Origin of the sequence: Herminiimonas glaciei (assembly GCF_042664955.1) — a bacterium.
GTDB classification, from domain to species: domain Bacteria; phylum Pseudomonadota; class Gammaproteobacteria; order Burkholderiales; family Burkholderiaceae_D; genus Oxalicibacterium; species Oxalicibacterium glaciei.
In genome coordinates, this window is the sequence record NZ_JBHTBU010000001.1 from 1,348,898 (window position 1) to 1,406,568 (window position 57,671).

50 protein-coding genes and 3 tRNA genes (1 of these 53 cut by a window edge) are annotated in these 57,671 nt (G+C 54.5%); 22 read left to right on the forward strand and 31 right to left on the reverse strand.

Annotated features, from left to right (window positions below; genetic code table 11):
* Nucleotides 1-451, forward strand: partial view of a M15 family metallopeptidase gene (locus tag ACFQPC_RS05930; RefSeq protein WP_382270782.1) — the 3' portion only. Its footprint begins 107 nt before the window's first position; the window shows 451 of its 558 coding nt (coding positions 108-558); its start codon lies beyond the left edge, outside the window; it ends in the stop codon at nt 449-451.
* Nucleotides 452-463: 12 nt separating this feature from the next.
* Here ACFQPC_RS05930 and ACFQPC_RS05935 read toward each other — a convergent pair whose 3' ends face one another.
* The gene (locus ACFQPC_RS05935) at nt 464-1,345 is read right to left on the reverse strand and encodes a LysR substrate-binding domain-containing protein (RefSeq protein ID WP_382270784.1); all 882 of its coding nucleotides are present in this window, start codon (nt 1,343-1,345) and stop codon (nt 464-466) included.
* Nucleotides 1,346-1,454: 109 nt separating this feature from the next.
* Here ACFQPC_RS05935 and ACFQPC_RS05940 point away from each other — a divergent pair, with 109 nt between their 5' ends.
* Complete coding sequence (locus tag ACFQPC_RS05940; protein WP_382270785.1) at nt 1,455-2,354, forward strand: NAD-dependent epimerase/dehydratase family protein; 900 nt, start codon at nt 1,455-1,457, stop codon at nt 2,352-2,354.
* 10 nt (nt 2,355-2,364) lie between these two features.
* Here the strand turns inward: ACFQPC_RS05940 and ACFQPC_RS05945 are convergent, their stop codons facing one another.
* On the reverse strand, nt 2,365-3,264 hold the full coding sequence (locus ACFQPC_RS05945; RefSeq protein WP_382271874.1) for a LysR family transcriptional regulator: 900 nt from the start codon (nt 3,262-3,264) through the stop codon (nt 2,365-2,367).
* A 130-nt stretch (nt 3,265-3,394) separates the two neighbouring features.
* Between ACFQPC_RS05945 and ACFQPC_RS05950 the strand changes: the two genes are divergently transcribed.
* From ACFQPC_RS05950 to ACFQPC_RS05970, 5 genes are all read left to right on the forward strand, one after another.
* The gene (locus tag ACFQPC_RS05950) at nt 3,395-4,399 is read left to right on the forward strand and encodes a zinc-binding alcohol dehydrogenase family protein (RefSeq protein WP_382270787.1); all 1,005 of its coding nucleotides are present in this window, start codon (nt 3,395-3,397) and stop codon (nt 4,397-4,399) included.
* 539 nt (nt 4,400-4,938) lie between these two features.
* Nucleotides 4,939-5,565: a hypothetical protein gene (locus ACFQPC_RS05955; protein WP_382270789.1), complete on the forward strand. Its 627-nt coding sequence runs from the start codon at nt 4,939-4,941 to the stop codon at nt 5,563-5,565.
* Nucleotides 5,566-5,659: 94 nt separating this feature from the next.
* On the forward strand, nt 5,660-6,391 hold the full coding sequence (locus tag ACFQPC_RS05960) for a histidine kinase (protein ID WP_382270791.1): 732 nt from the start codon (nt 5,660-5,662) through the stop codon (nt 6,389-6,391).
* Between the two features lie 70 nt (nt 6,392-6,461).
* Nucleotides 6,462-6,719: a transposase gene (locus ACFQPC_RS05965; RefSeq protein ID WP_382270792.1), complete on the forward strand. Its 258-nt coding sequence runs from the start codon at nt 6,462-6,464 to the stop codon at nt 6,717-6,719.
* Nucleotides 6,720-6,930: 211 nt separating this feature from the next.
* On the forward strand, nt 6,931-8,043 hold the full coding sequence (locus ACFQPC_RS05970; protein WP_382270794.1) for a GlxA family transcriptional regulator: 1,113 nt from the start codon (nt 6,931-6,933) through the stop codon (nt 8,041-8,043).
* A gap of 33 nt (nt 8,044-8,076) precedes the next feature.
* Here ACFQPC_RS05970 and ACFQPC_RS05975 read toward each other — a convergent pair whose 3' ends face one another.
* The 5 genes from ACFQPC_RS05975 to ACFQPC_RS05995 form a co-directional block, all read right to left on the reverse strand.
* Nucleotides 8,077-8,772, reverse strand: a complete 696-nt coding sequence (locus ACFQPC_RS05975) for a DUF4197 domain-containing protein (RefSeq protein WP_382270795.1) — start codon at nt 8,770-8,772, stop codon at nt 8,077-8,079.
* Between the two features lie 295 nt (nt 8,773-9,067).
* Nucleotides 9,068-10,513, reverse strand: coding sequence for an efflux transporter outer membrane subunit (locus ACFQPC_RS05980; protein WP_382271875.1), 1,446 nt, complete (start codon nt 10,511-10,513; stop codon nt 9,068-9,070).
* Between the two features lie 2 nt (nt 10,514-10,515).
* Nucleotides 10,516-13,734, reverse strand: coding sequence for an efflux RND transporter permease subunit (locus ACFQPC_RS05985; protein WP_382270797.1), 3,219 nt, complete (start codon nt 13,732-13,734; stop codon nt 10,516-10,518).
* A 55-nt stretch (nt 13,735-13,789) separates the two neighbouring features.
* Nucleotides 13,790-15,016, reverse strand: coding sequence for an efflux RND transporter periplasmic adaptor subunit (locus ACFQPC_RS05990; protein ID WP_382270798.1), 1,227 nt, complete (start codon nt 15,014-15,016; stop codon nt 13,790-13,792).
* Between the two features lie 195 nt (nt 15,017-15,211).
* A complete protein-coding gene (locus ACFQPC_RS05995) occupies nt 15,212-15,385 on the reverse strand; it encodes a hypothetical protein (protein ID WP_382270800.1) in 174 nt (57 codons plus the stop codon).
* Nucleotides 15,386-15,587: 202 nt separating this feature from the next.
* Here ACFQPC_RS05995 and ACFQPC_RS06000 point away from each other — a divergent pair, with 202 nt between their 5' ends.
* Nucleotides 15,588-16,220, forward strand: a complete 633-nt coding sequence (locus ACFQPC_RS06000) for a TetR/AcrR family transcriptional regulator (RefSeq protein ID WP_382270802.1) — start codon at nt 15,588-15,590, stop codon at nt 16,218-16,220.
* A gap of 71 nt (nt 16,221-16,291) precedes the next feature.
* Here ACFQPC_RS06000 and ACFQPC_RS06005 read toward each other — a convergent pair whose 3' ends face one another.
* Both ACFQPC_RS06005 and ACFQPC_RS06010 read right to left on the reverse strand, forming a co-directional pair.
* Nucleotides 16,292-16,897 carry a DUF924 family protein gene (locus ACFQPC_RS06005; protein WP_382270803.1) on the reverse strand — a complete coding sequence of 202 codons (606 nt, stop codon included), beginning with the start codon at nt 16,895-16,897 and terminating at the stop codon, nt 16,292-16,294.
* A 65-nt stretch (nt 16,898-16,962) separates the two neighbouring features.
* Nucleotides 16,963-17,151: a YjfB family protein gene (locus ACFQPC_RS06010; protein ID WP_382270805.1), complete on the reverse strand. Its 189-nt coding sequence runs from the start codon at nt 17,149-17,151 to the stop codon at nt 16,963-16,965.
* A gap of 177 nt (nt 17,152-17,328) precedes the next feature.
* Here ACFQPC_RS06010 and ACFQPC_RS06015 point away from each other — a divergent pair, with 177 nt between their 5' ends.
* Both ACFQPC_RS06015 and cls read left to right on the forward strand, forming a co-directional pair.
* Nucleotides 17,329-18,921 (forward strand): methyl-accepting chemotaxis protein, encoded by a 1,593-nt coding sequence (locus tag ACFQPC_RS06015; protein ID WP_382270807.1) that lies wholly within the window; start codon nt 17,329-17,331, stop codon nt 18,919-18,921.
* Nucleotides 18,922-19,188: 267 nt separating this feature from the next.
* Nucleotides 19,189-20,586 (forward strand): cardiolipin synthase, encoded by a 1,398-nt coding sequence (cls, locus tag ACFQPC_RS06020; protein WP_382270809.1) that lies wholly within the window; start codon nt 19,189-19,191, stop codon nt 20,584-20,586.
* A gap of 22 nt (nt 20,587-20,608) precedes the next feature.
* On the opposite strand, the gene ACFQPC_RS06025 is transcribed toward cls, so the two are convergent.
* Nucleotides 20,609-21,409, reverse strand: a complete 801-nt coding sequence (locus ACFQPC_RS06025) for a helix-turn-helix transcriptional regulator (RefSeq protein ID WP_382270811.1) — start codon at nt 21,407-21,409, stop codon at nt 20,609-20,611.
* 90 nt (nt 21,410-21,499) lie between these two features.
* Between ACFQPC_RS06025 and ACFQPC_RS06030 the strand changes: the two genes are divergently transcribed.
* On the forward strand, nt 21,500-23,056 hold the full coding sequence (locus ACFQPC_RS06030; protein ID WP_382270812.1) for an MFS transporter: 1,557 nt from the start codon (nt 21,500-21,502) through the stop codon (nt 23,054-23,056).
* Nucleotides 23,057-23,124: 68 nt separating this feature from the next.
* On the opposite strand, the gene ACFQPC_RS06035 is transcribed toward ACFQPC_RS06030, so the two are convergent.
* A complete protein-coding gene (locus ACFQPC_RS06035; RefSeq protein ID WP_012079412.1) occupies nt 23,125-23,475 on the reverse strand; it encodes a winged helix-turn-helix transcriptional regulator in 351 nt (116 codons plus the stop codon).
* Between the two features lie 96 nt (nt 23,476-23,571).
* Between ACFQPC_RS06035 and ACFQPC_RS06040 the strand changes: the two genes are divergently transcribed.
* Nucleotides 23,572-24,135 carry an NAD(P)H-dependent oxidoreductase gene (locus ACFQPC_RS06040; RefSeq protein WP_382270814.1) on the forward strand — a complete coding sequence of 188 codons (564 nt, stop codon included), beginning with the start codon at nt 23,572-23,574 and terminating at the stop codon, nt 24,133-24,135.
* Nucleotides 24,136-24,157: 22 nt separating this feature from the next.
* Here the strand turns inward: ACFQPC_RS06040 and ACFQPC_RS06045 are convergent, their stop codons facing one another.
* From ACFQPC_RS06045 to ACFQPC_RS06075, 7 genes are all read right to left on the reverse strand, one after another.
* Nucleotides 24,158-24,565, reverse strand: a complete 408-nt coding sequence (locus tag ACFQPC_RS06045) for a glyoxalase superfamily protein (RefSeq protein ID WP_382271876.1) — start codon at nt 24,563-24,565, stop codon at nt 24,158-24,160.
* 78 nt (nt 24,566-24,643) lie between these two features.
* Nucleotides 24,644-26,821 carry a catalase/peroxidase HPI gene (gene katG / locus ACFQPC_RS06050; RefSeq protein ID WP_382270816.1) on the reverse strand — a complete coding sequence of 726 codons (2,178 nt, stop codon included), beginning with the start codon at nt 26,819-26,821 and terminating at the stop codon, nt 24,644-24,646.
* A 358-nt stretch (nt 26,822-27,179) separates the two neighbouring features.
* A complete protein-coding gene (locus tag ACFQPC_RS06055) occupies nt 27,180-27,875 on the reverse strand; it encodes an ABC transporter ATP-binding protein (RefSeq protein ID WP_382270818.1) in 696 nt (231 codons plus the stop codon).
* On the reverse strand, nt 27,872-28,627 hold the full coding sequence (locus ACFQPC_RS06060; RefSeq protein WP_382270820.1) for an ABC transporter ATP-binding protein: 756 nt from the start codon (nt 28,625-28,627) through the stop codon (nt 27,872-27,874). The genes ACFQPC_RS06055 and ACFQPC_RS06060 overlap by 4 nt, the downstream gene beginning before the upstream one ends.
* Entirely contained in the window at nt 28,624-29,898 is a 1,275-nt protein-coding gene (locus ACFQPC_RS06065; protein ID WP_382270821.1) for a branched-chain amino acid ABC transporter permease, read from the reverse strand. The genes ACFQPC_RS06060 and ACFQPC_RS06065 overlap by 4 nt, the downstream gene beginning before the upstream one ends.
* Nucleotides 29,895-30,842, reverse strand: coding sequence for a branched-chain amino acid ABC transporter permease (locus ACFQPC_RS06070; protein ID WP_382270823.1), 948 nt, complete (start codon nt 30,840-30,842; stop codon nt 29,895-29,897). Before ACFQPC_RS06070 ends, ACFQPC_RS06065 begins: the two co-directional genes overlap by 4 nt.
* A 101-nt stretch (nt 30,843-30,943) precedes the next feature.
* Complete coding sequence (locus ACFQPC_RS06075; protein WP_382270825.1) at nt 30,944-32,182, reverse strand: branched-chain amino acid ABC transporter substrate-binding protein; 1,239 nt, start codon at nt 32,180-32,182, stop codon at nt 30,944-30,946.
* Between the two features lie 248 nt (nt 32,183-32,430).
* Between ACFQPC_RS06075 and ACFQPC_RS06080 the strand changes: the two genes are divergently transcribed.
* The 5 genes from ACFQPC_RS06080 to ACFQPC_RS06100 are packed head-to-tail and all read left to right on the forward strand — an operon-like array spanning nt 32,431 to nt 36,077.
* Nucleotides 32,431-33,936, forward strand: coding sequence for a protein adenylyltransferase SelO (locus tag ACFQPC_RS06080; RefSeq protein ID WP_382270826.1), 1,506 nt, complete (start codon nt 32,431-32,433; stop codon nt 33,934-33,936).
* Nucleotides 33,933-34,340 (forward strand): peptide-methionine (R)-S-oxide reductase MsrB, encoded by a 408-nt coding sequence (msrB, locus tag ACFQPC_RS06085; RefSeq protein WP_012079402.1) that lies wholly within the window; start codon nt 33,933-33,935, stop codon nt 34,338-34,340. Before ACFQPC_RS06080 ends, msrB begins: the two co-directional genes overlap by 4 nt.
* A gap of 10 nt (nt 34,341-34,350) precedes the next feature.
* Entirely contained in the window at nt 34,351-34,971 is a 621-nt protein-coding gene (locus ACFQPC_RS06090; RefSeq protein ID WP_012079401.1) for a septation protein A, read from the forward strand.
* Entirely contained in the window at nt 34,968-35,237 is a 270-nt protein-coding gene (locus tag ACFQPC_RS06095; RefSeq protein WP_012079400.1) for a BolA family protein, read from the forward strand. The genes ACFQPC_RS06090 and ACFQPC_RS06095 overlap by 4 nt, the downstream gene beginning before the upstream one ends.
* A gap of 60 nt (nt 35,238-35,297) precedes the next feature.
* On the forward strand, nt 35,298-36,077 hold the full coding sequence (locus ACFQPC_RS06100; protein ID WP_382270828.1) for a peptidylprolyl isomerase: 780 nt from the start codon (nt 35,298-35,300) through the stop codon (nt 36,075-36,077).
* A gap of 447 nt (nt 36,078-36,524) precedes the next feature.
* Here ACFQPC_RS06100 and purL read toward each other — a convergent pair whose 3' ends face one another.
* From purL to ACFQPC_RS06115, 3 genes are all read right to left on the reverse strand, one after another.
* Nucleotides 36,525-40,529, reverse strand: a complete 4,005-nt coding sequence (gene purL / locus ACFQPC_RS06105; protein ID WP_382270829.1) for a phosphoribosylformylglycinamidine synthase — start codon at nt 40,527-40,529, stop codon at nt 36,525-36,527.
* Nucleotides 40,530-40,729: 200 nt separating this feature from the next.
* Nucleotides 40,730-41,143 carry a DoxX family protein gene (locus ACFQPC_RS06110; protein ID WP_382270831.1) on the reverse strand — a complete coding sequence of 138 codons (414 nt, stop codon included), beginning with the start codon at nt 41,141-41,143 and terminating at the stop codon, nt 40,730-40,732.
* 134 nt (nt 41,144-41,277) lie between these two features.
* Nucleotides 41,278-42,396 (reverse strand): AI-2E family transporter, encoded by a 1,119-nt coding sequence (locus ACFQPC_RS06115; RefSeq protein ID WP_382270833.1) that lies wholly within the window; start codon nt 42,394-42,396, stop codon nt 41,278-41,280.
* A gap of 333 nt (nt 42,397-42,729) precedes the next feature.
* On the opposite strand from ACFQPC_RS06115, the gene ACFQPC_RS06120 reads away from it, so the two are divergent.
* From ACFQPC_RS06120 to ACFQPC_RS06130, 3 genes are all read left to right on the forward strand, one after another.
* On the forward strand, nt 42,730-42,879 hold the full coding sequence (locus ACFQPC_RS06120; protein WP_382270834.1) for a lmo0937 family membrane protein: 150 nt from the start codon (nt 42,730-42,732) through the stop codon (nt 42,877-42,879).
* Between the two features lie 288 nt (nt 42,880-43,167).
* The gene (locus tag ACFQPC_RS06125; RefSeq protein WP_382270836.1) at nt 43,168-44,412 is read left to right on the forward strand and encodes a D-amino acid dehydrogenase; all 1,245 of its coding nucleotides are present in this window, start codon (nt 43,168-43,170) and stop codon (nt 44,410-44,412) included.
* Between the two features lie 76 nt (nt 44,413-44,488).
* On the forward strand, nt 44,489-46,003 hold the full coding sequence (locus tag ACFQPC_RS06130) for an NAD(P)H-hydrate dehydratase (protein ID WP_382270838.1): 1,515 nt from the start codon (nt 44,489-44,491) through the stop codon (nt 46,001-46,003).
* Here the strand turns inward: ACFQPC_RS06130 and ACFQPC_RS06135 are convergent.
* Nucleotides 45,994-46,683, reverse strand: coding sequence for an ABC transporter ATP-binding protein (locus ACFQPC_RS06135; protein WP_382270839.1), 690 nt, complete (start codon nt 46,681-46,683; stop codon nt 45,994-45,996). The two genes, ACFQPC_RS06130 and ACFQPC_RS06135, sit on opposite strands and share 10 nt — an antisense overlap.
* Before the next feature lie 88 nt (nt 46,684-46,771).
* Between ACFQPC_RS06135 and ACFQPC_RS06140 the strand changes: the two genes are divergently transcribed.
* Both ACFQPC_RS06140 and mnmH read left to right on the forward strand, forming a co-directional pair.
* The gene (locus tag ACFQPC_RS06140) at nt 46,772-47,341 is read left to right on the forward strand and encodes an arylesterase (RefSeq protein WP_382270840.1); all 570 of its coding nucleotides are present in this window, start codon (nt 46,772-46,774) and stop codon (nt 47,339-47,341) included.
* A 3-nt stretch (nt 47,342-47,344) separates the two neighbouring features.
* Nucleotides 47,345-48,433 (forward strand): tRNA 2-selenouridine(34) synthase MnmH, encoded by a 1,089-nt coding sequence (gene mnmH, locus ACFQPC_RS06145; protein ID WP_382270842.1) that lies wholly within the window; start codon nt 47,345-47,347, stop codon nt 48,431-48,433.
* A gap of 50 nt (nt 48,434-48,483) precedes the next feature.
* Here mnmH and ACFQPC_RS06150 read toward each other — a convergent pair whose 3' ends face one another.
* The 9 genes from ACFQPC_RS06150 to ACFQPC_RS06190 form a co-directional block, all read right to left on the reverse strand.
* Complete coding sequence (locus tag ACFQPC_RS06150; RefSeq protein ID WP_382270843.1) at nt 48,484-50,400, reverse strand: SurA N-terminal domain-containing protein; 1,917 nt, start codon at nt 50,398-50,400, stop codon at nt 48,484-48,486.
* An 81-nt stretch (nt 50,401-50,481) separates the two neighbouring features.
* Nucleotides 50,482-50,558: transfer RNA gene (locus ACFQPC_RS06155), tRNA-Asp, on the reverse strand.
* Between the two features lie 36 nt (nt 50,559-50,594).
* A tRNA-Val gene (locus ACFQPC_RS06160) sits at nt 50,595-50,670 on the reverse strand.
* An 85-nt stretch (nt 50,671-50,755) separates the two neighbouring features.
* Complete coding sequence (locus ACFQPC_RS06165; RefSeq protein ID WP_012079389.1) at nt 50,756-51,028, reverse strand: HU family DNA-binding protein; 273 nt, start codon at nt 51,026-51,028, stop codon at nt 50,756-50,758.
* Between the two features lie 271 nt (nt 51,029-51,299).
* The gene (lon, locus tag ACFQPC_RS06170) at nt 51,300-53,714 is read right to left on the reverse strand and encodes an endopeptidase La (RefSeq protein ID WP_382270844.1); all 2,415 of its coding nucleotides are present in this window, start codon (nt 53,712-53,714) and stop codon (nt 51,300-51,302) included.
* A 262-nt stretch (nt 53,715-53,976) separates the two neighbouring features.
* Nucleotides 53,977-55,245 carry an ATP-dependent Clp protease ATP-binding subunit ClpX gene (clpX, locus tag ACFQPC_RS06175; protein WP_012079387.1) on the reverse strand — a complete coding sequence of 423 codons (1,269 nt, stop codon included), beginning with the start codon at nt 55,243-55,245 and terminating at the stop codon, nt 53,977-53,979.
* A gap of 158 nt (nt 55,246-55,403) precedes the next feature.
* The gene (gene clpP / locus ACFQPC_RS06180; RefSeq protein ID WP_012079386.1) at nt 55,404-56,036 is read right to left on the reverse strand and encodes an ATP-dependent Clp endopeptidase proteolytic subunit ClpP; all 633 of its coding nucleotides are present in this window, start codon (nt 56,034-56,036) and stop codon (nt 55,404-55,406) included.
* A gap of 30 nt (nt 56,037-56,066) precedes the next feature.
* Nucleotides 56,067-57,416, reverse strand: a complete 1,350-nt coding sequence (tig, locus tag ACFQPC_RS06185) for a trigger factor (RefSeq protein WP_382270847.1) — start codon at nt 57,414-57,416, stop codon at nt 56,067-56,069.
* 29 nt (nt 57,417-57,445) lie between these two features.
* A tRNA-Leu gene (locus ACFQPC_RS06190) sits at nt 57,446-57,532 on the reverse strand.
* Between the last annotated feature and the right edge of the window lie 139 nt (nt 57,533-57,671).

Genomic DNA, 57,671 nt, shown 5'->3' on the forward strand with positions numbered 1-57,671 from the left:
CGCCGAAGCGCAAGAACTGACGGTTGCCGAAACAGATGCGCAAGGTCGTGAATATCAAATGACGCCCGCTACCGCAAAGGCCTGGCATGCAATGAAGGCAGCCGCCGCCAGCGACGGTGTGGTGCTGGAAGTGGTATCCGCATTCCGCTCGATAGAGAGGCAGATAGAAATCATCCAGTACAAACTGGACCGCTATATGGCGATGGAAAAGATCCTGACCCTGAGCGCACCGCCCGGCTATAGCGAACATCACACCGGACGGGCGATTGATATCAATACACCGGGTTGCATGGCAACCGAAGAAGAATTTCAGGACACGGAAGCCTTCCGCTGGCTAAGCGTGCATGCCGGCCGCTTCGGCTTTACCTTGTCCTATCCACGCGATAACACCCTGGGTTTCATCTACGAACCCTGGCACTGGTGCTTCCAGCCGGATCGCGATCAGGCTTAGGGCAAGCAGCCATCACATCTTCTTTTGTAAAAACTCCAGGAAGCAACTGATACGCCGCGACAATTGCGTATTGCGGTAATACACCGCATGTATCGGTCGCTGGTAACCGGTGTAATACTTCGCCAGGATAGGCACCAGCGTGCCCGCCGCTATATCTTTCTTGGTCATGAATTCCGACAGGCAGGCGATGCCTTGCCCGGCCAGCGCCAGTGCACGCAGGGTTTCACCGCTCGACGCATAGATCGCCGGCGTGGTCGCCAGCCATTCGCCACCGTCAAGACGCAGCGGCCAGCTATTGCCGTTTTCATATTGCAGGAAGCCCAGGGTCTGGTGTTGTGCCAGATCCGCCGGTTTCTTCGGTGTACCGTGCCGTTGCAGGTAATCCGGACTGGCCAGGATCGCCATCGCACCGGACCGCAAGGGACGCGCATGCAAGGTGGAATCCGTTAATTCGCCGACGCGTATCGCGATATCGGTCCTGTGTTCGAGCAAATCGGCAATCTGGTCATTGCTGGTCAACTCCAGTGTGATATCCGGATACAGTTCGCGGAATTCCGCCACATGCGGCACGATCACATGCAGGATGAATGGCGATGCCGCATCGATGCGCAGGCGTCCGCTCGGACGTTGCCGCCGGACCCGGATCGATTCCTCTGCCTCATCCAGCGCCGCCAGGATGGCACGGGCCTGGTTCAGCAAGAGCCGCCCTTCATCGGTCAGTTCCATGCGCCGTGTCGTACGCGTCAGCAACGTCGTCGCCAGTTTTTCTTCGAGGCGCGCCAGCGCACGACTGACCGCCGAGGTGGTGAGCCCCAGGTGCTGTGCGGCGGCACCCAAAGTGCCACTATCGATGACAGCGACAAAGGTCTTCAAATCGTCCGAATTGATATCCATTATTGATCCAAACGCAAATATTATTTGATAGTACCGCTATTTCTCTCAACAATAAATAAGCGCATAGTAGCTCCGTCAGCATCAAATCCGCTCAACAAAGGACAAGAACATGAAAGTATTTATTACAGGCGCAGCAGGTTATATCGGTGGTTCGGTCGCAGCACGCCTGCTGCAGGAAGGCTATACCGTACGCGGTTTGGTGCGCACCCCGGAACAAGCCGACAAGGTAAAGCAGCTGGGTATAGAGCCGGTGATCGGCACCCTCGATGATGCAGCCATCCTGGCTCGTGAAGCACAACAGGCGGATGCCGTTATCAATGCCGCCAGTTCCGACCACCGTGCCTCGGTGGAAGCGATGCTGGATGCACTGGCCGGCTCCGGCAAAGCCTTCATCCACACCAGCGGTTCCAGCGTAGTCGGCGACGATGCGCGTGGTGTATGGAAATCAGACAAGGTCTACGCCGAAGATACCCCGGTCGCCGTGGTACCTGAAAAAGCCGCCCGTGCTTCGCTCGACCAGTTGATACGCGATGCCGCCAAACGCGACGTCCGTTCGGTCATCCTGTGCAATACCATGATTTACGGCACCGGCCTCGGTGCCAGCGCTAACAGTGTGCAAATTCCACCACTGGTCGCACAGGCGCAAAAAAGCGGCATCGCCCGTTACGTCGGCAAAGGTGTCAACGTCTGGTCGAACGTACATATCAAGGATGTGGTTGAACTGTACCTGCTCGCCCTGAAAAATGCGCCGGCCGGTTCTTTCTACTTTGTCGAAAATGGTGAAGCATCGTATGCAGATATCGTCAGCGCGATTGCCAAACGCCTGAAGCTGGGTGAACCACAATCATGGCCGGTCGAAGAAGCGATCAAGGAATGGGGCTTCGGTCATGCGGTGTATTCCTTCGGTTCGAATAGCCGTGTCACGGCAGCACTGGCACGCAAGGAACTGGGCTGGAAGCCAACGCATACATCCGTCTTGGCCTGGATCACGAACGACATGAAAATCTGAGTCCAACTACTCAATCTTTCAATTGCTCCAGGCGTTGACGCAGGAAGTCACGCAAGCTGACCACGGCAGGCGATAGCATCAAACGATGCGCGCACACCAGGTTCAGCGGCGCAAGCTCTCCCTGATAATTGGGCAAGGCCGCCAGCAAGCGGCCTTTTTTCAAATCATGGCTGACATCCAGCCGCGATTTATATGCAAGCCCGTTCCCCGCCAGCGCCCAGCGCCGTACCAGGTCGCCATCGTCGCTGATACGATCGCCATCGACCGCCACGGTTTCAATCTTCTTGTTGCGCCAGAAATCCCAGCGCTCATGTATTGCATCACCCAGCACAAAGCGCAGGCAGTTATGTGATTGCAGGTCGGCCAGTTTCTTTGGTGCCGGATGACGCTTGAAGTATGCCGGCGACGCACATAGCACGCGGCGATTGTCTGCCGCCAGTGACAAGGCCACCATGCCGGAATCTTCAGGTTCGCCATAGCGTATAGCCACATCTATCGTCTGGCGGTACAAATCGGCGAGGCGATCACTGATACGTATGCGCAAGCGTAGCGCCGGATATTGCGCCTGGAACTCATCCAGCCAGGGCAACATGACATTGCGTCCGAGATCGGATGGAATCGATAAGCTCAAATCGCCACCTATCGTTTGCGCATCCCGCGCCACGCTGGCAGCACCTTCATCCACAGCCAGCAGCACTGCGCGTGCATGCACCAGGTAGCGTTCGCCATCCGCGGTCAGCCGCAGGCTGCGCGTGGAACGTACGAACAGGCGCGCGCCCAGTGCCGCTTCCAGTCGCTTCAAGGCGGCACTGGCGGCAGCAGGAGCGATATCCAGTTCGCGTGCAGCGGCGGACAAGCCGCCACAGTCGGCTGCACGCACGAACAACATCAAATCTTCAATACGCGGTATTTTCATTTTATTTTTGAAAGTGATATTTAATTCAACGTATTTTCAATAAAGAGAATATAGCGGAAACTAGGCCCATCGTTCTTGCCATTTACAAATTTGCACACCGTGTATCTCACAAAGGAAGTTCAAGATGAAAGCCATCGCTTACAAGCAAGCATTACCTATCAGCGACGCACAAGCCTTGCTCGACGTCACCCTGCCCGATCCGATCGCCAAAGGCCATGACCTGCTGGTCGAAGTCAAAGCCATTTCAGTCAACCCGGTTGACGTCAAGGTACGCAGCAGCGCCAATCCAGCGGATGGCGAATACAAAGTCATCGGTTGGGATGCCGCCGGTATCGTGCAGGCGGTCGGTGATGCGGTGACCCTGTTCAAACCAGGTGACCGCGTGTTCTATGCCGGTTCAATTGCCCGCCCTGGTACCAATAGCGAATTGCACCTGGTAGATGAATTCATTACCGGACACATGCCGGCGTCACTCGATTTTGCGCAAGCCGCGGCCCTGCCCCTGACGGCGATCACGGCCTGGGAATTGTTGTTTGAACGCCTTGAAGTCGGGCCTGACAGCAAGGAAGCGATACTCATCATCGGTGCCGCTGGCGGTGTCGGTTCCATACTGGTACAACTGGCGCGTCAGCTGACAGGCCTGACCGTGATTGCGACGGCATCGCGTCCGCAAACACAGCAATGGGTACGCGAACTCGGCGCACATCATGTGATCGATCATACAAAACCCTTGAGCCAGGAATTGAAAAAAATCGGCATAGACAATGTTAAATACGTCGCCAGCCTGAACCAGACCGACCAGCACTTTGGCGAAATTGTTGAAGCCCTCGCGCCACAGGGAAAGCTGGCGCTGATTGATGATCCGGCCGCACTCGACATCCGCTTGCTCAAGCGGAAAAGCATTTCCCTGCACTGGGAATTCATGTTCACGCGCGCACTGTTCGGCACTCCGGACATGCACAAGCAACATGAGCTGCTGAATGAAGTGGCACGCCTGATCGACGCGGGAATTATCAAAACCACTGTCGCAGAACATTTCGGCACGATCAATTCCGCCAATTTGCGCCGCGCGCATGCATTGCTCGAGAGCAATTCATCGAAAGGAAAAATCGTACTCGAGGGATTTTGAAATTAGTTGTTGCGACGCCTGCCAACGATTTTTAGTTAGCAAGCGTCGACGTATAAAGAACGATCTGTATTGTGCCGTTTTATCTTGCAGTCAAAACGACAAGCATCCGTTTTTAACGGATGCTTTTTTTTGCGCAATTCATCAAATAAGTTCGCAAAAAAAATGAAGTGTAATCATCCGTAAACTTTATTTAAATTTCTTCATTTCCCCTATGAAGATTTATTTTTATCAGCGTATTTTTTCATTTCATATGGCAGTCCATACACATGAAAAATACAGACTGATACATCACGAAAACCTGTCCGCCATCTGCCAAAACCCGCCACGCCACGCTGTCTGAAGTAGCCAAGGTTTTGTCGTAAAGAAAAAGATTCCACGACCTAATATCAAGCCAATCCAAACGAAACCAGTCTGCGGCTGGCGCGAGTGGATTGATCCGAAGACAGGTGTTAACACAAAACTTTTTCGTCTGCCCTCCGGTGACTTTGAACGGGACATCAAGGTAAACAACACTCTATCCACACTCAGGAGAATCAAAAATGAAACAGCACATCATTGCAGTCGCTATCACTTCACTGTTCGCCGTATCAGCATATGCAGGCGGTGGCTACGGTGGTCCTGGCGGCGGTCACTCACCTATGCCAGCAGCAAGCGGTAATGTATCTGCCGCTTCAATCGGTGGCGCAGGTGGTGCCGGTGGCGGAGCAATCTCGGGCAACGCAAGCGGCGGCTCAACCACAGGCGGCAACGCAAGCGGTGGCAATGCCACTCAACTCAACTTCGGCGGCACAGCAAATACAGGTGGCAACCTGACAGCTACCGGGGGTGTTAAATCCAGCGGGGGTGACACCAACGCAACCACCACCAGTGCAGCTGCAGTCGGTGCTGCCAGCGCACCCAGCGGTCATTCAGGTCACCATGGCAGCCAAAGCGGCGGCGGCACTGCCAAGGCAGGCGACACAACAGCAACGCAGAAATTTAATGGCAATTCTCTCGCTGTTGGCGGACAAACCAATTCTTCCACCGGCAACGCCGCTTCCGGCAGCGGAAACGGCAACTACGGCGGCAACGGCAAATCGGTCACCATAGGCGGCGACACGAAGAGCGGAGCAGCATTCGGCGGCAACGGTGGCAATGGCGGCAATTCTTCCGCCAGCGCTCACTAAGCCAGGAGAGGATCGGCTATTCATACAGTAGCCGAACAGGAAGAGAGACCACTCTCTTCCTGTTAACAGAATTCATCAGAGTGATGGAGCAGCCATGAAAAGCAATCTTCTTATAGGCGTGCTGGTAGCCTCGATGTTTGCCTTGCCAGCTTGGGCAGGAGGTGTGCATGGACATGGGTCAGGCTCCGGATCTGGCTCGCCCGTACTGCCCACGAACAGTTCATCCTCATCAGCGACCGGTGGTGCCGGTGGTGCCGGCGGTGCGGCAACCGGTGGTAGTGCTACCGGCGGTGCAGCAACTGGTGGTGCGTCCAACGTCTCGGTCTCGGTCGGTACCGGTAGCGGCTCGGCATCACCTGGCGTAGCAGCACTCGGCGCAGTCGGCGCCCCTGGCAGCAGTGCATATAACACCCAGGCCACGGTGCAATATGGCGGCGACTACACCGTCAAGAACGTACCTACTTCGGCACCACCCGCACTGACTACAACCTTGTCCGACACTTGTATGGGATCGGTATCGCTGGGTGTGTCGGCAGTTGGTTTCGGTGTCACAGGCGGCATGACCATGGTGGATGAAGCGTGCGTACGTCGACTCGACTCCAGGGAGTTCCGCGCGATGGGAATGAACGACGTGGCACTCGCCTTGTTATGCCAGAGCGATGCCAATCGCAAGGCGATTGAAGCAACCGGACGCACCTGCCCGAGTGTGCCGAAGCAAGCCGCTGCGGGAGAAGTTCAAACCTATTCAGTCAGCGCACAGAATTCGTCCGAACAATATACCGACCCGGTGGTACGCAAACGCATGGGACTTGAACCGCTGCCATGAGGACTTGCATGAAATTGAAATTGCCTCAGTGAAATCTTGCATGTGACCAACAGAAAGCAAAGGCCCTGCGATGAAGCGAACGATAACAAGCGAACAGATCGCAGCAGCCCTGAAGCAGGAAGAATTGGGCATCCCATTGGAAGATGTATTGCGTCAAGCCGGTGTATCAGAGCAGACGTTTCTTGATTGGAAGAAACGTTATAGCGCCCTTCCCGGCTTTCCGCGCGACTTGCAATGCCTGCATGAAGAGAACAGCAAGCTCAAACAAATCGTCGCAGAACTTGCTCTGGAGAATGCCCGCTTAAAAGATCTGTTAGACGATAAGTAAAGTTCTCAAATCGTAATGTGCGACGCAGCAAATATAGATGCATATCAGTTTAATTAAGCCTATATTGTAGAGAAGAATTAATCAGTAACGACAAGAAATAAATTCCAGCTCTTCAAACTTCTCTAAGGTTTTCTACAGGCAATATTTTTTCTGATATTGAATGCGCCCAAGCAATAAGAACAGTAGCTTGATCGGAGATATCATGGAGCAAATGTCATTCAAATTACCGGCTCTCGCCGACTGTGCGAGAACCATCAAACACATAGGCATCATCGTTTTTGAAGGCGTCATACTCGCCGACGTGATTGGCGCCGCTGATGTGTTTGGAGTAGGCGACAAATTAATTTCCTCTGTCTTTGCCGGACAAGCCGGTTATGCAATTTCCCTGCTTTCATTAAACGGTGGCGTCATACGCTCTTCCACGTGCGTGCAAATCATGACGCTGCCACTGCCGCCACACGATAATCACAGTTTCGACACCATACTGATCGCCAGCGGCACCGGCAATTTCGACGCCTATCGCGACCCCGGCCTGATCGGCTGGCTGCAAGGCATACGCGGTTCGGTGCGGCGTATCGGTGGTGTATGTACCGGTGTCTTTGTCATGGCTTCTGCCGGCTTGCTGGATCATCGCCGCGCGACGACACACTGGGCATTGCAAGACAAATTGATACGCGAGTTCCCGCATATCCAGCTGGAGCGCGATGCCAACACTACCGAAGACGATGGCATCTATACTGCGAGCGATGTCGGCATGGCGACGGACCTGGCACTCACGTTTGTAGAAAATGATTTGGGCAGCAGTGTCGCCAAGCGCGTGGCCGACAGCCTGCAGGTGTGCCATCATCGCCGTGAACAGGCGACTGCACGTCCGGCCCGGGTCACCGAGCCCGTCAAGTGCACCAAGATTCAACAGGCATCGCGCTGGTTCGTGCAACATATGGCAGAACCTATCAGCATCATCGATGCCGCCAATTTTGTTTCAATGAGTGAGCGTAATTTCCAGCGTCAATTCAAACGGGAAACCGGTTGGACGCCACATGAATTCCTGCTGCACCTGCGCCTGGATGCGGTGCGCCACCAACTGAGCGAAACTGATTTACCGGTCGACAAGATTGCCCGTCGTTGTGGTTTTTTAAATGGCGAACATGTGTCGAAATTATTCCGTAAACACCTGTTGATTTCACCTTGCGAATACAGGCGTAACGAACGCGCTGCACAAAGTTCGATGGGCGCCCCCAGCCCTGATCCCATTAACATGAGCCCGCCAATCCTCGTCTTTGACGCTATCTCAAAGAAGACGCTGGCCGATGGTCTCTTGTGAGACATCGGCCACTTTCAAAATACAGCGACGGGCTTACTTCAGCGCACCAAAGACTTTGCCGAGGATAGCACTGCCGGCACCGACCGGATCCTGGCGTATCGCTTTCTCTTCTTCACCGATCATGGTGTACAAGCCATCCAGCGCGCGCTTGGTTACGTAACCTTCAACCGTGGTTTCATCTTTCGAGACCAGGCCGCTCGAACCTACTTTTCCCATGATCGCGTTGTACTGCGGTGCCAAACCATTTTTATCGGTAATATTTTTCACTACCGGCAGGAATTGCGCACCCAATGGCGTCGCGGTTTTTTGCCGGAAGAAATCGGTCACCGAGGTATCGCCGCCGGTCAGGATATTCTTCGCATCTGTCACCGACATCGATTTCACCGCATCCAGCAATAAAGGTTTGGCCAGTGCCACTGCCGATTCCGCCGCATGATTCATTGATACCTGTAATTCTTCAACCTTCTTGCCCTGCCCTGTCATCTTCAGGATGGGCATCGCTTTTTCCACTACGCTGGGCAAACCGATTTTTACTTTTTCATTATTCAGGAAGCCATTTTCCACACCCAGTTTGGACACCGCGACTGTCGCCCCCTTTTCCAATGCCGCTTTCACCCCGCTGGTCGCGTCCTTGTTGCTGATGTCCGCCAGCGACACGGCAAAGGCCGCGGAAACGACCAGGCTTAATGAAACTGCGAGCGTCGTTTTGGAAAAATGATGGTTGAGCATGGTGTCTCCTCAAGAGTAACGATGAATGGGATGATGCGATGGGTATCTGGATGATAGCGGCTTCATATTATCGCAACACGCATTGTTGCGGCAGCACTTTGCGGCAAACAATTGCAAGCGGGCGAAACAGGAACTCTTTACCAAGAGCCACCCGATCACATAAACATGGGAGGAGGAATTGCCGGCAGGAAAACCGACTGGAGGAAGCGCTGTGAAGCTGTTTACATATGATGACAAGATACAGCAGCACACCGGCCGGAAACATGACTCCCGACCGGTGTGAGGCAAACTCAGCTTATGGCTGGGCCGCCAGTGCCAGACCTTCTTTCGCTACCGGTGCTTCCCAGCCGCCGCCCAGGGCGCGGATCAGGCCCACCGATGCCACCGCACGCTGGCCGGTGCTGCGTATCTTCGAGCGTTGCGACGACAGGCTGGAGCGCTGTGCATCGATCACTTCGAAGTAGCTGGCCGAACCATAGCGATAACGCGAGTCGGCAAGGCGCGATGCCAATTGTGCCGAATTGACCGCCTGGTCTTCAAACTGCAATTGACGATCCAGCGTGCGCAAGGCGCTCAGATTGTCTTCCACATCCTGGAAACCGACCAGCACCTGTTGCCGATAATTGGCCACCAACGCTTCGTAATTGGCATCCGCCCGCGCTAGGTTGGAGCGGTTACGACCGCCGTCAAACAAAGGCATGCTCAAGATGGTGCCAACCACGGGTCCCAGCATCCAGCTGCGGCTCGACCATTTGAACAAGTCGCGCAATTCATTCGACTCGTAACCGGCCGATCCGGTCAATAGCAGTTTCGGGAAGAAGGCCGCCTTGGCCGCACCGATACGTGCGCTGGATGCCGCCAGTTGGCGCTGTGCCTGCGCAATGTCAGGACGACGTTCGAGCAAATCGGATGGCAGGCCGGACGGCACGGTCACCACCTCGGCCGCCAGTGGCGCAACCGGCAGGCTGAATTCCGCCGGCGCTTTGCCGAGCAGGATGGCGAGTGCATGGTCGCGTTGTGCACGTTGCCGTTTCACGCCTTCCAGTTCGGCACTGGTGGTGGCCCATTCCGTTTTTGCCTGTGCCACGTCCAGCTCACTGGTATCACCGGCATCGAAGCGGCGTTGTGTCAGGTCCAGTGCTTCCTGCCGTAAAGCGACCGTCTTTTGCAATACGTCGACTTCGGAATCCAGCGAACGGATAGTGAAGTATTGCTGCGCAACGTCTGATTGCAAGGCGAGTAACACGGAGCGATATGCCGCTTCCTGCCCTTCTGCATCCAGCCTGGCGGCACGACTGGCATCAGACAAGCGACCGAACAAATCGACTTCATACGCAAAACTCAAAGGTGCACGATACTGCGTGCTCGCACCTTGCGCATTACCGGTACGGGTCGGACCGACTCCGGCGTCGACCTGCACGCCGCGATCAGCATCTACTACACCTGCGATGGCGCGTGCATCTTTCACACGTGCCAGCGCAATCGCCAGGTTCAGGTTGGAGTTGCCAGCTTCCACGATCAGATTACTCAGTTGCTCGTCGCCGAATACCTTCCACCATGCGCCTCTATCCTTGTTGTCGGCCGGCGCTGCCAGCTTCCATGCACCATCCAGCGTGCTTGCCTGCTCACGATAAGCATTCGGCAAGTCCAGCTTCAGTTCTTCCGGCGGCCGCGCCGTCGAGCAACCGGCCAGCACCAGTGCTGCGACCATGGTACTCAGGGTTAAATTAAATTTCTTCATCATCACACCTCGTAATTGTGCGGAGTATCCGCTGCAGCAGCAGGATGTGGATGCGCGACGTAGGCCTCGCTTTCCACTTCCTTCTTGCGCGTAAATTTCTTTTCCAGCGTGCGCAACAGCACATAGAAGATAGGCGTCAGGAACAGGCCGAATGCCGTCACACCTATCATCCCGGAGAACACTGCCACACCCATGGCATGACGCATCTCTGCACCGGCACCGGTCGACAGGATCAGCGGCACCACACCGGCGATAAACGCAATCGATGTCATCAGGATAGGACGCAGACGCAAGCGGGCTGCCTCAATCGCTGCTTCATAGATGCCACGGCCCTGATGCTCAAGTTCACGGGCGAATTCCACGATCAGGATCGCATTCTTACAGGCCAGCCCCACCAGCACGATCAGGCTGATCTGCGTGAAGATGTTGTTGTCGCCGCCTGTCAACCAGACCCCGAAGATGGCAGACAGCAAGCCCATCGGCACGATCAGCAAGACTGCGAGCGGCAAGGTCAGGCTTTCATATTGCGCAGCCAGCACGAAGAACACCAACAACATCGCCAGTGGCAGGATCACGAACAGCGTATCGCCGGCAATCTTGTCCTGATAAGTGATCTCGGTCCATTCATAGCTGATGCCACGTGGCAGCGTTTCTGCCAGCAGGCGCTCTACTACCGCCTGCGCCTGGCCGGTACTGTAACCAGGAGCCGGGCCACCGTTGACGTCAGCTGCCGGGAAACCGTTGTAGCGGATGAATTGATCAGGGCCGTAGCTCTGCGTCATTTTCAGGACCGACGACAGCGGGACCATTTCGCCATTCTTGTTACGCGCTTTCAACAAACCGATATCTTCGGCATGGGCACGGAACGGTGCGTCCGCCTGCACCCTGACCTGGAAGGTACGACCGAATTTATTGAAGTCGTTGACATACAGCGAGCCCAGGTAGATCTGCAAGGCATCGAATACCGACGGTACCGACAAGCCGAGTTGCTGCGCCCGGGTACGGTCCAGGTCCGCATACAGTTGCGGTACATTGATCTGGTAGCTGGAGAACATGCCGGCCAGTTCAGGTGCCTGATAGGCTTTCGCGAGGAAAGCTTTCAATGCATCGTTCAAGGCTTCCTTACCCAGCGCACCCCTATCCTGGATCTGCAGCTTGAAGCCGCCGATGGTACCCAGGCCCTGCACCGGTGGTGGCGGGAACATCGCAATGTAGGCACCCTTGATGCCGGACATTTGCTGGTTCAGCTTTTGTGCAATCGCCGGACCGCTCAAGTCTTTGCTGCGACGCTCTTCGAATGGCTTGAGCGTGACAAACACGATGCCTGAACTCGGGCTGTTGACGAAGCCGTTGATCGACAGGCCAGGGAATGCCACCGCCGATTCAACACCCGGTGTCTTCATGCTGATCTCGGACATTTGACGAATCACTTCTTCGGTACGATCCAGCGAAGCTGCATCCGGCAATTGTGCAAAACCAACCAGATACTGTTTGTCCTGGCCCGGAATGAAGCCGGCCGGTACGTGATGGAACAGGAACATGGTCGCGCCTATCAGTACTGCGTACACCGCCAGTGCAGCTGATTTCCGTTTCAGGATACCGGTCACTCCGCCACCGTATTTTTCCGAACTGCGGTGGAATACTTTATTGAAGCGTACGAAGAACCAGCCAAACAGGCGGTCGATCAGCAACTGGAACTTATCCTTAGGTGCACCGTGGCTCTTGAGCAGCATGGCAGCCAGCGCCGGCGACAAAGTCAGCGAGTTGAACGCCGAGATCACGGTCGAAATTGCAATCGTCAACGCAAACTGTTTGAAGAACTGACCGGTCAGGCCGCTGACGAAAGCCAGTGGCACGAACACTGCCGACAACGTCAGCGCAATCGCCACGATCGGACCCGATACTTCACGCATCGCCTTATACGTCGCTTCGCGCGCCGTCAGGCCATCTTCGATATTGCGCTCGACGTTTTCCACCACCACGATCGCATCATCGACCACGATACCAATCGCCAGCACCAGCCCGAACAGGCTGAGCGCATTAATGGAAAAGCCGAGGCCCATCATTACCGCAAAAGTACCGATGACCGATACCGGCACCGCCAGCAGCGGAATGATGGAAGCGCGCCAGGTTTGCAGGAAGATGATCACGACGATCACCACCAGCAGGATGGCTTCCAGCAAGGTATGCACTACCGCTTCTATCGAGGCACGGACGAACTGGGTCGGATCGTAGACGATGCTGTAATCGACGCCTTCCGGCATATCCTTTTTCAGCTCGATCATGGTCTTGCGCACACTATTTGAAATATCGAGTGCGTTTGAGCCAGGCGACTGGAAAATAGGAATGGCGACAGCGGACTTATTATTCAACAATGAACGCAACGCATATTCGCTGGCACCAAGTTCGACCCGCGCAACATCACGCAAACGCGTTACCACGCCATCCGGCGAAGTACGGATTACGATATCGCGGAATTCATCTTCGGTCGTCAGGCGACCTTGTGCATTCACCGAGATTTGATAATCGACGCCAGGCACCGATGGCGATGCGCCGATCACACCGGCTGCCACGTTGACGTTTTGCTGGCGGATCGCATCAACCACATCATTGGCCGACAAGCCGCGCTCTGCCACTTTGCGCGGATCAAGCCAGACGCGCATCGAGTAATCGCCGGAACCGAACAATTGCACGGCACCGATACCCTGCAGGCGAGCCAGGCGATCTTTCACGTTCAACACTGCGTAGTTGCGCAGGTAAGCCATGTCGTATCGGTCATTAGGCGATACCAGATGGACCACCATCGTCAAATCAGGCGAGCTCTTGGTGGTGGTCACACCGAGTCGTTGCACCACATCCGGCAAACGCGGCAACGCCTGGTTCACACGGTTTTGCACCAGTTGCTGCGCCTGGTCCGGCGACACACCCAGTTTGAAAGTAACGGTCAGGGTCATCAGGCCGTCGGAAGTTGCCTGCGACTGCATGTACAACATGCCTTCGACACCGTTGATCTGTTCTTCAATCGGGGTGGAAACGGTTTCCGCGATGGTTTGCGGATTGGCACCAGGGAAGTTGGCTTTGACCACGACTGATGGCGGCACGACTTCAGGATATTCGGAAATCGGCAGGTTCAGCATCGAGATCAAACCACCGATCAGGATGATGGCCGATAAAACGCCGGCAAAGATGGGGCGATCGATAAAAAATCGAGAGATATTCATTTCAGTTTTTCTTCTTAAATGTGGGGAGCGGAGTCAGCTACTGTCGGGTTCCGATTTAGTTGACTGCGCTGGAAGCCGCCTGCCCTGCCGGCTTCACTGTATTTGCACTGGCGACACGCGCATCCATCTTCACGACTTCCGGTGTGACGGTGTCATTCGGGCGTATGCGTTGCAAGCCGTTGACGACGATGCGTTCATCTTTTTGCAAACCGCTACGCACGATGCGCAAACCGTCGACGATAGGACCCAGGCTGACCGGACGATAAGTCACCTTGTTATCGGCACTGACCACCATCACGTATTTCTTGTCCTGATCGGTACCGACTGCCTTGTCATCGATGAGCAAGGCGTTCTTTGCGTTTGCATCGCCGGTGCGTACACGTGCATACATGCCCGGTGTCAGCGTACCGTCTTCGTTATTGAATACGGCACGTACACGTATCGTGCCGGAGCCGGTATCAAGACGGTTATCGAAAGACTTCACATTACCGTTGCGCGGATAACCTTCTTCACTGGTCAGGCCGATGGAGACTGGAATCTTGCTCACGCCACTGTTACCAACCGTACCGTTGCCGGCGTAGCGGATATAAGTAGGTTCATCGATTTCAAAATTGACATAGACCGGCGATACCGACACGACGGTGGTCAGCGTCGGTGCAGTCGGACCGGTTGCAACCAGGTTGCCGACGGTAATTTCCGCACGCGAGACACGACCGGAAACCGGTGCGGTGATTTCGGTGTATTGCAGGTTCAGGCGTGCGGTCAGGACCGCAGCGTCGGTCGCTTTCAGGTTTGCATCGGCTTCCTGCATCGCGTTTTCGCGGGTATCGAGTTCACGTTGTGCGACTGCACGTTCTTCCAGCAAACGCTTGGTACGTTCCAGTTCGGTTTTGGCCAATGCCAGGCGTGCCTGCGCTCCTGCACGTGCCGCTTCGGCGCGTGCCAGTTCCGCTTTGTATGGGCGCGGATCTATCGTAAACAGCAAAGCGCCTTTCTTGACCAACTGGCCATCCTGGAAATGCACTGCATCGATAGTGCCGGAAACGCGTGGGCGGATTTCGACCCGTTCGACGGCTTCCACCCGCCCGGAGAAATCATCCCATTCAGTAACCGAACGTTCCAATACGCTGGCAACCGTGACGCTGACTGCCGCCGGTGCCGCCGCCGGCGTTTTTTCCGCACGACCTGTCAGTGATATTGTTGTCGCGCCGACAATCAGCAAAACGCCGACCGCTATGGCGATGGCGCTACGGGAAAAACGTGGTGTAGTCGATGTTTTCATTTTCATTCCCTGAAAAGTAATCTGTGAAAAATTGGTAATTAATTAGCAATGGCTAGCAACTAAAGAAATTCGGTATCGTGGAAGATCAGTTGAAAGATCGACATCGCATCGCGTTTTTCCCTGCCGCGGAACGCAAAAATGCCACCCGCCGACGCGAATCGGCGTTTGGTGGCATCATGTCGGGTTTGCGCATGCTTACTGCCCGGCTTTGCCGAAGTTGCCCAGCGACACGTTGGCGCCGACCAGTACTGCACCGCCGGTCAAGGCACCGTCATAGACGATTTCCTGCAATGCCTCGTTATGCATCGCGGCAGACAGCGCGAGCGTACTGGCAGCAACAACAGTTATTTGGTAGAGACGGTTTTTCATTTGGTACACTCGCTGTAACTGAATAAATAAAGTATTGATAGATAGAAACTAAAAGAACGATCCTTGACTGCCGAAAGGCCTAAAAAAATATTTCAATTTCATGACACTTTCATATTTCATAGTGATCGCTATGAAAGTATGATGTGAACTGTATATTGCTTGTTTAAACCTGTCAAGGGGTTTACTATCGATCGCTATGGAAATGGAAAATAAATCCGAAAAGTGTGACAAACCACGCAAAAAAGGTGGCCGTCCCCTCTCTTTTGACCGGGAAGCTGCATTGGAGCGTGCGATGTTGGTGTTTTGGCGCTACGGCTACGAAGCCGCTTCGCTGAGTGAGTTGACCTCCGCCATGGGCATCACACCGCCCAGCCTGTACGCCGCTTTCGGCGACAAGGAACAATTATTTCTGGAAGCCGTTGAGCGCTACTCCACCAAGAGTTGCGACGCCCTCCAATGCCTGTTTGACGAAGCGCCGACGGCACGTGATGCGATCGAGCGTTTATTGCAGAGCAGCGCAGTGGACAACACCTGCCCCAGCCATCCGCCAGGTTGCCTGGTGGTCACCGCGACCACCAATTGCTCGGCTTCGGCCGAACATGTGCAAACCGCGATGACCGAACGCCGCGACAATGTCGAGACCATGATCAAGACGCGGATAGAACAAGGTGTGAATGAAGGGGAATTGCCGGCGGGTACTGATCCCGGCACATTGGCCAGCTTTTATGCGACAGTGATCCAGGGCATGTCGACCCAGGCACGCGATACCGGTGATCGTGACAAGCTGCTTGCGATTGCGGCAGCTGCTATGCGCGCCTGGCCGGTCAGCAAATAGCAAGGCACAGTAATACCGTCAGGTGAAACAGCGGACGTTCTGCCCGCTGTCATCCATTCAATTGAAGACCATCAGAAAGAAGAACCTGCCGTTTGCAAAAACGCCAGTTCCTCTGCCGTAGAATCGCGTCCGAAAATCGCATTCCGGTGCGGGAAGCGCCCGAAGCGCGCAACGATATCGCGGTGCCGGATCGCGAATTGCACAAAACCGCTAAAGGTTTGTTTGTGCGCAGCCGGCACATCCTGCAGCAACTGTTCAAACAAGGCGACCGAGCGATGCTGGTGCTCGAGCACTTCGGAATGTTCCAGCGGAAGATAAAGGAAGACCCGTTCTATCGGGCGTAAATGACGTTCGAAGCCATGATCCAGCGCAATCAGGCTCCATTGCAAAGCCAGCGCATCAAACGCAAACGAAGTCGGCAAGCCGCGATACATATTGCGCGGGAACTGATCCGTCAGCAGGATCAGGGCCAGCAAGTCGCGCGGTTGCTCGGCCCATTCATCCAATTCACCATTAGCGGCAGCCAGGGTACTGTTTTTAAAACGACTGCTGATCGCCTGATCCACCGCGTCGTCTTTGGACCACCACAGCTTGTTTTGCTGTTCAGCAGTTTTCGTATCGTCCTGTTCGCTGCCGAACCAGAACTGCAATACCGCATCCGCCGTTGCCTTCGTCATGCCATCTCCCGAAAAGTCCGTTGCGGCTATGGTCGCATAGCTTGCGGCAATCGGGAAGTCGGCAATCAGGCTTTGGTATTGATGTTTTGTCCTACATTCGCAGGCAGGCTGACTTTAGGCACGGCATCAAGCAAAGACAGTGCCGTCGTACTTTGGATATCCATCGCCTTCTTGAACACCGTCAGCGACACTTCATTGCTGGTGCGCTGTGCCGCCAGGTTACTGGCCAGGTTGGCAATATTGCTTACGTCCATACATACCTCGAATCTATGCACCGGAAATGGCGCTTCTACCTCGTTATCGGCGGCGATTCGCAATTCTTTATGCATGATCCGTTTTTTTAGTTGCGATGCATCAAAAAGCGCTTGAGTTTGCATAGGCCTCGCCGTTAAAGGCTTACGGCGTCCTGCCGGGTTTAAGAGGTAGTCAAAATGCGCATACAAAATGTCAAGATTTCCAGCCGCCTGATTCTGCTCAGCACATTTTTAATTTTAGGCTCGGTCGCCCTGGGTTTGACAGGATGGAGCACCATCAAGCAATCCAATGCGCTCATGATGTTAACGCTTGAGCAAGCATCCAATGTGGAACGCACGGTAGACACGGCGCGCAAGGCACAAGTCGATTTCAAAATCCAGATCCAGGAATGGAAAAATATCCTGCTGCGCGGTCACGATAGCGCAGACTTCGCCAAGTACAAGGCTGCCTTCATCAAGCAAGGCAAGGAAACCAATGATGGCTTGAATGAACTGCATGCGATCTTCAGCAAACTGCAACTGGCCACCCCGTTATTGAATGAGGCGCAGGCATCGCTGCTGCAACTGGAGAAAAATTATCTGGCGGCCCTCGGACAAAACAATCACATCGCAAGCGGCGGCGCAGCAGAGATCGATGCCATGGTCAAAGGCATGGACCGCGAACCTACACAAAAAATCGATCAGATCGTCAGCTATGTCAGCGAGCAATCGGCGCAGATCCGTGAACACAATCGTGTGGCCGCGCAAGCGCAAAATGAGCTGGCCACCAAAACCATCCTTTTGGCCCTGACCATACTCACCATCGTCGGTACCGGCCTCACCTACTGGATCATCACCAGCGTAACGCGACCATTAAGCAATGCCATCGACATCGCCCGCACGGTGGCGTCGGGTGACCTCACTGCCAAGATCGATGTCAACTCCAAAGATGAAACCGGCCAGTTGCTGCATGCATTGAAGGACATGAATGAAAACCTGATGCGCATCGTGACCAAGGTCCGGCACGGCACGGATGCGATCGCGACCGGCTCGAATCAGATTGCCGCCGGCAACCTGGATCTGTCCTCGCGTACCGAAGAACAGGCCAGTGCCCTCGAAGAAACCGCATCATCGATGGAAGAAATCACGTCCACCGTCAAGCAAAATGCCGACAACGCCAGGCAAGCCAATCAACTGGCCGCCAGCGCGTCGGACATCGCCGTCAAAGGCGGCGCCGTCGTATCGCAGGTGGTGGTCACGATGGAATCCATCAATGAATCCTCCAAGCGGATAGTCGACATCATCAGCGTGATTGACGGCATTGCTTTCCAGACTAATATCCTGGCCCTGAACGCGGCGGTTGAAGCGGCGCGCGCCGGTGAGCAAGGTCGTGGTTTTGCGGTCGTTGCAGCAGAGGTACGCAACCTGGCACAACGCTCGGCATCAGCCGCCAAGGAAATCAAGGCATTGATAGGTGATTCGACCGCCCGCGTTGATACCGGCGGGAAACTGGTGGCAGAAGCCGGTACCACTATGGGTGAGATAGTTGACAGTGTGAAACGGGTGACCGACATCATGGCGGAAATTACCGCCGCCAGCCAGGAGCAAAGTGCCGGCATCGAACAAGTCAACCAGGCGATAGGCCAGATGGACGAAGTCACACAGCAAAACGCCGCACTGGTCGAGCAAGCTGCCGCTGCCGCCGCATCCCTGCAAAACCAGGCGGAACAATTGGCACTCACCGTACGCAGCTTCAAACTGGATGAACACAGCGCACCGCTACCCGCCTGATATTTCATCTGTTAACAGTAATCGCTGCGACAGGCTACCGCGCACCTGATGAAAATCATGGTGCGCCGTTTTGCGTCAGGAATCCGACGGCCTGCGATAACATTTAACCGTTTTGTAATGTGCTTTGTAAAATTTTCATGGTGCTGCTTGATGTAATGAAATAAAACTCTGCGCATCTACAAATTAGTGGCAAGATTGGGGTCGGTTCTGATTAAAAAAGCGCCCTATCGATTGCCTGCACATAGCCAACGGAATATCCGACAAAAAATGCTTCGTAACCTTCTAGTACGCACTCCATTTTTTACTCGCATTGGCCTCCTGCTCATCAGCCTTTCCCTCTCCGCATGCGCGTCGCTGCCGGACGTTCAATACTTAAAGACTTCGCTGCAACCGCAAGAGTCGGCGACGATACAAACCGCGCAAGGCGGCACGCTCTCCAAGGAAAAAACCGAATCTCTTCTGGCACGACGCCTGCGCAGCGACAATGTCGCCTTGCCTGAATTGGCGGCCCTCGAAGAAGCCGCAACCGGCAGTCCGCTGATCGCAGGCAACAAACTGACCTTATTGAATGATGGCCCAGATACCCTGCGTGCAATGGTCGCCGCAATCCGTACCGCCAAGGATCATGTCAACCTCGAAACTTACATCTTCAATGAAGATGCCATCGGCACGGAATTTGCCGAGTTGCTGATGCAAAAACAGCGTGACGGTGTGCAGGTCAATATTATTTATGACAGCATAGGCTCGCTCAGTACGCCACCGGAGTTTTTCCAGAAGTTGCGCGACAGTGGTATCAACCTGCTTGAATACAGCCCGGTCAATCCTTTCAAGCGCGCCCTGTCGACCCGCCTGAATAATCGCGACCATCGCAAGATACTGGTGGTCGATGGCCGCATCGCATTCACCGGCGGCATTAATATCAGCAGCGACTATTCATCGAAATCGCTATTCCGTTCGAATAAAAAGAAAGACGATGATCTCGGATGGCGCGACACCCATATCCAGGTCGAAGGTCCTGCGGTCGCGTCCTTCCAATGGCTCTTCATGCAAACCTGGGTCAGCCAGAAAACCGACAACCTGGCAACGCGCAATTACTTTCCGCCGCTCACCCGCATGGGCGACAAGGTGGTGCGCGTCATCGGCAGCGAGCCGGGTGGCAATTACGAGATGTACAAGGCTTATGTGCTGGCGATGCAGGAAGCCAAGGTTTCCATCCACGTTACCAATGCCTACTTCGTACCCGATGTGCAACTGGTGCAGGCATTGACTGATGCCGCCAAGCGTGGCGTCGATGTGAAGATGGTATTTCCCGGCATGTCCGATGTCGGCCTCGTCATGTCTGCCGGTCGTTCTTATTACACCGAGTTGCTGGCGGCCGGTGTGCGCGTCTTTGAATTGCAAGCGTCGGTATTACATGCGAAAACAGCTGTCATCGATGGCTACTGGTCGACTGTCGGCTCGACCAACCTCGATATGCGCAGCTTCCTGCACAATCGCGAAGTCAACCTGATTGCATTGGACCGTGCCTTTGGTGACGTAATGGAAAGCACTTTCAGTGAAGACTTGAAAAATTCGATTGAAATCAAGCCGGAAGAATGGGCGCAACGCCCCTTCTCCAATCGCATGAAAGAATGGCTGGCGCGACGCCTGGAATACTGGTTATAAACGCCCCAAGTCGAAAATTTCCTTACTGGATGAAATACACCACCATTTTCAAATGCCGGTGTTCATCCACTATCAGAATTTCATGTTCAAAATTTCGCTGCTGACCGCCCGCATCCACGACTGAGCGGATACCCCTTTGCGCGACTTCGTTACCCGGCGTTTCCCACTCACGCCTGAAGTGCGGCGAGAGCATTTTCAACTCCTCAATCAAGCCCAGCATTACCGGATCTTCCGGTGCGATCGCGACATCGTAGCGAAACTCCGTCAACAAGCGGCGCGCATCGTCATCCCAGGCAGGTAACCGTCGCCGCATGTCGGGATTGGCGAATGTCATGCGTAGTATGTTGCGATCTTCGCGCTGCTTGCCTTCCAGTTCAAATAACGCGTCAGCCGCCGCATTCCATGCCACCACATCCCAGCGCAGGTTCTGCACGTAGGCGGGCCTCGGCAGATCATCAAGCAAGGTCTGGATGCCGGCTGTCACCGACAACCATTGATGCGCTTCGGGCGGTGGTGGCCGTCGGTGTGCCAACAAAAAGAGATGACAGCATTCCGCGTCGTCAAGCTTGAGGGCATGGCCCACGCTCAACAGAAACTTCTCGGACACTTTGACCTCCCGGCCTTGCTCGAACCAGGTGTACCAGGTCAGGCCCACGCCGGCCAGGGCGGCCACCTCTTCCCTGCGCAATCCAGGGGTACGGCGTCGTTCCGTTGCCGGCAAACCGACATCGCCCGGCGTCAGCTTCTTGCGGTGGCGAGTCAAAAACTCGGATAACTCATTTCGAGTACGGCTGAGGCCGCGTTCACGTATTGCTATTGCCATTGGTAATAGGATAAATGCTTAAATTGTCATGTGATGATATTGCCCGGAAGATGTGGCTTTCGCAATCCCAATAAGGCAAGGCCTACCTCCATGACACATCATCACGAAGCTGTCCCTATCACGCTGCCTGGCGTGCACTTAAATCAGCGCGCGGGCGCACGCGCCTGGGCGGGACTGGCATTACTATCCCTGCCCACGGTGATGCTGGGCCTGGATCTGACGCTACTGCACCTGACCTTGCCGGCACTCGCCGTCGACCTGCAACCGACCAGCACCCAGGCGCTCTGGATCATGGATGCCTATGGCTTCCTGATTGCAGGCTTTCTCATCACGATGGGGACCCTGGGCGATCGTATCGGTCGGCGTAAATTGCTATTGATCGGCGCGACTGCGTTTGCCGCAGCCTCGGTGGTCGCGGCTTTTTCGACCAGTCCCAATATGCTGATCGCGGCACGAGCAGCGCTAGGCGTGGCGGGTGCTACCTTGATGCCGTCGACGCTGGCGTTAATCAGTAATCTATTCACCGTTCCTGCCCAGCGCGCACTTGGTATCGGCATCTGGGCGGCAATGTGGGGCATCGGCTATGCCTTGGGGCCGGTCGTGGGCGGCATCTTGCTGGAGTGGTTCTGGTGGGGCGCCGCCTTCCTGATTGCCGTACCTGTCGTGATCCTGCTGCTGATACTGGCGCCATTTCTTTTACCCGAGTATCGCGCACCCGGCAATGAACGACTGGACCTGCTCAGCGTTGCCTTATCACTTGCGGCCATGCTGCCCTTCGTCTATGGCATCAAACAGCTTGCCAAATCCAGTATCACGCTCGATACCGTTGTCGCTATTCTGACCGGCCTTGTATTTGCATGGCTGTTCATTCAACGTCAGCGACGTTTGACTGATCCCCTGCTTGATTTGAGCCTGTTTGCCAACAAGGCCTTCTGTGTCGCCTTGCTGGTGCTGTTGTTTGGTCTGGTTTCAGTGGGCGGTACGATGTTGCTGGTTGCCCAGTATCTGCAATTGGTAATCGGCTATTCACCTGCGGTCGCAGGTTTGTTGATGGGCCTGGCGGCACTGGCCATGATAGTTGGCGCTACCAGCGCGCCACTCCTGGCGCGCGCGATACGACCCGGCTTCGTCATCACCGCTTCGCTGGCCCTGTCGGTGTTGGGCTACCTGATGCTGACGCAGCTGGATCACATCAGCAACGGCGTGACACTGGCGGTTGCCGCCCTGGCGCTGGCTTACCTCGGCAACGGTACCATCTCAGCCCTGGGGACCGAAATGGTCGTCGGATCTGCGCCACCCGAGAAAGCGGGAGCCGCCTCTGCGATGACCGAGATGGTGCAGGATCTGGGAGTCTCGCTGGGTATTGCTTTGCTCGGCAGCATTGCCAGCGCAATCTATCATCGCGCCATACTGGATCGTTTACCGGACGATCTGGCGACAGCCACGCGTACAGCCATCAGCGATAGCTTATGGGCCGCAACTTCCCTTGCATCCGAGCTGCCGACTGGCTTGATGGAACAGGCGCAAGCGGCATTTATAGCAGGACTCCAGGGGGCCGCCCTCTTCAACGTTTTAAACGTCACTGTGCTTACCTTGCTCTCGGCCGTGGCATTGCGACATATAGGCGTACCGCCCGGCCAGAAGTAAGTACCTCGTTGGAAATGCTGGTCGATATGCTTGCGCCGTCAAAAAAATGCGTGGCTATAGCCACGCTGCTACGAGCTGCCCTCACGACGCAGGCGCGCGTCTGTAATTCGCTCGAAGTGAACCAGCCCCCAATCACACATCGCATTAATAATTTCACCTAAAGACAAGCCGAATTCAGTCGGCTTGTATTCAACCCGTGGCGGAACTTCCGGATAAACCACGCGCTCGATCACACCGTCGCTTTCCAGTTCACGCAATTGCTCGGTCAATACTTTCTGTGAAATGCCTGGCATCAGGCGACGCAATTCGCCCGGCCGCTGCGTCTGCTCTAGCAAATGACACAGTATCGTGCACTTCCATTTGCCACCTATCAGATACAGCGTCGCATCGATCGGGAACTTGAATCCTGTGACCTTCATAACTCACCTATTTGTAATCAGGAACAAAAAAGTGCCTACTTTTCAGGCAGCTTATGCATTGCTAGCATACGTCATCACTCACTTCCCAGGCACATCATGAAAAGCAGCAAGATCCTCGTTATTGTGACGCATCCCGACATCCACAAGTCCGTCATCAGCAAAAGGTGGCTGCAGGAACTGCAGGAAAATTCAGATCTCGTCACCATCCATCAACTGCATGTACGGTACCCGGATGGAAAGATAGATGTAGCAGCAGAACAAAAACTACTGCTTGAGCACGACACCATCATCCTGCAATTCCCGCTCTACTGGTTCAGCACCCCGCCGCTCTTGAAGCAATGGCAGGATGAAGTCTTAACACATGGTTTTGCTTATGGTCGCGGCACAGAAAAACTGGCAGGCAAACGCATAGGCGCGGCAGTCTCGGCCGGCATCAAGGAAGTCGATTACAGGCAGAGTGGACGCTATCACTACACACTGGAAGAATTGTTGCGCCCCTTGCGCGTAACAATTGAATACATCAGTGCGGAGTACCTGCCTGTGTTTGCCTGTTACGGTATAGAAAGCGGTATTTCAGAAGAAGAGCTGGATACCAATGCCGCACATTACCTGCAGTACATCAGGGACTTGACACCTGCAAGCTGCGACATTGCCGACTAAGGCTACACGCTGATTATAGTGTTTAGTCCGGCGTCTGCTGGCAGAAGCGCAGGTGATTGCCAAAAGGATCGGCAATATCCATCATGCGGCCCCACGGCAAATCCTGCACACCCGGTTTGGCGTTCTTATAGTCTTTCGCCAGTAGTTCGGCATGCAGGCTGTCGATGTCATCGATAGGAATAAAGATTGCGGAGCCCGGTGTTGCATCGCCATGATGCTCGCTTAAATGCAGGATCAATGATGAGCGTCGCAGCTGCAGGTACACGGGGAAGTTATCGCCGAAGCGATGTTCCCAATCGCAGCTGAAGCCCAGGAAATCGAAATAAAACTCTTTGGCTTTGGCTTCGTCGAAGATACGAATGATGGGGATGGCGGCGGATATCTGCATGGCGGTTCGTCCGTATGTGTACGTATGGCGATTATGGCTGATTTATATACACGCGCAAATTAGAAAGCGATGCATCCGGACAGATGCATCGCTTTCTTTTTTCAGGCCAAGCGGATGCTGTTACACCAGGTCGAAGCGATCCGCATTCATTACCTTGACCCAGGCCGCAACGAAATCCTTCACGAATTTTTCTTTCGCATCAGATTCAGCATACACCTCGGCTACCGAACGCAAGATAGAGTTGGAACCAAAGACCAGGTCCGCCCGGGTAGCTGTCCATTTGACTTCATTGCTCTTGCGATCGCGACCTTCGAACACATTCGCGTCGCTCTCCACCGGTTTCCACTGAGTACCCATGTCCAACAGGTTGACGAGGACTTCATTGTTCAACACGCCGGGTGTCTTGGTCAGCACACCATGTCTGACACCGCCCACATTGATATTAATCGCACGCAAACCGCTTATGAGTACCGTCAATTCAGGTACGCTCAGACAGAGCAGCTGCGCCTTATCAATCAGTGCGACTTCGGCCGGCACACCATTCTTCTTGCCGACGTAATTGCGGAAACCGTCAGTGCGCGGTTCAAGTGCAGCGAAGGACTCCACATCGGTCTGGTCCTGCCGTGCATCATTGCGTCCGGCAGCAAATGGCACACTTAGGTTGACGCCTGCAGCCTTGGCTGCCTGTTCTACGCCTACACTACCAGCCAGCACGATCAAGTCTGCCAATGAAACCTGCTTGCCACCGCTAGCCGATTGATTGAAATCAGCCTGTATGCCTTCCAATACTTTGAGCACCTTGGCCAGTTGCTCAGGCTGGTTGACTTCCCAATCCTTCATCGGTGCCAGGCGGATGCGTGCACCGTTGGCGCCGCCACGTTTGTCCGAACCACGGAAAGTCGAAGCCGAAGCCCACGCCGTACCGACCAGTTCACTCACAGACAAACCCGAAGTCAGCAACTTCGCTTTCAGCGCCGTCACATCAGCGGCATCCACCAACTTGTAATCAACTTCCGGAATCGGGTCTTGCCAGATCAATTCTTCCTTCGGTACTTCCGGACCGAGGTAGCGCGAACGAGGCCCCATATCGCGGTGCGTCAGCTTGAACCATGCGCGCGCAAAAGCTTCGGCAAAAGCTTGCGGATCTTCGTAGAAGCGTTTGGAAATTTTGCCAAACTCAGGATCAAAGCGAAGCGTCAGATCGGTGGTCAGCATCGTCGGCTTGTGGAATTTACCTTTGATGTGCGCATCGGGAATGATGTCTTCCGCATCCTTCGCCACCCATTGCTTCGCACCGGCCGGCGACTTGGTGATTTCCCATTCGTACTTGAACAGGTTTTCAAAGAAGTTATTGCTCCATAAGGCAGGCGTCTTGGTCCATGTCACTTCGAGGCCGCTGGAAACCGTATCCTTGCCATGACCGTCACCGAAGTTGCTGACCCAACCGAGGCCTTGCGCTTCTATTCCTGCACCTTCAGGTTCCGGCCCCTTGTGCGATTCCGGCGCAGCGCCGTGCGCTTTACCAAAAGTATGGCCACCGGCAATCAGCGCCACGATTTCTTCATCGTCCATCGCCATGCGGTAGAAGGTAGCGCGGATATCCTTGGCAGCCGCCATATAGTCACCGCTGCCGTCCGGGCCTTCCGGATTCACATAAATCAGGCCCATATGTGTCGCGCTGAGGTTTTCATCCAGTTCACGATCACCACTGAAACGCTTGTCGGTACCGAGCCAGGTGGTTTCCGCACCCCAGTTGACATCTGTATCCGGCTCCCACACGTCAGCACGACCACCGGCAAACCCGAAGGTACGGAAACCCATGGACTCCAGCGCCACATTACCGGTCAGGACCAGCAAGTCTGCCCATGAAATCCTCTGTCCATACTTTTGCTTGATCGGCCACAGCAGGCGACGTGACTTGTCGATGTTGACGTTATCCGGCCAGGAATTGAGCGGTGCAAAACGTTGCTGGCCACGTCCACCACCGCCACGTCCATCCATCGTGCGGTAGGTGCCCGTCGCATGCCAGGCCATGCGGACAAATTGTGGTCCGTAGTGACCGAAGTCAGCCGGCCACCAATCCTGGCTATCAGTCATCAGCTTGACCAGGTCAGCTTTCAGCGCCTTGTAGTCGAGCTTCTTGAATTCTTCGGCGTAATTAAATTTCTCGCCCAAAGGGTTGGACTTGTTCGAATGCTGGTTGAGTACATCCACGCGTAACTGGTTGGGCCACCAGTCCTGGTTGCTCCTGCTGCGGTTCGCGGCATGGGGAAATGGGCACTTCGCTTCGCTTGACATGATGAGGTCTCCTTGAGTGCTCACGGTTTCGAATAAACCGCGAAAATTGATGAAAAATGAAGTGCTGAATGGCTGCCTGCTACCCGCTCAATATGCTTGCGCCAGGGCGGCCAGCATTTCCAACCAAAGCTGTGACGAAGGCGGCGCTGGGGCTTGAAGTTGGCGTGGGGACAAGGCTGGCTCCTGCATAAAGACGACGAATTCAGTTTATGCAAAAACTATCAAGAATCAAATTTGATTGTGTAAATATATCGGATAGACAATAACTATCCCCGCATTAATGTGGCAAGTTCGAGGATGGAGAGTATTAGATAAGAGGGACTACCAGGATAGGATGCTGCGATTGACCGGAACAAGCTCAAACGCCCAGCCATTCCTGCCGTACTGCTGCATCCGCCTGCAAATCCTGCGGACTGCCTTCAAATACGATCTGGCCATGGCCCATGACATAAACCCGTTGCGAGATTTTCAGTGCGATCGCAAGTTTTTGTTCTATCAGTAAAACCGATACACCACGCTGCACCAGTTCCTGCAGGAAGTTGGCAACCAGCGCCACCATTTGCGGCGCCAGGCCTTCGGTCGGCTCATCGATCATGATCAGTTCCGGATCACCCATCAGCGTACGGCACAAGGCCAGCATTTGCTGTTCGCCACCGGACAACACGCCTGCCTGCACATGTTGACGCTCCTGCAAACGCGGAAACAGGCGGTACATATCGTCAGCGTTCCAGCGTGATTTGGCTTGCGCACCGAGCAAGAGGTTTTGCGCCACGCTCAGCGTAGGGAAGATTTCCCGGCTTTCGGCAACATAGCCCAAACCCTGGCGCGCAATCCGGTAAGTCGGCAAGCCCAGGATTTCCTTGCCCTTGAAGCGGATAGTCCCGGTCGCTGCCACCATGCCCATCGTCGCTTTTACCGTGGTCGAGCGCCCCGCACCATTACGTCCCAGCAGGCTGACGATTTCCCCCGCCTGGATACTGAGATCGATACCATGCAAGACATGGCTTTTGCCATAAAAAGCATGCAGGTTTTTGATTTCCAGCAAAGCGCTCATAGCGTCTCCACCGTACCGAGATAGGCTTGCTGTACCAGCGGATTATTGCGGATATTGTCCGGCGTATCGCAGGCGATGATGTCGCCATAGACCAGCACCGCAATCCGGTCCGCCAGGCCGAACACCACATCCATATCATGCTCGACCATCAGCAGGGTTTTACCGGCGCTGACTTTGCGTATCAGCTCTACTGCCGCATCCGATTCCGAACGACTCATGCCGGCAGTCGGTTCATCCAGCAAGAGCACTTGCGCCCCGCCCGCTATCGTGATGCCGATCTCCAGTGCGCGCTGTTCGGCATAGCTGAGCAAATCTGCTTCTACATTGCGGCGCTGGTGCAAGCCGATTTCTTCCATCACCTGTTCCGCGCGTTGATTCACATCCTGCAAGCCATTCAGGCGCTGCCAGAATGAATAGCGATAACCGAGCGACCACAATACCGCGCAACGTAAATTCTCAAAGACACTGAGGCGGTGGAAGATATTTGTAATCTGGAAGCTGCGCGACAAACCCCGTCGATTGATTTGATACGGCTTTTGCCCTGCGATGCTATTGCCATTCAACAGGATATCGCCACTGCTTAAAGGAAAACGACCGGAGATCAGGTTGAACAAGGTTGATTTGCCGGCACCGTTCGGACCGATCAGGGCGAGGCGCTGGCCTTGCGGCAATTGCAGGCTGGCACCGCAAATAATTTCCGCATTGCCGAAACGTTTGCGTACATCTCTTAATTCCAGTGCGAGCTGACTCATGCGCCCACCTGCAATGCGTTTTCAATTTCCAGGTTGATCGTATTCCATGCCTGCTGCAAGCGGGGGCGGACACGCCACCAGATCAGGCCGCCGACTCCGGACAGGAACAAGGCAGCGAGCCAGTCATGAGCCCGTGCAGTATCCAATGTCCAGCCAAACAAGGACAGCGTACTGCCGTTGCGCGCATTCAGGCTCAGGTGATACAGCATTTCGACCAGTACGATGAAGCCGAGTCCCATCAGCAGCGCGGCAATCAGGCCTTGCACAAGAAGTGCCGACATCTGCTTCAATTTCCCATATTGCAGCAGGCGCATGAATTGCATCAGCAAGCCGGCAATCCCGCCCGGTGCCAGCATTACGATCAGGACGAAAAATACGCCGAGGTATAACTGCCAGGCATTCGTATAGTTGGACAAGACCACCGTCAGGAACACACCGACGATGGCACCCAGGATAGGGCCAAAGAAGAACGCCGTGCCACCAATGAAGGTGAACAGCAGGATCATGCCGGAACGCAAGGCGCTGACATTTTCTGCACTGACAATTTCAAAATTAATTGCGGTCAATGCACCTGAAATCCCGGCGAAGAAAGCCGACAGCATCAGGGTCAGGTAGCGTACCCATTGCGGATCGTAGCCGACGAACTCGGCGCGTTCGGGATTATCACGCACTGCATTGATGATGCGTCCCAGCGGCGTTTGCGTAAACGCATACATCGCCACCGTACTCAATAGCAGCCAGCCGGCGATCAGGTAATACACCTGTATCTGCGGGCCGTAAGTAATGCCAAAGAAAGCGGCACCGACCACACGATCGGTAAAGATGCCACCTTCACCACCAAAGAATTCCGGAAACATCAGTGAACAGGCAAACACCAGCTCGACTATTCCCAAGGTAATCATCGCGAAGGTCGTGCCGGATTTGCGCGTCGTTACATAACCGAACAAGGCACCGAAGAACAGGCCGGCGACGCCGCCGACCAATGGAATCAGGGTGATGGGTATATGCAGATTACCAGCGGCAACCAAGTTGATCGCATGTATCGCACAAAATGCACCGAGCCCGGAATACACCGCATGACCGAAGGACAGCATGCCGCCCTGCCCCAGCAACATATTGTAGGACAGCGCAAAAATGATGAAGGTACCCATCTGGCACAGTAGTGACAGCGAAGCACTTTGCGTAAAGATCAGCGGCGCGACTACCAGCAATGCGGCAAAGCCGCCCCAGATCATCCAGCGCCTGACATTGAAAGTCGCGGTGACGCTCATGCTTCCCTCGTCCCCAGCAAACCCTTGGGCCGGAAGATCAGGATCAGTACCAGCAGCAGATACGGCAAGATGGGGGCAATCTGCGAAATCGTCAGTTTCAGCACGCTATAGCCGGCTGCATCTTCACTGATATGGATGCCAAGCGCAGCCAGTGCATGCAGCAAAGAAAAATCGAGTGCCACGGCGAAAGTCTGCAACACACCGATCAGCAAGGAAGCCAGCAAGGCCCCACCCAGTGAACCCATGCCACCAACCACGACCACCACAAAGATAATGCTGCCCAGCGCATGCGCCATATTCGGTTCGGTCACGAAGGCATTGCCACCGATCACGCCGGCCAGTCCGGCCAGCGCGCAACCACCGGCAAAGACCCACATGAAAACACGCGGGACATTGTGACCCAATGCTTCCACCATCTGCGGATGCGTCAATGCGGCCTGTATCACCAGGCCTATGCGGGTGCGTGTCAGTGTGAAATAAATTGCCACCAGCATCAGGATCGCAACCAACATCATGAAGCCGCGGTAGATCGGGAAGGTGGTGGTGTACAGCGTGAACAGCGAACCCTGCAATTCAGGCGGGATGCTATAGGGCACAGCGACGCGGCCCCAGATCAGTTGCACCAGTTCGACGATGACATAGGACAGGCCGAAGGTGAATAAAAGCTCGGGAATTTTTCCGTACTTGTGGACTGCGCGCAAGCCGAAGCGTTCCACCAGCGCGCCGAGCAGGCCGACGGCCAGCGGTGCCAGTACCAGCGCCGGCCAGAAACCGATGGCGTTGCCGATGCTATACGCGAAGTAGGCGCCTATCATGTAGAAGCTGGCATGCGCGAAATTCAATACGCCCATCATGCTGAAGATCAGCGTCAGCCCGGATGACAGCATGAACAGCAGCAAGCCATAGCTCAGGCCGTTCAATAATGAGATCAGCGTAAATTCCACAAGCCCGTTCTCTCCTGTCCGGACATGCTACCGCGCGCCCGGTCCTTCATTGTTTCATACGAGGAAAATAATGCCGCGCCGGATGGTGCGGCATCACGGCATTAATGTGATGGCCGTTTCATCTGGCACGAAGTCGGCTGCGCTGCTACATAGGCATCGATCTTTTGATCGGTGCGCCAGCCATAACCGGTGTTTTCCTGATCGAACTTCACATCGGTATTATTTTGCTTGACCCAGGTCGCAATATACAAGGGTTGCTGCGCCTGGTGATCGGATTTACGCATCTCGACCTCACCATTGAGGCTTTTTACCTTCATGCCTTCCATTGCCAGCGCGACTTTCAGCGGATCGGTGCTGCCGGCTTCCTTAAAGGCCTTGCCCAGCATCGCCAGCACGGTATAAGAAGCCATCGCGTAGTAATCATCGTTGTATTTCTTTTTGAAGCCCTCGATGATTTCCTTGCCGGCGTAGGTTTCGTTATTCAAATTCCAGTAAGCCACGTACTTGACCCTATCCAGTCCGGCTGCCCCCATCGCGGTCGGCACACCGGTCGTCGCCGCGTACAGCGTATAGAAATTCGCCTTCAGGTCGGCATCCCGCGCAGCCTTGACCAATAAAGCCAGGTCGGCGCCCCAGTTGGCGGTGATGATGGTATCGGCACCGGAAGCTTTCATCTTCGCTACATACGGCGAGAAATCCTTGACCTGTCCGATAGGATGCAAGTCGTCACCGACGATTTGCACATCCGGGCGCTTACGTCCCATATAGGCGCGGGTCGAACGTGATATTTCCTGCCCCAGTGCATAGTTCTGGCCGATGACGTAGATCTTCTTGATATTCGGATCCTTCGCCATGAAGGTGGTCAGCGATTCCATCTTCATTTCCGAATTCGCATCGAAGCGGAAATGCCAGAAGCTGCATTTGCTATTGGTCAGCGCCGGATCACCGGCCGAGTGATTCAGGAACAGCACTTCCTTGCCGGGATTGCGTTCATTGTGTTTATTGATGGCATCGATCAGCGCCAATGCAACGCCGGAACCATTGCCTTGCGTAATGTAGCGATAACCCTGGTCGATGGCCGTCTTCAACTGGATCAGCGATTCCTGTGGACTCCCCTTGTTATCGAAGCCGACGATCTCCACCGTATTACTGCCACCCCACTGCTTTTGATTCGACAGATCGGCGATGGTCTGGAAGCTGTGCAGCAAATTCTGCCCGACCGGTGCAAACGGACCGGAGAGCGGATCGATAAAGGCGATCCGGACATTTTCGGCGAAAGACTGGGAGGCAGAAAGAGCAACAGCGGCGGAAAGAATGAGGGATGGAATACGCATGAACATTAATATTTAAATTTCTCGATAGAAACAATGATCATTTTTATACCATATTTATGGGATATTTGTGACGAAAACCGGCCCTGAGCAAGGTGTTTTGAGACGAGCGCAACCGATTTTCGCTTCTCTGTCAAAATACGCCCTTTATACCCCGCGTCAATACAGTAGCAATACGGTAATGACAGCAAGCAATCCGCATTCAAGCATGTCGCCTTGGTCAAATAAGGCGTCGAACAGAAACACAGGAATGTCATATGAATGCCCCGAAACCGCCGTACCCGGTCTATCGCACCAATACCCTGCCGCTGGAGAACTCCTTCGCCACGCTGCCGCCGGCGCATTACACCGCCTTGATGCCTACGCCTTTGCCGGATCCCTACCTGGTGTGCGCCAGCGCATCGACCGCTGCCATGATCGGCCTGGATTTCGCCGAAACCGCAAGCACGGAGTTCATAGCAAGCTTTACCGGCAACCGCCTGCTGGCCAACTCCAAACCGTTGTCCGCCGTCTATTCGGGGCATCAGTTCGGTGTCTGGGCCGGCCAGCTCGGTGATGGTCGCGCCATCCTGCTCGGCGATGTACCGGCGCCGGACATCGAACCATCCGGTCGACTCGAACTGCAATTGAAAGGTGCTGGCCTGACGCCCTACTCACGCATGGGCGATGGCCGTGCAGTACTGCGTTCGTCGATACGTGAATTCCTCTGTTCGGAAGCCATGGCGGCACTCGGCGTGCCGACCACGCGCGCACTCTGCGTGACCGGCTCGGACCAGCTCGTCATGCGCGAACAGGCCGAAACGGCTGCGGTCGCCACGCGCGTCGCCCAAAGCTTTGTCCGCTTCGGTTCTTTCGAACACTGGTTCTACAATGAAAAACACGATGAACTGAAGACGCTCGCCGATTACGTCATCGACCGTTACTATCCCTATTTCCGCAACAGTGAAAACCCATACAAGGACTTGCTGACCGAAGTCACGCTGCGCACCGCGCACATGATTGCGCACTGGCAGGCGGTCGGCTTCATGCATGGTGTGATGAATACCGACAATATGTCCATCCTCGGATTGACACTTGATTACGGTCCGTTCGGTTTCATGGAAGCTTTCAACGCAACCCATATCTGCAACCACACCGACCAGCAGGGACGTTACTCATATGCACGCCAGCCGCAAATCGGTGAATGGAATTGCTATGCACTGGGCCAGGCGCTGTTGCCGCTGATAGGCGATGTAGATGAAACCCAGGCCGCCTTACGCATCTACAAACCGGCTTTTGCCGAAAAATTTGAAGAGTTGATGCATGCCAAGCTTGGCCTGAAGACACGCCAGTCCGACGATCGCCAGCTATTCGATGCGCTGTTCGGCATCCTGCAGGACAGCCATGTCGACTTCACGACTTTCTTCCGCCAGCTCGGCAATTTGCAGCCGGCCAATAGCGACAGCCATGAAGACTTGCGCGATCTCTTCATCGATCGCGCCGCATTTGATGCCTGGGCGCTACAATACGGCGCGCGCCTGCAGCAGGAAAACAGTATCGATAGCGAACGCAAGCTTGCAATGGATGCGGTCAACCCCAAATACATCCTGCGCAATTATCTTGCGCAAATCGCCATCGAAAAAGCGCAAAATAAGGACTTCTCCGAGGTCGCCAAATTGCTGCAAGTGCTGGAAAAACCGTTTGACGAGCAGCCGGGGAATGAGAAATATGCTGCCTTACCGCCCGACTGGGCCAACGATCTGGAAGTGAGTTGTTCATCATGATAGACAAAGTAATCAAAACCGACGCCGAATGGCGTGCAATGCTGGACGACGAAGAATACGATGTGACGCGCCATGCAGCGACCGAAGCACCATTCACCGGCCGCTACTGGGATCACCACGAGTTCGGCATCTATACCTGCGTCTGCTGCAATACGCCCTTGTTTGCATCCGACACCAAATTCGATTCAGGCTGCGGCTGGCCCAGCTACTTCAAGCCGCTGAATCCGGCCAACGTGAAGGAAAAGATAGACCGCGCCTACGGCATGATACGTACCGAAGTCATCTGCAATGTCTGCGATGCGCACCTGGGCCACGTCTTCAACGACGGTCCGCCGCCTACCGGCCTGCGTTACTGCATCAATTCCGCGTCCTTACGTTTCGACCCGGCTCCAGAACTGAAATAAGGCAGTCCACATGAAATTTTTGTTCGACCTGTTCCCGGTCATCCTCTTCTTCGGCGTCTTCAAATGGGGCGAAGGCAATACCGAAGCCGCACAAGCCTTCGGCCAGCAATACCTGTCCGGCGTCGTGTCCGATGGCCTGGTGACCGCAAGCCAGGCGCCTATCCTGCTGGCGACTGCAGTGGCCATCATTGCGACGGTGCTGCAGATCGGCTACCTGCTGGTCAAAGGCCGCAAGATCGACAAGACCCTGTGGCTGTCGCTGGGCATCATCGTCGTCTTCGGTGGTGCGACGATCTACTTCCATAACGAAACCTTCATCAAATGGAAGCCGACCGTACTGTACTGGTGCTTTGCCGCCGCCCTGCTCTTCAGCCAGATCTTCCTGAAAAAGAACCTGATCCGGACCATGATGGAAAAACAGATGTCGCTGCCGGATGGCATCTGGCATCGCCTGAATTTATCCTGGGTCGGCTTTTTCCTGACCATGGGCCTGATCAATCTATACGTGGCCTATAGTTTTTCCACTGCAACCTGGGTCAATTTCAAGTTGTTCGGTGGCATGGGACTGATGGTGGCCTTCATCGTGGCGCAAAGCCTTTTACTCTCCAAATACATGAAAGAACCGCAATGAGCGCAAGAATGGATCGTATCCAGGCCAAGCTGAACGAAACTTTTGCGCCGCTCGAATGTCAACTGGAGGACGAATCTGCCCTGCATGCTGGACATGCCGGTGCAGCCTCCGGTGGCGGGCATTTCCGCTTGCGCATCATTTCGGCGCAATTTGAAAAGCAGAGCCGCATAAATCGCCATCGGCTGGTGTATGATTGTCTCGATGACATGATGCACAAAGAAATACATGCATTAGCCATTACTGCTTTGGCGCCATCCGAAGTCTGACGCGCGCCGGAAAATAATAGCTGTCACTCTCAAATAAAATAACTTCCATTAGGAATAAATATGACCTTAAAACCTGCTCATTTGCTGGCCGCCTTAATCGTATCCGCATCATTGCCTGCGATGGCACAAAACCTGGCCGTAGTGAATGGCAAGCCCATTCCATCTTCCCGCGCTGATGTCATGATCAAGCAAATGACCTCCCAAGGTCAGCAAGACACGCCAGAACTGCGCGCGATGGTCAAAGATGAACTGATCAACCGTGAAATCCTGATCCAGGAAGCAGACAAGCTGGGCCTGGGTGCACAAGCTGACGTAAAAAACCAGATTGAAATCGCACGCCAATCCATCCTGATCCGTGCCCTGGTTGCTGACTACCTGAAGAAAAATCCGGTCAAAGATGCTGACATCAAGGCTGAATACGACCGCTTCAAGGCACAAGCCAGCGACAAGGAATACCACGCTCGCCATATCCTGGTTGAAAAAGAAGACGAAGCCAAAGCCATCATCGCCAAGCTGAAAGCCGGCGCGAAATTTGAAGACCTGGCCAAAGCATCTTCCAAAGATCCTGGTTCGGCAGCAAACGGCGGCGACCTCGACTGGGCATCCCCAGCTTCGTTCGTGAAGCCATTCTCCGATGCGATGGTAGCCCTGAAAAAAGGCGAACTGTCGGAAACACCGGTGAAAACACAATTCGGTTACCACGTCATCAAACTGGACGACGTACGTACCGCGAAGATCCCTACCCTGGAAGAAGTGAAACCGCAAATCGCGGAATCGCTGCAACAGAAAAAACTGCAGGCGTTCCAGCAACAACTGCGTAGCAAAGCGAAGATCCAGTAATCTTTGCATAGCTTAAGAAAAAGCCCGCTTATGCGGGCTTTTTTATTGCTTGTTGCCGATGCACGCAAGTGCGCTCGTAAAATGAAACTAAGAGGCTGTGGTTGTTATCCGCTTTGACGCTGCCGTTTGTGCGGGACAGAAAATGGAAAAAGAAGGGGATGTTGTCTGAGCGAAGCGAGTTTCGTCCCCTTCCCATTTTTTGTCTTGCACAGACGGGAACCCCGTAGGGGCTGCGGCTTCGCGGTCGCCTTTCTTTGCTTACTTTCTTTGGCGAGACAAAGAAAGTGAGCGGCTGCCGGGCCGCCCCCGGCAACCAAAGTCTGATCGAAGAAAATTCAATATCATCAAGCTAGAAAAGAAAACAAACCGGCAATAAAAATGCCACCGCTTAAAGGTGGCATTTTCAAAATGCTTGCAGCGAAGTGCAAACCCAAAGCTACATCCCTATCAACCCACCCACTTCCGCGCATTCCGGAACATCCGCATCCAGGGCGAGTCCTCACCCCAGGACTCAGGATGCCAGCTCTGCTGCACGCTGCGGAACACACGCTCAGCATGCGGCATCATGACCGTGAAGCGGCCATCAGGCGTCGTCACTGACGTGATACCTTGTGGCGAACCGTTAGGATTGTATGGATAGCATTCAGTCGCACGACCTTTGTTATTGATAAAGCGCATCGCTACCAGCGCTTCATTGATATCGCCGGTCAGCGAGAAATCAGCAAAGCCTTCACCGTGCGCCACCGCAATCGCAGTTTGCGTACCCGCCATGTCATTAAAGAAGATGGATGGAGAATCCGCCACTTCAACCATGGTGAAACGCGCCTGGAATTGTTCAGCCTTGTTACGGGTGAATTTCGGCCATGCCTGCGCACCCGGGATGATGGACTTCAGGTTACTCATCATCTGGCAGCCGTTACAGATACCCAGTGCAAAGGTGTCCTGGCGGCTGAAGAAGGTCGCAAACTGCTCGGCCAGCTGGTTGTTGAACAGGATAGTCTTGGCCCAGCCTTCACCGGCGCCCAATACGTCACCGTAAGAGAAACCACCAACGGCAATCACGCCCTTGAAATCGCTCAGGTGCGCACGACCGCTGATCAAATCACTCATGTGGACGTCGACCGCGGTAAAGCCGGACTTGTGCATCACATATGCGGTTTCGATATGCGAGTTGACGCCCTGCTCACGCAGGATGGCGACATGCGGACGTGCACCGGTGGCGATGAAAGGTGCCGCGATATCTTCCTGCGGATCGAAAGTCAGCTTCGGTGTAATACCCGGATCCAGCTTGTCGAGGATGCGGTCGTATTCGGCATCGGCGCAATCCGGATTGTCGCGCAAGCGGGCAATGCGCCAGCTGGTTTCGCTCCAGAAGCGATGCAGGTCGATGCGCGACTGGCTATAGATCGCCTTGGCGTCGCGCGTAAACTCAACCATATCGTTATCGTTCGGTTTGCCGATGATGTGGCTGCATGCGCCCAGATTGTATTCACGCAGTACATTCATCACTTCCGATTTTTGCTCGGCACGGACCTGGATCACCGCACCCAGTTCTTCATTGAACAAGGCGCGCAGGGTCAGGTCGTTACGACGTTCTGCAACCTGGGTCGTCCAGTTCTTCGCATCGCCGCCATCGCTGGCATGCTCGCCTTCCAGCGTCAGGATATCGAGGTTGACCGACAGACCGCTGTGACCGGCAAATGCCATTTCACACAAGGTAGTGAACAAGCCACCATCGGAACGATCATGGTAAGCCAGCAGTTTGTCTTCCTTGTTCAGGCGCTGGATCGCATTGAAGAAACCTTTCAGGTCTTCGGCGCTATCCACGTCCGGCGTTTCATTGCCGATTTGCTGCATGACTTGCGCAAATGCCGATGCGCCCATACGGTTCTTGCCACGACCGAGGTCGATCACGATCAGTACGGTGTCGCCGGCATCGGTACGCAATTGCGGCGTCAACGATTTACGGACGTCATACACCGGCGAGAAGGCGGAGACGATCAGTGAAACCGGCGATACCACAGCCTTGTCTGCGCCTTCATCCTTCCATGTCGTACGCATGGATAGCGAATCCTTGCCGACCGGGATGCTGATGCCGAGTGCCGGGCACAGTTCCATACCGACTGCTTTAACGGTATCGAACAGAGCTGCGTCCTGGCCCGGCTGGCCGCAGGCGGCCATCCAGTTGGCGGACAGTTTGATGTCGGAGATATCTGCGATAGGCGCTGCGGCAATATTGGTCAGCGCTTCACCGACGGCCATACGACCGGATGCAGCGGCATTGATGACGGCCAGCGGGGTACGCTCACCCATCGCCATTGCTTCACCCAGATAGCCTTCAAAGCTCATCGTGGTGACTGCGCAATCAGCCACCGGTACCTGCCACGGACCAACCATCTGGTCGCGCACGGTGGTGCCGCCTACAGTACGATCACCGATAGTGATCAGGAAAGATTTGTCAGCAACCGTTGGCAAGCGCAATACGCGTACCGAAGCTTCCAGCAAATCGATACCGGTCACATCTATCGCCGGCAAGTCTTGCTGCACATGCGTCACATCGCGATGCATTTTTGGGGGTTTGCCCAGCAAAACGTCCATCGGCATATCGACCGGATCATTGCCATGTTCCGGATCGATGACTTTCAACTGGCGCTCTTCAGTCGCGGTACCGACGACTGCAAACAAACAACGTTCACGTTCACACAGATAGGTAAATTGCGGCAGGCTTTCAGGTGCAATCGCCAGTACGTAACGTTCCTGCGATTCATTGCTCCAGATTTCCTTCGGTGCCATACCGCTCTCTTCCAGCGGCACTTTGCGCAAATCAAAGATCGCGCCACGTTTGGCATCGTTGGTGATTTCCGGGAAAGCATTCGACAAGCCGCCTGCACCCACGTCATGGATGGAAAGGATGGGATTGGCGTCCTGCATCGCCCAGCAGGCATTGATGACTTCCTGCGCACGACGTTCCATTTCCGGATTGCCGCGTTGTACCGAATCAAAATCCAGGTCCGCGGTATTGGTACCGGTGGCCATCGACGATGCGGCGCTGCCGCCCATGCCGATACGCATGCCCGGACCACCGAGCTGGATCAGCAGGCTGCCAACCGGCAAATCATGTTTCTTGGTGTGCTTGGCGGAGATGCTGCCGATACCGCCGGCGATCATGATCGGCTTGTGATAGCCGTTGACCGAGCCTGCAATGTTTTGTTCGTAGGTACGGAAGTAACCACCGAGGTTAGGACGACCGAATTCATTGTTGAAAGCTGCCGCGCCGATAGGACCATCGACCATGATTTCCAACGGTGAAGCAATGCGGTCCGGCTTGCCATACACCGGCGCAGTACCGCTCACCGGCTTGGTTACATCATGGCTGTTTTCCCATGCCTGTACGCCATCCGGCAACATCAGGTTGGAAACGGTAAAGCCGCTCAGGCCGGCTTTCGGCTTGGCACCACGACCGGTTGCACCTTCGTCGCGGATTTCACCACCGGCACCGGTCGATGCGCCCGGGAATGGCGAAATCGCGGTCGGATGGTTATGTGTTTCCACTTTCATCAGGATGTGCGTCAATTCTTCCGACGCTTCATACACATTGCCGGCAGCTGCGCCGCGTGGATAGAAACGCGTGACCGTCGCACCTTCGATGACCGACGAGTTATCGCTATACGCCACCACGGTGCCGCGCGGCGCCAGTTGGTGCGTATTCTTAATCATCGCAAACAGCGATTTATCCTGTTTGACGCCGTCTATGGTCCAGTCAGCGTTAAAGATTTTGTGGCGGCAATGTTCGCTGTTAGCTTGCGCAAACATCATCAATTCAACGTCGGTCGGATTACGCTTGGCAGTCGTGAACGCCGCCAGCAGGTAATCGATTTCATCGTCGGACAAAGCCAGTCCGAGTTCGGTATTGGCATTCACCAGCGCAGCTTTACCACCTTGCAGCAAATCGATGAAAGCCAGCGGTTTGGCTTCCAGCTCACCGAACAGACCTGCCGCTTCATCGGCGCTGCGCAATACCATTTCTGTCATGCGATCGTGCAGCAGCGCCTGGACCGCTACGGTGTTTTCCTCAGACAGATGACGCGCACCGCCGAGCAAACCTGATTTCACGTGCACCACATAGACGATGCCGCGCTCGATGCGACGGATACCCGCCATGCCGCAATTGTGTGCGATATCGGTCGCCTTGCTGGCCCATGGGGAAATCGTGCCAAAGCGTGGAATCACGACAAATTCGTCGCCTTCCAGCTTGCCACTGAACGGCTCGCCATACGTCAGTAGCGCATCCAGGCGTCGGACGTCGACATCCGCGAGTGGCGCAGCCGAGTCGACAAAATGCAGGAAACGGCCGGTGACACCGACGATCGCATGGTCGACTTGTTGCAGTTGGGTTAAAAGACGTTCGGTACGAAAAGCAGACAGGGCGTTGGAACCTGGCAAAATCAGCATGGCGAAAAGGTAGTTGATGCGAAAAAACGGATAAATTCGACCGCCGTTCCGCGAGTTGGATCAGAAACCGTGATTATACCGCGACCAGCCACCTTTACTGCCGTTTTCACTGTTGAAACAGCAATGCCCACAATACAAAAAGGGACGCATTTTCATGCGCCCCCTGTGTCAGCTGCCGTCAACCCTGTCTTGCCGACCTGTCAATTCCACTTGCCGCCACGCCCGCCTACGCTGAAACGCCCCGCTCCCAGCAAGACCAGCGCCAGTGCCGCGACCAGGAACATACCCTGCAATTCCAGCGCCCAGCCACCGGTATCGGACAAAGTCAGCAACTGCTTGGTATGCACGAGGGCAATCGCAAACACCATATTCCCGGCAATAATCAGTGCCGCCAGTCGCGACCAGATACCGACTATCAGCAGGATCGGGGCAATCACCTCACCCAGATATACCAGGTAAGCCACTGCCGCCGGCAATCCCGCGCTGGTCGTAGCACTAATGATAAAGGCCGGTCCCGCAATGATTTTTGAGATACCGTGCAGCAGGATCAACACTCCCAACACTACGCGCAAAATCAATTTGCCAAGATCGTCAGTATTTTGCATATCGCCCATCCTTGTTTGAGGTTGATGATTCGACGCCGCCAGCCTTATCCGGCCTGGCCGGGCCGCTACCAATACAAAGCCATATTGCCAGAGACATAATACTCTTGGCGCGCAAGAAATGTGATTTTTTGCGTCGGCTTAACCTATTCGCCCAGCAATTCCGCTACAACCTGCAAACCGTCGACATGCTCGGAAATCACCTTGATGATGACGATGATGGGTATCCCCAGCAGCATCCCGCAAATACCCCACAGCCAGGCCCAGAACAGCAATGAGACAAAGACCGCCACCGCATTCATCTTGGCGATACGCCCGGTCATCCATGTCGTGACAAAAGTACCGACCACGGTCGCAATCAGCAAGGTCGCGCTGCCGACTGCCAGCACCGAGGAAAAGGTGCCGAACTGCATGAAAGCGGTGACACCTGTTGCGGCCATGATCAGCAAGGGCCCAAAGTAGGGAATGATGTGCAGGACGCCGGCCGCCAGCGCCCAGGCGCCTGCATTTTCCAGCCCTATCCAGCTCAGCGCTCCCCACATCAGCAAGCCGAACAGGACGTTCGTCACCAGCAGCATGAACATATAGTTCTGGATCGAAGTATTGATCGCATCCAAGATTTGTACCGTGATCTTGCGTGTATGCAGCGAATGCCCGCTGATCTTGACCAGTTTGCGCCGGAACATATCGCCCGACTGCAGGAAAAAGAAGACCAGGAACATCACCATCGTGGCTTGCCCGAGGAAGCCCACCACGCTGACCGAACCGGCCCATAACCATTGGCTGAAATTAAAGACAGATTGTTCAACCGGGCTCTTCACGACGGGCCGGCCACCTGCCGCCTGATTGGTCGCTTTTTCAATTTCGGTGGCGGCCGCCTGCATTTGCTGGATGGTGCTGCCCTGTCCTCTTTGCAGGCTCTTTACCGCACGTGCGAGTTTTTGCGTCGCCGTCGGCAAGCTGACCAGGATGGAATTGAATTCGTCGCGCAGATTATTCACCGTGAACGCAGCACTGCAGACTATCGCCAGGATGACGACCGAAGTACCAAGCCAGCGCGGAATGCGGATGCGCTCCAGCCACACCACCAGCGGATTCAAGGTATAGGCGATGAAAATACCGAACAGCAAGGGAATGAAGAAGGCTTGCGCGACCGACAGTGCAAACACGAATGCCACCGTCGCGATGATCGTCAGGGCAACACCGCGTGCATTGACCGGCAAATGAATGACGCCGGCCGTCGCCACATGCTCTTGCGGCATCATGACCTGACTCCGGGTCGGCTTTGACCCAGCCGCTTCTGTATTTTTATCAGTCATATGGATACCTGGAAATAAATCCTGCGAGCAACACATGCAAACATCGCAAGCATGCCCATCGCAGAACGGGGATGGGGTAAAGATTGTCCCATATGCATTACAAGAAAGCATGTTGATTTCAGCCGTGCATACAACTGCAAACAACAAATTGCTCTTATGTACGATAACGTACGGACAACATTTTATATCCGGCGCACACTGCAATCGAAGGTGAATAGCCCTGTGCGGCATGCGACTCCACGCATACGCATCTATCGATCGAATTAACAAGGAGACCTTATGCTCTATACCATCGCAGTTGTACTCGTCATCCTTTGGCTGGTTGGCTTGGTCAGTTCCTACACCATTGGCGGCTTCATCCATATCCTGTTGGTGATTGCCATCGTGCTCATCCTGTTGCGCGTTATCAGCGGGCGAAAACCGTTCTGACGACCCAGCTGAAATCCATGCGGCAGGTCATCAAGTCCTAGCCGCAACAAAAAACCGTACCGCTTGGTACGGTTTTTTTATGCGATGACGCCTTCTTGACATATGAGATGGCTAATCATGGATGCCTGTAAAAACAGAAAAATCTACCTTCGCCCGCCGCACAAAGTGCCATATACACCGCTTTGCCACGGTTTTTCGCTAATTTTCAAAAATTTGCATGACTACTGCTGGCACAGCCATGTATCCGCTTGGTAACATGACGGGCTAATTCTGGGAAGGATAGAAGTAATGCAAGTAGCGGTTATCGGTGCAGGTGTCATTGGGGTAAGTACCGCCTATTTTTTGGCCGAAGCAGGACATGAAGTGGTCGTCATCGAACGACACAACAATGTGGCCGAAGAAGCCAGCTACGGCGACTCCGGTATCCTCGCCGCCGGCAGCATTGCACCTTGGGCCGCGCCCGGCGTGCCGCGCGCCTTCCTGTCCCATCTGCTGAAATCCGAAGCGCCGGTCCTGCTGAACCAGCCGTGGCGGCCGTCCATGCTGGGCTGGATGCGGCGCTGGATGAAGGAAGCGGATATCGAACGCTACCGCATCAATCGTGAACGCATGCAGCGCATCGGCTTTTACAGCCGTGACATCATGCAACTGCTGCGCGAACGACACCAGCTTGATTACGAACAAACACCGGGTTACCTGCAACTGTTCCGCACCGAGCGCGACCTGCAACTGGCAAAAACCTCTTTCGATTACCTGAGCGAACACAATATCCCGCACAAGGTGCTGGATGCAGCGCAGGCGCACGCAATAGATTCCGCCCTCAATCCGAATACCCCTTTGGCCGGTGCACTGTATTTACCGGAAGACGAAGCCGGCAACTGTCCGTTATTCACACGCCAGATCCGTGCCCAGGCCCAGGCGATGGGCGTCGAATTCCATTTTGGCAGCGAAGTCAAATCCATCGAAGAGTCGAAGCGCGGTGTCCATCTGCAAATCGACGACCACAGCTTTTCCGCCGAATGCGTAGTGGTGGCCGGCGGTGCCGACAGCGCTAAACTGCTGACGCCGCTGGGCTTGCATCTGCCGCTGCGCGCCGTCAAAAGTTATTGTGCCACTGCGACCATCCGCAATTTCGAATCGGCACCGGTCGCGGCCGTGGTCGATGAAGCTTACAAGATCGCGATTACGCGCATGGGCAAACGTATCCGCGTGGCCGGCACTGCTGAGCTCGGATCGAACAACACGGAATTACGCCAGACGGCACTCAACACCTTGCTCAAGGTCGGCTACGACTGGTTCCCTGATGCCTGCAACTACAACACCGCCGCCTTCTGGTCCGGCAGCAGCCTTGCCTTGCCGGATGGCGCACCGCTGCTGGGTGCCTGCCGCGTCCGCAATGTCTACCTCAACATCGGCCATGGCAGTACCGGCTGGGCAATGGCAGCAGGTTCGGGCAAGGTATTGGCCGATGTGATTTCTGGCCGCACACCGGATATTGACCTCGACGGTTTGACGCCATCGCGCTATTCCTGATTTGATACACGGGTAATTGGTCTAAAATCAAATGCATCAGCGCCCTGCGCCCACCTGCATTTGATTGCCCGCCACTATGACCAATACCCACGCGCTCTACACCGTTGCCGAAATACGCGAGATAGAACAGGCAGCACTCGCAAACTCCCCTTCTTACGCCCTGATGCAACGCGCCGGCACCGCCGCCGGTGAACTCGCCTATGAACTGCTGCAAAGCAGCGACAAGGAAAGGCGCGTACTGGTGCTGGCCGGCCCGGGCAACAATGGCGGTGACGCACTGGAAGCGGCCAGCCAGCTCATGAACGCTGGCCTCAAGGTCAGCATCATCATGCCCTTCGGCAGCGAAGGCTTGCCGGCAGATGCACAACAGGCATTGAAACGAGCCAAGGCAAGTAAAGCCAATTTCATCACCGACAGTATTGCTGCGATCGGCAATACCGATTGGGCACTGGTGATCGATGGCTTATTCGGCATCGGCCTCAGCCGCGCCATCACCGGTCCGCTGGGCGAGCTGGTGGCAGCCGTCAATGAACTGACATGCCCGGTACTGGCACTCGATGTCCCTAGCGGCTTGAATGCCGACACCGGTGCCATCGTCGGCGATACCGAAGGCATTGCGATACGGGCGACGCATACCATTACCTTCATCGCAAACAAGGCCGGGCTGTACACCTGCGAAGGCCGCGATCATGCCGGCATCGTCAAACTCGCCACGCTGGAAATAGCAGAGGAAGGCTTTCCCCTTTCACATATGCAATTGAACCGCCCCGAGCTGTTTGCCAAATGCCTGCGTCCGCGTCGCCACAACACGCATAAAGGCAGCTATGGGGATGTCAGCGTACTCGGTGGCTCGCATGGCATGGTCGGTGCCGCCGTACTCGCAGCGCGCGCTGCCGCCAAATGCGGTGCGGGCCGGGTCTTCATCGCCTGTCTCGCTGATTCATTGTTGTACGACAGTATGCAGGCGGAATTGATGAGTCGCCTCGCCAGCAATATCGATTACAGCACGACCACCACCGTCGCCGGCCCCGGCCTCGGGACCTCACGCCTGGCACGCGATCTGTTAGGCAAAGCGATGAGCGCGAATACGCCCTTGGTGATTGATGCCGATGCCCTGAACCTGATCGGCAATGAGCCGGCATTGCAGGAAAAAATGCTGGCACGCAGCGCCGCCACCATCATTACACCGCATCCGCTGGAAGCGGCCCGCCTGTTGGCAACGACTACACAGCAAATCCAGGGCAACCGGATTGCAGCGGCGCGCGCACTGGCCGGCACGTTCCGCGCGACGACTATCCTGAAAGGTTCGGGTACCGTGATTGCAGCGCCGGATGGCACTGTGGTGCTCAATACCACCGGCAATCCGGCTTTGGCGACGGCGGGCTCCGGTGATGTGCTGGCAGGTTTGTCAGGTGCACTGCTGGCGCAAGGCTGTCCGGAATGGGAAGCAGCGCTTGCGGCAGTGTATTTGCATGGATTGGCGGCAGATGAACTGGTCAGGCGCGGGATCGGTCCGATCGGCCTGACCGCAGGTGAATTGATTCCGGAAATCCGTTCGGTACTGAATCAGCTGGTCAGTGTTCAGGCCTGAACCAGGCGTCCGGCCGATATCGTGATCGTGCGTTTGCACAGCGCCGCAATCGACGGATCATGCGTCACCAATACCAGGGTTGAACCACGTTCACGATTCAATTCAAACATCAGTTGTATCACTGCCGCGCCGGTAGCCGCATCCAGGCTGCCGGTCGGTTCATCGGCAAACAGCAATGGCGGCTCACTGACGAAAGCGCGTGCCAGCGCTACCCGCTGCTGCTCGCCACCCGACAGGTATTTCGGATAATGCTTCAGGCGGGTACTCAGCCCCACGCGAGCCAGCATGGCTTCGGCTTTTTCCTTCGCCTTGCCGTCGCCGCGCAATTCCAGCGGCAACATCACGTTTTCCAGCGCATTCAAATGTCCGAGCAACTGGAAGGACTGGAACACGAAACCAAGCTTGGACTTGCGCAAACCGGCGCGGCCATCTTCATCCAGCGCAAAGATATCAGTGCCATCCAGCTTGACCGTGCCATCGGATGGCGTATCCAGTCCCGCCAGCAAGCCCAGCAAGGTAGACTTGCCGGAACCCGAAGCGCCGATGATGGCAAGCGTGTCGCCCGCTTGCACGGTAAAATCAACCGCTTGCAGGATGGTCAGCTCGCCGGTCGCATCCGCCACGCGTTTAGTCAGATTGATTGCTTCAATTGCAGGATACAAAGTAGAGGATTCAGGCATGCCGATTAATTTCAAGTTTTCGTATCAGGTGGAAATAGCAAAGAGAGTACTGAGGACAGCGGCATTGCTCATGCTCGCGGCGTTCACAATGAACGCTTATTCTGCATCAAAAACCATAGTCGTGCTCGGCGACAGCCTGTCAGCCGAATACGGGCTGGCGCGTGGCGAGGGCTGGGTCAGTCTTTTACAAAAGAAACTGGAAGCAGAAAAAATCAACGCCACTATCATCAATGCCAGTATCAGCGGTGAAACCACCAGCGGCGGCGCGACACGACTGCAGGCCCTATTGGACAAACACCAGCCGGCGGTAGTCGTGATAGAACTCGGCGCCAATGATGCCTTGCGCGGTTTGTCGCTGATCGCAACCCAGCAAAACCTGCGCTCCATGGTAGCCGCCTCCAAGAAGGCGAAAGCCAGGGTATTACTGGTCGGCATGCAAATTCCACCCAACTACGGCACCGATTACACGCGTCAATTCGCCGAGTTATTCCCGAAAATAGCGAAAGAGACCAAATCCGCACTGGTGCCATTCATGCTGAAAGACGTCGCCGACAAAGCCAATCTGTTCCAGGCCGACCGTATTCATCCGTCCGCAGAAGCGCATCCGGTCATACTCAATAATATCTGGCCGCAACTCAAGCCATTGCTGACAAAATAAAACATGAAGAAGTATCCCGCCCTGCTCCGCTTTGCCGACCTCTTGCCGACACTGGAACAGTTCGATGCCATCATTGATGCACGCAGCCCGTCTGAATTTGCGCTCGACCATATTCCCGGCGCAATCAATTGCCCGGTACTGGACGATGAAGAACGTCATCGTGTCGGCACGCTGTATCGGCAAACCAGCGCGTTTGAAGCGAAGAAAGTAGGCGCGGCACTTATCGCACACAATATCGCACGACATATAGAAACACAGTTCATCGACAAACCACAGGACTGGAAGCCACTGATTTATTGCTGGCGCGGCGGCAACCGCAGCGGCGCGATGGCGCTGATACTGGCACGCGTAGGCTGGCCGGCGGTACAACTGGATGGCGGCTACAAAGAGTATCGCCGCCATGTGAATGCAGACCTGGCAGAGTTGCCGGCGCGCTTCACCTTCAATGTCATTTGCGGCCCTACCGGCAGCGGCAAAAGCCGTCTGTTGCAAACACTGGCTGCGACAGGTGCGCAAGTGCTCGACCTGGAACAACTGGCCGCACACCGCGGCTCTGTACTCGGCAATTTGCCGACCGAAGCACAACCATCGCAAAAGAAATTTGAAAGCGACATCTGGCAAGTGCTGCGACAGTTCGACCCGCAAAAAATTGTCTATATCGAATCTGAAAGCAAAAAGGTCGGCGATTTGCGCGTACCGGATGCCCTGATTGCCAGCATGCGCAAATCGGCCTGCATCTCGCTGGAGCTGACACATGAAAACCGCATCAAACTATTGATGCAGGATTACAGCCACTTCCTGAACGATCCTGCCTTGCTGAACACCCAGCTAAGCTGCCTGTTGCAACTGCATGGCCGGGAAAAAATCACGCACTGGCATACGCTGGCGTCCGAGGGCAAGATGGAACAACTGGTCGGGGAATTGCTGAAAGATCATTACGACCCGGCTTATGGACGTTCGATAGAACGCAACTTCAGCAAGGTCAGGGACGCGGCAGTTATTCAGTTGCAGGATCTGTCCGGGCAGGCCTTCCATACGGCAGCGGAACAGATCATCGCTTTGGCAAAGAAGCAGACGTCGATGGAGCAATAAAAAAAGCCGCTTTTCAGCGGCTTTTTTGTAGCTTCAGTTTCACTCAATGCTTATTCAGCACCATCAGCCTTGGCAACTGCCGGCTTGAGGATTTTTACCTTGGCTTTTTCTTTCAGGACATCGAGGTAAGCCTGCATCTCTTCCTGCGCCAATGCCGCAGTAATTTGCTGTTGTTCCGCCTGGCGTTTGGCCTTATCGACATTGCTTGGCTGTACCACGCGTGTGATACGCAATACGCCATAGCCCTGGCCCGGCACTTCAACGCCGACATACGACGGCAGCTTGCTGGTATCAGCCTTCATCACTGCAAGGAACAAGGCAGGATTCACGCCCTGGCTCTTCGCGCGTGAAACGGTCTGGGTCGCGGAGAAACCACTCGCATCATCTTTCGCCTTCAATGCTGCCAGTTTTTCTTCGCCGGCTTTTTTCGCCAGTACCAGCGCTTCAGTCTGGATCACGCGATCACGAACCTGCGCTTTGACTTCGTCGAAAGGACGCTTGCTGGCCGGTTTGTAATCGACGACACGGCCTGCGATCAGGGTGTTCGGCGCGACTTCGACAGCTTCCGTATTACGCTTGTTCTTCAGCGAATCTTCCGAGAACAAGGCGCTCAGGAATTTCGGGCTGTTGAAAGGCGCAGTGGCTGCTACCGCCGGATTCGGCTGGCGCGACAGATTGTTGACTGTTTCGATTTTCAGCTTCAGCTTGTCCGCAACCGACTTCAGGCTATCCGATTGTTCATAGACGGTGTTGCTGAACACATCGGCGGTTTCCGCATACTTCTTGGTCACCAGTTGTTTGCGGATGTCATTCGCGATATCGCCTTTGACTTGTTCCAATGGCTTCAGGGTTGCCGGTTTGATGGCGGTTACCTTGATGATGTGGAAACCGTAATCCGATTCAACCAGGTCGCTCAATTCACCTTGCTTCAGTTTGAATGCAGCGTCTTCAAACGGCTTGACCATCATGCCCTTGCTGAAGAAGTCGAGGTCACCGCCGCGCTCTGCGGAACCCGGGTCATTCGAATTTTCCTTGGCCAGCTTGGCGAAATCCTGTGGTGATTTGCGCAGGGTTTCCAGCAGTTTCTCCGCTTTCGCCTTGGCTGCTGCTTTTTCAGCTGCCGGTGCATCTTTGTTGGCCGCGATCAGGATGTGGCTGGCACGACGTTGTTCGTCAACGCCATATTGTTTCGCATTCTGTTCGTAATACGATTTGATATCGGCATCGCTGACATTGATCTGTGACGCCAGTGCATCAGCTGTCAACACAACGTACTCTGCCTTCACTTGTTCCGGCACCGAGAATTCATTGCTCTTGTCGTAGTAAGCCTTGAGCATGTCGTCCGTTACCTTGACTTGCGATGCGTAGTCTGCGGCCTTGAATGTCAGGTACTGCACTTCGCGCTCTTGTTCACCCAGTTCGGACAAACGTTGCGCCAGCGAATCCGGTGCGAAAGCGGTCGACTGGATCGCGGCATTGACTTGCTGCACGATCAGGTCCTGGCGCAGGCTGGCTTCGTACATGGCCGGCGTCATACCTTGTGCCGCCAGCAATGATTTGTAACGCTCTACATCAAACTTGCCGTCCGCAGTTGTCAGTCCGGCGATGCCCATAATGGTTTGTTGCAGGGTCTGGTCTGAAACCGATAATTTGTTGCGCTTGGCTTCTGCCGCCAGTACGCGTTGTGCGATCAGGCCGTCCAGCACGTCTTGCTTGGCTTCCGGGGTATCGAACATTTTCGGATCGAACTGGCCGCCGAACATTTGACGGAAACGCTCCATCTGTTCGCGCTGGGCCGCATCCCATTCCGGTTGCGTAATCGCCTGGCCGTCAACCTTGGCCACGGTGGTCGACGAATCGCCCATGCTGGTGTAGCTCTCCAGGCCGAACAATGCGAACGACGGGAAGATAACCAAGAGCAGCAGGAACTGCATCAGACGTTGGTGTGTGCGGATAAAATCAAACATGGCTAACCAATCACAGGCAAAACGCGATCAATACGTCGCATATATGAAAAAAGGCGAACTCTCGTTCGCCTTTTATTTTTTTGGCGGAGTGGACGGGACTCGAACCCGCGACCCCCGGCGTGACAGGCCGGTATTCTAACCAGCTGAACTACCACTCCTAAACTACTTGATGATTATTTTGCGAGTTTGACTGATGGTGGGTGCTGACGGGGTCGAACCGCCGACCTACGCCTTGTAAGGGCGCCGCTCTACCAACTGAGCTAAGCACCCTAATCTTGCTTAACCAGCCAAACATACAGCGTTGTCACCACGCCGCAAAAGAAAATATTTTACAGCATGTTGAACCAATTTGCTACTAGTTAACTGCGTCTTTCAATGCTTTGCCTGGTTTAAATTTAGGCACTTTAGCTGCTTTGATTTTGATCGCTTCGCCAGTACGTGGGTTTCTGCCGGTGCGTGCTGCACGTTTTCCTACGGAAAATGTACCGAAACCAACCAGGGTTACGGAACCATTTTTCTTCAATGTGGTTTTGACTGCACCGATCACTGAATCAAGCGCGCGTGCTGCGGCAGCTTTGGAAATATCGGCGGAACCAGCAATGTGGTCAATCAATTCGGTTTTATTCACTTACGTCCCCTCACAAAGGTTGAATGCCGCATCTCGTGCTTTACGCAGTATTGCTAAAACGATGATGCGGACGCAGAAAAATCTGCAGCAAGTATTAAACAAGCCGCAAAGCCTTGTGTCAAGCGCTTTGCAGGATTTTCTCCTCTGAAAATTAACATTTTTTATGTTTAAGATTCATCCTTCGCACTTCCGAGAATATTTTTTCTAACGATAGTACGAAAAAAAAGCGCTCCGAAGAGCGCTTTTTTAAACCATGAAAATCACTGGCTGATCAATGCTTGACGACGTTAGGATCGTTGGACTCGGCAGGCTTCGCAACAGCTGTATCAACCACTGCGACCTCTTCATCCGTCAACGGTACTGGCGCGCGTTCCAATGCGATCTCAAGCACTTTGTCGATCCAGCGTACCGGTACGATTTCAAGCTTGTTCTTCACACTGTCCGGAATCTCGGCCAGGTCTTTTACGTTTTGTTCCGGTATCAAAACAGTCTTGATACCACCGCGATGTGCTGCCAGCAGTTTCTCTTTCAAGCCACCGATAGGCAGTACTTCGCCACGCAAAGTGATCTCACCGGTCATCGCAACATCGGCACGTACAGGAATGCCCGTGAACACCGACACCATCGCCAGTGTCATCGCCACACCAGCCGACGGACCATCCTTCGGCGTCGCACCTTCAGGTACGTGAATATGGATATCGCTCTTCTCGAAGATATCGGCTTTGATACCGAGTTTCTTCGCGCGGCTACGCACGACGGTGCGCGCTGCCTCGATCGATTCCTTCATCACATCGCCCAAAGTACCGGTACGGATGATGCCGCCCTTGCCTGGCATCGCCATCGATTCGATGGTGAGCAGATCGCCGCCGACTTCGGTCCATGCCAGACCGACCACCTGGCCGATTTGGTTTTCTTTTTCGGCTACACCGAAATCGAATTGACGCACGCCGAGGAATTTGTCGAGGTTCTTGGTCGAGACCGTGACTTTCCTGTCCTGCTTTTTGAGCAGCAACATTTTCACGACCTTGCGGCAGATCTTCGAAATTTCCCGTTCCAGCGAACGCACACCGGCTTCACGCGTGTAGTAACGAATGATGTCGCGGATCGCGGATTCAGCCACGCTGATTTCATCTTCCTTCAGACCATTGTTCTTGATCTGTTTCGGTAAGAGGTAACGTTGCGCGATGCTGGTTTTTTCATCTTCGGTATAACCCGACAGGCGAATCACTTCCATACGATCGAGCAAGGCCGGCGGAATGTTGTACGAGTTTGAAGTCGCAACAAACATCACGTCCGACAAATCGAAATCGACTTCGACGTAGTGATCCGAGAAAGTATGGTTTTGCTCGGGATCCAGCACTTCGAGCAAAGCCGATGACGGATCGCCACGGAAATCCATGCCGAGTTTGTCGATCTCATCCAGCAGGAACAATGGGTTGCGCACACCGGTTTTCGCCAGGCTTTGCAAAATTTTGCCAGGCATCGAACCGATATAGGTACGACGATGACCGCGGATCTCCGCTTCATCGCGCACGCCGCCCAAAGCCATACGCACGAACTTACGGTTCGTCGCACGTGCAATCGACTGGCCGAGCGAGGTTTTACCCACGCCTGGAGGACCGACGAAGCACAGGATAGGCGCTTTCAGTTTATCGACGCGTTGTTGCACGGCGAGATATTCCAGAATGCGTTCTTTCACCTTCTCAAGACCGTAGTGATCGTCTTCCAATACTTTTTCAGCATTGGCCAGATCGTTGTTCACTTTCGATTTTTTCTTCCAAGGCAAGCCTAGCAAGGTGTCGATGTAGTTGCGCACGACCGTTGCTTCAGCAGACATAGGCGACATCAGCTTGAGTTTTTTCAACTCATTCTGAGCCTTGGCCAATGCTTCCTTAGGCATTTTGGCGGCAATGATTTTTTTCTCGAGGTCTTCGAGATCAGCACCCTCTTCACCTTCGCCCAATTCTTTTTGAATCGCTTTGACCTGCTCGTTCAAATAGTATTCGCGTTGCGATTTTTCCATTTGGCGCTTCACACGGCCACGGATGCGCTTCTCGACTTGCAGGATGTCGAGTTCGCCTTCGAGCTGGCCGAGCAAATGCTCATAGCGTTTCGCTACGTTGAAGATTTCCAGGATGACTTGCTTTTGCTCAAGTTTGAGCGGCAAGTGGGCGGCAATGGTGTCAGCCAGACGGCCGGCATCATCGATACCAGCCAGCGAAGTCAGGATCTCTGGCGGGATTTTTTTGTTCAGTTTTACGTATTGATCGAACTGTTGCACGATCGCGCGGCGCATTGCTTCCACTTCGGACTCATCGCCCGCTTCGGATTCAATCGGCGTCAGATCCGCGACGAAATGCGTATCCAGCTCACTGATGTGATGGATACGTGCACGTTGCGCGCCTTCGACCAGTACTTTGACAGTACCGTCTGGCAGCTTCAACATTTGCAGGATGTTCGCGACGCAGCCGATTTCGTAGATATCGTCGGCTGACGGTTCGTCTTTGGCGGCGGCCTTTTGCGCGGCAAGCATGATGCTCTTGCCTTGCTCCATCGCAGCTTCGAGGGCTTTGATTGATTTGGGACGACCGACGAACAGAGGGATCACCATATGCGGGAAGACAACAACATCACGCAACGGTAACAGCGGCAGTTGGGTTTGTTCAGTGGAAATAGTAGTCGTCATGGCGAGCCTTATCTATAAACGTGTTAATGATGTTGGCGCTAACGGCCAAAACACAAGCCCGGACAGCAACAAAAATCATCCAGAAAAATAAAAAAGCCACCCGCGAAGTTGTCTTCGAAGTGGCTCTACTATGGAAGCCTGAATGATCCCTGCTGGTTTTAATTGTACTGCGTTTTAAATGAAAAACGGGCTAAAAAAGCCCGTTTTTGATAATTTCTGCCTATTTTTACAAAACTTTACCGATTTCCCGATGGCATCCTGATTATTTCGCGCCGGAAACTTTAGCTTGCTCGTGATAGATCAGCAATGGTTTGGCGCCATGGTTAATGGTGCCTTCATCAATGACCACCTTGGCAACGTTTTGCTCATTCGGCAATTCGAACATGACGTCCAGCAAAGCATGCTCCAGGATCGAGCGCAAACCACGTGCACCGGTCTTGCGTGCAATCGCTTTTTTTGCAATCGCCTGCAAGGCGGCCGGACGGATTTCCAGTTCCGCGCCTTCCATCTGCAAGAGCTTCGAATACTGCTTGATCAGCGCATTCTTTGGTTCCAGCAAGATCTGGATCAGGGCTTCTTCGTCCAGTTCACGCAGGGTTGCCACTACCGGCAAACGACCGACCAGTTCAGGAATCAGGCCGAACTTGATCAAATCTTCAGGTTCGGTATCCATCATGACCTGGCTCGCGGTACGTTCTTCACGGCTCTTCACGCTGGCGGAGAAACCGATACCGCTCTTCTCCGAACGTTCGGAAATGATCTTGGCGAGGCCGTCAAATGCGCCACCGCAAATGAACATGATGTTGGTGGTATCGATTTGCACGAAATCCTGGTTCGGATGCTTGCGGCCGCCTTGCGGTGGCACCGATGCCATCGTACCTTCGATCAGTTTCAGCAAAGCCTGTTGCACACCTTCACCCGAAACGTCGCGCGTAATCGACGGATTGTCCGACTTGCGTGAAATCTTGTCGATTTCATCAATATAGACAATACCTTTTTGCGCGCGCTCAACTTCGTAGTTACAGTTTTGCAAAAGCTTTTGAATAATGTTTTCGACATCTTCACCGACGTAACCGGCTTCGGTCAGCGTGGTCGCATCCGCGATTACAAACGGTACATCCAGTGTGCGCGCCAGTGTCTGCGCCAGCAAGGTCTTGCCGGAGCCGGTAGGACCGACCAGCAGGATGTTGCTCTTGGCCAGTTCGACGTCGTCTTTCTTGCCGAGATGCTTGAGGCGTTTGTAGTGGTTGTAGACCGCGACCGACAGGATGCGCTTCGCAGGGTTCTGTCCGATCACATATTGATCCAGCAATTCGCACAATTCCTGCGGCGTAGGCAGGTCGGTACGCGGACCGGCGACGGTTTCCACGCTCGATGCTTCGTCGCGAATGATGTCATTGCACAGGTCTATGCACTCATCGCAGATAAAGACCGACGGTCCGGCGATGAGCTTTTTTACCTCGTGTTGGCTCTTGCCGCAAAACGAGCAATAGAGCAGTTTTTCACCGCTGGAGGATTTTTTCTCTGACATGGTGCGCGTTTATCTATGGTTAGCTAGTGATTGATATTACCTGCGAATTACAAATTCGTCACGCCGTTCAAAAAAACCGGCTTCCTTACACAGAGCCTATAAAGCAAAACGCCCGAACGTTGCTGCGCCCGGGCGTCAAATATTACATACGAGCTGGCTTAGGCGCGCGTTGCCAAAACTTTATCGATCATGCCATATGTCACTGCAGCATCTGCCGACATAAAGTTATCACGATCAGTATCTTTGGCAATTTCTTCGACCGACTTACCGGTTCTTTCAGCAAGAATGGCATTCAGTCTTTCGCGCAGATACAGGATTTCACGTGCCTGGATCTCGATATCCGAAGCCTGGCCCTGAGCACCGCCCAATGGTTGGTGGATCATGATGCGGGAGTTAGGCAGGGAAAAACGTTTGCCCTTCTCACCCGCAGCCAGCAGGAAAGCACCCATCGACGCAGCCAGGCCGGTACACAAAGTCGAAACATTCGGCTTGATGAACTGCATGGTGTCATAAATCGCCATACCGGCCGAAACCGAACCGCCAGGCGAGTTAATGTAGAGGGAGATATCCTTGTCCGGATTTTCGCTTTCCAGGAACAGCAATTGCGCAACGATCAGGTTGGCCATTTGGTCATTGACCGGGCCAACCAGAAAAATAATGCGCTCTTTCAGCAAACGCGAATAAATATCGTATGCGCGCTCACCGCGACCACTCTGTTCGATCACCATCGGGACCATACCGAGCATATCGGTATCGAGAGCGGAAGTACGAGTCATGCTTGTGGTGATCATCTGCTTTCCTTATGGAGAGCGCACAAGTTATTACGCTTGTGCGTTATTGCTCATCAATTCATCGAACGCAACCGGTTTCTCGGTTACTTTAGCTTTACCCAGCACGTAATTGACGACGTTTTCTTCCAATACAAGGGCTTCAACTTCAGCCAAACGGCTACGGTCACTGAAATAATACTTCAGAACCTGTTGTGGGTCTTCGTAGCTCTGCGCGAACTCTTCAACTTGCGCTTTGACTTGTTCCGGTTTTGCCTGCAGGTCGTTCGCTTTGACAACTTCAGCCAGGATCAGGCCGAGGCGTACGCGACGTTCAGCTTGTTCGGTGAACAATTCCGGTGGGAATGGCAGGTCGCTGACTTTCATGCCGCGCTGCGCCATATCCTGACGGGTCATTTCCATCAAACGCTCTACGTCCTGGTCGATCAGTGCTTTAGGCACGTCCAGTTCGCTGATCTTGATCAGTGCATCCATCACGCTGTCTTTGGTGCGGGCCTTGATGCGGCTGCTGACTTCGCGTTGCAGGTTGACTTTGATGTCTTCACGCATTTTTTGCAGGTCGCCGTCAGGGATACCCAGCGATTTTGCAAATTCAGCATCGACTTCCGGCAGGTGTGCCCATTCGATTTGCTTCAGTGTAATGGTGAATTCAGCGGTTTTGCCTGCCACGTCTTTACCGTGGTAATCAGCAGGGAAAGCCAATGGGAAAGTTTTGGACTCGCCCACTTTCAAACCGATAGTACCGGCTTCGAATTCAGCCAGCATGCGGCCTTCGCCCAGTACGAAAGCGTAGTCTTCCGCTTTACCGCCCTGGAATTCAACACCGTCGATGGTGCCGACGAAGTCGATAGTGACGCGATCGCCGTTTTTAGCTGTCAGGTCCGAACCGCCGTCGCCGTGCGCGCTTTGCTCGCCCTTGACGTGGTAGTGCACGCGTTGTTTGCGCAGGATGTCGATGGTTTTATCGATTTCTGCATCGCTGACGTCAACCGTGGTTTTTTCCACTTCGGCAGCCGACAGGTCACCCAGTTTTACTTCCGGGTAAACTTCAAACGTTGCGTTGAAAACGATGGTGCCTTCGGCAGCAGCGTCGTCAGTCTTCGGTTCGATTTTCGGGAAACCGGCAACGCGCAGGTTGTTTTCGCTGGCGGCTTCGTTGAAAGCGCGACCGACTTTATCGTTCAATACTTCGTTTTCGACTTGATAGCCGTACTGTTGCGCGACCATCTTCATCGGCACTTTGCCAGTGCGGAAGCCAGGCGCCTTCACCGTACGTGCACGGACTTTCAGGCGTTTTTCAACTTCCGCTTGTACATCGGCGAGTGGCACCGTAATCGTGATACGGCGCTCAAGTTTGTCCAGAGTTTCGACTGCAGTTGCCATGTGAATCGTCCAAAAAATAAAAAATTCTGTGGTGCGAGGAGGGGGACTCGAACCCCCACACCATTGCTGGCGTCAGGACCTAAACCTGGTGCGTCTACCAATTTCGCCATCCTCGCGGGAATGTGCACTAAGTGCGCAAATACAAAAGCAAAGGGCGACCACGAAGTGAATATTAGGGTCGCCCTGCACTGCCTTTTGTATCGGCTGTTCAACTTCAACCCGGGATTTTACTGGATTTTGCGCAGCCTGCGCTGA

Excerpts from the sequence above, each read along its gene's own strand:
- ACFQPC_RS05935 (WP_382270784.1), bottom strand. The coding sequence starts at position 1,345 with ATGGATATCAATTCGGACGATTTGAAGACCTTTGTCGCTGTCATCGAT.
- ACFQPC_RS05940 (WP_382270785.1), top strand. The coding sequence starts at position 1,455 with ATGAAAGTATTTATTACAGGCGCAGCAGGTTATATCGGTGGTTCGGTC.
- ACFQPC_RS05950 (WP_382270787.1), top strand. The coding sequence starts at position 3,395 with ATGAAAGCCATCGCTTACAAGCAAGCATTACCTATCAGCGACGCACAA.
- ACFQPC_RS05955 (WP_382270789.1), top strand. The coding sequence starts at position 4,939 with ATGAAACAGCACATCATTGCAGTCGCTATCACTTCACTGTTCGCCGTA.
- ACFQPC_RS05960 (WP_382270791.1), top strand. The coding sequence starts at position 5,660 with ATGAAAAGCAATCTTCTTATAGGCGTGCTGGTAGCCTCGATGTTTGCC.
- ACFQPC_RS05965 (WP_382270792.1), top strand. The coding sequence starts at position 6,462 with ATGAAGCGAACGATAACAAGCGAACAGATCGCAGCAGCCCTGAAGCAG.
- ACFQPC_RS05970 (WP_382270794.1), top strand. The coding sequence starts at position 6,931 with ATGTCATTCAAATTACCGGCTCTCGCCGACTGTGCGAGAACCATCAAA.
- ACFQPC_RS05975 (WP_382270795.1), bottom strand. The coding sequence starts at position 8,772 with ATGCTCAACCATCATTTTTCCAAAACGACGCTCGCAGTTTCATTAAGC.
- ACFQPC_RS05980 (WP_382271875.1), bottom strand. The coding sequence starts at position 10,513 with ATGAAGAAATTTAATTTAACCCTGAGTACCATGGTCGCAGCACTGGTG.
- ACFQPC_RS05985 (WP_382270797.1), bottom strand. The coding sequence starts at position 13,734 with ATGAATATCTCTCGATTTTTTATCGATCGCCCCATCTTTGCCGGCGTT.
- ACFQPC_RS05990 (WP_382270798.1), bottom strand. The coding sequence starts at position 15,016 with ATGAAAACATCGACTACACCACGTTTTTCCCGTAGCGCCATCGCCATA.
- ACFQPC_RS05995 (WP_382270800.1), bottom strand. The coding sequence starts at position 15,385 with ATGAAAAACCGTCTCTACCAAATAACTGTTGTTGCTGCCAGTACGCTC.
- ACFQPC_RS06000 (WP_382270802.1), top strand. The coding sequence starts at position 15,588 with ATGGAAAATAAATCCGAAAAGTGTGACAAACCACGCAAAAAAGGTGGC.
- ACFQPC_RS06005 (WP_382270803.1), bottom strand. The coding sequence starts at position 16,897 with ATGACGAAGGCAACGGCGGATGCGGTATTGCAGTTCTGGTTCGGCAGC.
- ACFQPC_RS06010 (WP_382270805.1), bottom strand. The coding sequence starts at position 17,151 with ATGGACGTAAGCAATATTGCCAACCTGGCCAGTAACCTGGCGGCACAG.
- ACFQPC_RS06015 (WP_382270807.1), top strand. The coding sequence starts at position 17,329 with ATGCGCATACAAAATGTCAAGATTTCCAGCCGCCTGATTCTGCTCAGC.
- cls (WP_382270809.1), top strand. The coding sequence starts at position 19,189 with ATGCTTCGTAACCTTCTAGTACGCACTCCATTTTTTACTCGCATTGGC.
- ACFQPC_RS06025 (WP_382270811.1), bottom strand. The coding sequence starts at position 21,409 with ATGGCAATAGCAATACGTGAACGCGGCCTCAGCCGTACTCGAAATGAG.
- ACFQPC_RS06030 (WP_382270812.1), top strand. The coding sequence starts at position 21,500 with ATGACACATCATCACGAAGCTGTCCCTATCACGCTGCCTGGCGTGCAC.
- ACFQPC_RS06035 (WP_012079412.1), bottom strand. The coding sequence starts at position 23,475 with ATGAAGGTCACAGGATTCAAGTTCCCGATCGATGCGACGCTGTATCTG.
- ACFQPC_RS06040 (WP_382270814.1), top strand. The coding sequence starts at position 23,572 with ATGAAAAGCAGCAAGATCCTCGTTATTGTGACGCATCCCGACATCCAC.
- katG (WP_382270816.1), bottom strand. The coding sequence starts at position 26,821 with ATGTCAAGCGAAGCGAAGTGCCCATTTCCCCATGCCGCGAACCGCAGC.
- ACFQPC_RS06055 (WP_382270818.1), bottom strand. The coding sequence starts at position 27,875 with ATGAGCGCTTTGCTGGAAATCAAAAACCTGCATGCTTTTTATGGCAAA.
- ACFQPC_RS06060 (WP_382270820.1), bottom strand. The coding sequence starts at position 28,627 with ATGAGTCAGCTCGCACTGGAATTAAGAGATGTACGCAAACGTTTCGGC.
- ACFQPC_RS06065 (WP_382270821.1), bottom strand. The coding sequence starts at position 29,898 with ATGAGCGTCACCGCGACTTTCAATGTCAGGCGCTGGATGATCTGGGGC.
- ACFQPC_RS06075 (WP_382270825.1), bottom strand. The coding sequence starts at position 32,182 with ATGTTCATGCGTATTCCATCCCTCATTCTTTCCGCCGCTGTTGCTCTT.
- ACFQPC_RS06080 (WP_382270826.1), top strand. The coding sequence starts at position 32,431 with ATGAATGCCCCGAAACCGCCGTACCCGGTCTATCGCACCAATACCCTG.
- msrB (WP_012079402.1), top strand. The coding sequence starts at position 33,933 with ATGATAGACAAAGTAATCAAAACCGACGCCGAATGGCGTGCAATGCTG.
- ACFQPC_RS06090 (WP_012079401.1), top strand. The coding sequence starts at position 34,351 with ATGAAATTTTTGTTCGACCTGTTCCCGGTCATCCTCTTCTTCGGCGTC.
- ACFQPC_RS06095 (WP_012079400.1), top strand. The coding sequence starts at position 34,968 with ATGAGCGCAAGAATGGATCGTATCCAGGCCAAGCTGAACGAAACTTTT.
- ACFQPC_RS06100 (WP_382270828.1), top strand. The coding sequence starts at position 35,298 with ATGACCTTAAAACCTGCTCATTTGCTGGCCGCCTTAATCGTATCCGCA.
- purL (WP_382270829.1), bottom strand. The coding sequence starts at position 40,529 with ATGCTGATTTTGCCAGGTTCCAACGCCCTGTCTGCTTTTCGTACCGAA.
- ACFQPC_RS06110 (WP_382270831.1), bottom strand. The coding sequence starts at position 41,143 with ATGGGCGATATGCAAAATACTGACGATCTTGGCAAATTGATTTTGCGC.
- ACFQPC_RS06115 (WP_382270833.1), bottom strand. The coding sequence starts at position 42,396 with ATGATGCCGCAAGAGCATGTGGCGACGGCCGGCGTCATTCATTTGCCG.
- ACFQPC_RS06120 (WP_382270834.1), top strand. The coding sequence starts at position 42,730 with ATGCTCTATACCATCGCAGTTGTACTCGTCATCCTTTGGCTGGTTGGC.
- ACFQPC_RS06125 (WP_382270836.1), top strand. The coding sequence starts at position 43,168 with ATGCAAGTAGCGGTTATCGGTGCAGGTGTCATTGGGGTAAGTACCGCC.
- ACFQPC_RS06130 (WP_382270838.1), top strand. The coding sequence starts at position 44,489 with ATGACCAATACCCACGCGCTCTACACCGTTGCCGAAATACGCGAGATA.
- ACFQPC_RS06135 (WP_382270839.1), bottom strand. The coding sequence starts at position 46,683 with ATGCCTGAATCCTCTACTTTGTATCCTGCAATTGAAGCAATCAATCTG.
- ACFQPC_RS06140 (WP_382270840.1), top strand. The coding sequence starts at position 46,772 with ATGAACGCTTATTCTGCATCAAAAACCATAGTCGTGCTCGGCGACAGC.
- mnmH (WP_382270842.1), top strand. The coding sequence starts at position 47,345 with ATGAAGAAGTATCCCGCCCTGCTCCGCTTTGCCGACCTCTTGCCGACA.
- ACFQPC_RS06150 (WP_382270843.1), bottom strand. The coding sequence starts at position 50,400 with ATGTTTGATTTTATCCGCACACACCAACGTCTGATGCAGTTCCTGCTG.
- lon (WP_382270844.1), bottom strand. The coding sequence starts at position 53,714 with ATGACGACTACTATTTCCACTGAACAAACCCAACTGCCGCTGTTACCG.
- clpX (WP_012079387.1), bottom strand. The coding sequence starts at position 55,245 with ATGTCAGAGAAAAAATCCTCCAGCGGTGAAAAACTGCTCTATTGCTCG.
- clpP (WP_012079386.1), bottom strand. The coding sequence starts at position 56,036 with ATGATCACCACAAGCATGACTCGTACTTCCGCTCTCGATACCGATATG.
- tig (WP_382270847.1), bottom strand. The coding sequence starts at position 57,416 with ATGGCAACTGCAGTCGAAACTCTGGACAAACTTGAGCGCCGTATCACG.